This is a genomic window from Bifidobacterium magnum, assembly GCF_000741255.1.
Classification (GTDB): Bacteria; Actinomycetota; Actinomycetes; order Actinomycetales; family Bifidobacteriaceae; genus Bifidobacterium; species Bifidobacterium magnum.
This window is the reverse complement of sequence record NZ_JGZB01000004.1, coordinates 346,028-402,173: the sequence shown is the minus strand read 5'-3', so window position 1 is coordinate 402,173 and position 56,146 is coordinate 346,028. Positions and strand designations below refer to the sequence as shown.

Here is a 56,146-nt window from a genome sequence, read left to right as displayed (position 1 = left end):
TCCACGAGCTGCTTGAACTTCTTGAGGGAGTCGGCGCCGATCTGCTTCTTGGAGATCATGGCCTGGATCTTCGTGCCGTCGCCTGCGGACAGCTGTACGAAGCACAGGCCGCCGGCGTTGCGGATGAACAGCACGCGTCCGGCGATGCCCACTTCGTCTTCGGTTTCTTCGCCGGCTTCGAGCTTGCCGTCATACTTCTTGCGGACGTCTTCAATGGTGTCGGTCACGTCGAGCGTCACCGGGTACGGGTTCATGCCTTCCTTCAGCATGAGCGCGCGCTTGGCCACGCGCATCTGTACCTGTTCTGGATGGCCGAGGGGGCCGAATTCGCTGTTGGACGGGTCCACGGCTTCGTCAAGCGTGGCGTCGTTGTTGATTTTGTTGCGAATCTCTTCGTCTTGCTTGAGCAACATTTCCGCGTGGTCAACGGTGCTCATTGCTGCGTGCGCAGTCTCTTCTGGTGCATCTTCACGAGTCTCAGTCATAGCCCTACAGTGTACAAAGGCGGCAATACAGTGCCCGGCGTCCGTTTCATTCCCCCTACTTCCCCCACCCACCACACCGCGGCAACCCTGCGCGACACGCCCGAACGACACGCCGGATTTGCACATTCGCGACAGACGCGTAATATGTCACTCGTTGCAAAAAACGGGCTGTGGCGCAGCTTGGTAGCGCGCTTCGTTCGGGACGAAGAGGCCGCGAGTTCAAATCTCGCCAGCCCGACCAACAAAAAACCGCTGAGAAATCAGCGGTTTTTTTTATTTTCCGCACTTCTTCGGTTTCCATATACCTATATATATCTTCTGCATTTTGAGACAGACACGCCGTGGTTCACGTCTCAAAATGCAGAAGAAAGTTTTAAAACGGGAAGAATCCGTTCAGGAGCCCTACCCGATCAGCCATTTTGCATTGGCCACGCCGTAAAGCGGGATGAACGGGATAAGAATCGGCGTATGTTTCGCGTAATGCTGGTATGCGGGATCATCCCCGTATTCCTTGTTCTGTCGCAGTTCGAGGCGGCGCGCCCCGCCAAACATGATCCACACGATACACAAGTATCCGCCGATCGCCGCGATCCACTGCCACGCGCCGTCATATATGGTGACGCCGGAGACGAACACGCCCGTCCACGTCAGCACTTCCCCCAAATAATTGGGACACCGCACAAGCTTGAAGGGCCCCACATTGCAGAAGCCATGCGGATGGCGTTGCTTGAACCTGTTCTTCGTGAAATCGGAGAACGACTCGAGCACAATGCCCGCGCCCATAATCGACGCGCCCACAATGCCCACCACATCGTTGGCGGCGTTGTTGTCGAGCCGGAACAGGATCGGCGAGACCTCGCACGCATACAGCAGTGCGCATGCAAGCCACGTGACGATCTTGAGCGGAGCCTTGACGCGGGAACCGTTTTCTATGGCGTCTTGCATCACGTCATGGTATGAGGCGCTGCGATACTCGCGGATCAGCAGGTATCCGCCGAGGCGCAATCCATACACTATGGCGAGCGATGCCATAATAACGGGAATGACATGCAGGCGCCCCTGCACGCCGAACATGACGAGCAATGCCACGCCGATGGCGGCTACGGAGAACCCGTACCCGATGGAAATGAACCAGATATAGCGCTTGAAGCCGACCGAGCATACGGCGAGCGCAACCAAAAATATAATGAAGAATCCCATGACAATAGCGTAACGAAATTCGTCAACGCGCGCTGCGCCGTTGGTTGATCTTGCTGCCGGCGAACCGGATGCTACATCTGTTCAAGCTGGCGCATCGCGTCCACTACGCGCTGGGCCGTAACGTCGGGAACGGCCGCATGGAACGGAGATTGCGGGCCCGCGGCGAAGTCGGCCACGACTTGCAAGTTGTCGGGCGTGAATTCGAGACCCATTTGCTTCCAGCTGTGCGGCAGGCCGATACGGTCGTAGAACGGCAGCAGCGAGGCGACCTCGTCCGCTTTGCCTTCCACAAGCAGCTGTACGAGCACGCCATACGCGACTTTCTCGCCGTGCATGGTTTGCGTGGATCCGGCAATGCGCGTCAGGCCGTCGTGGACGCTGTGTGCTCCCGATTCGCGGGCGCGCACGCCGCCGAAGCCGCCCACGGTGCCCGCCACGCCGATAATCGTGTCGACCAGCGTACGCACATGCGGATCGTTATACGCTTCCTTGCGCACGGCTTCAAGCGCGGGTTCACTCTCTTCGAGCAGCAGGTCGTGACTAAGTTTCGCACCTTGGTAGGCGATGCGGTCGAACACCGTGGTGTCGGTCGCCAGCGCGAACACGGGTTCCGATTCATACCATTTGGCGAGCGTGTCGCCAATGCCGCCCACGAGCTTGTCGGCGCCCGCCCGTGCGATAAGGTCGGCGTCCACCAGCAGCGCCGTGCTATTGCGCGGATGGAGCGGAACGTTCAGGAAACGGTGCTGGTCGTCGTAGTTGACCGAGAATGGCGAGTATGCGGCGCAGGCGCACGCCAGCGTGGGCACAATGATGAGGTCTATATCAAGGAAGTGCGCGGCATTCTTCGCCGTGTCGGCAAGCTTGCCTGCACCGATGGCCACAATCGCGTCGGCTCCCAACGCTTTGGCCTGCTCGGCAAGTTCGCGCGCGTTACGATCCGAGGAGGATCCGTCGTAGCGCAGCACGGGTGCGAAGAAGTCCTGTGCTCCCGTGTAGTCGAGGAACGCTTCGGCGGACTTGACACCCGTGAAAATCACAGGGTGCTCATAGTCCTCCACATAGCATGCCACTTCCTTGGCGACACCCGGTCGTGTCACATAACGGTTGGGTCCCGGACGCACATCCGAATCCTGAACATAAGTTGCCATAAGCGCTTTCCTTAGTGCGTTTTACGGCGGAATAAACATTGCTAGGCACCTTGGCACAAACGAAATGACAACGGTTCGTCAGTTTCATTATTTGAGATTTTAATTTCAAATAATGGACTATTGCGGATTTCCTCTAGATTCCCCGCCCCGGTTTTGCTAATTCACGCAATAGCGACAGAACCGACCGTCATCCGCTACATTGGAAGCATCAACGACGATAAGAAAGTTTGAATTATGGACGTGCACGCATTCCTGCAGGGGCTCGACGACATTATGAACCGCCATGCGGCCGCGACGGAGGCCGACGACTACCTCATGCAGGCCATGGCCGACGCCGAAAACGCGGGAGACCGCGAAGGGCTGCTTACCGTACTCAACGAAACCATGGGATTCTACCGTTCCCAGTCCCGCCATGACGACAACCAGTGGATCGTGCAGCGGGCGCTCGAGCTCGGCTCGCAGCTAGGCATCGAGAACAGCGACGCTTGGACGAGCACGCTGATCAACGCGGCAACGGCCCAACGTGCGGCCCAACACTACGACCAGGCGGAAGACCTCTACGGGCAGGCCATCGCGCAAGCGCAACGCACCTACGGCCCCTACGACCGGCGTTTGGCCGCATTGCACAACAACATGTCGATGCTCTACAGCGAGACGAACCGACTGGAGCAGGCCGAAGAGGAACTTGAACGCGCGTTGGAAATCCTCAAGGCCGACAACGCCTTGCAATCGGCGGATATCGACGCGGCTTCCACCTACACGAATCTTGCGCTTGTAGAGCTGTCCCAAGCCCATGCGGCAACTGAAGCAGGCGACAGTGAAACCGCACAGGCCAAAACCGCACAAGCCCATGCCAACGCCATCGCCTCGCTCGACATTTACCGCGAGGGCCACCATGAGGGCAGCGCCCATTTCGCGGCGGCGCTCGCCGGCTATGCCCAGACATGCTATGCCGTAAAGGATTACGCGGGAGCCACACGCGCATACCGGCGCGCGCTGGAAGTAATCGACGAATGCTACGGGCGCAATACCGACTATTACCGCGTCACCGAAAGCAACCTGCGGCAGACCGAACAGATGCTGGCCCAGTCCGGCCAGGCGCATACCGAGAGCGATCCGGACGCCTCGACGCCCATATCTCACGCGCCCGAGGACATTACGGGAATGGAACTGTCCAAACGGTATTGGAACGACGTGGTCAAGCCCATGGTGCGCGACCGGTTCCCGCAACTTGACGGGCGCGTAGCCGCGGGCCTGGTGGGCCACGGCTCCGAATGCTACGGATTCGACGACGCCATCTCGCGCGACCACGATTTCTATCCGCGCGTATGCCTATGGCTCACGGATGAGGATTACGCGCAGCATGGCGCCACGTTGCAACAGGCGTACGAGGAGCTTCCCAAAGACTTCTTGGGCTTCCATAAAAATGTGGTTACCGCGCGTACGCGGGCGCAGCGCCGCGACGGCGTATTCGCCATTCCCGCATTTTTCGAATCCATCACCGGGTATCCCGCGGCCCCGGACCAGGATGCTCCGCACGCGTGGCTCATGCTTAGTGAAGCCACTCTCGCCGCGGCCACAAACGGACGCGTCTTCGCCGATCCGTTAGGCGCGTTCTCCAAGGCGCGCCAATCCTTCCTGCTCATGCCGCGCGACGTGCAACTGTCGTTGATCTCGCGCCGGTTGGGCATGGCGGCGCAGGCCGGGCAGGCGAATCTGCCCCGCATGCTGGCACGCGAAGACGCTTCGGCCGCGCATCTATGCGTCACGGAATTCGTCAACGCCGTTTCCTCACTCGTGTTCCTGTGCAACAATCCCGTCACGGCGGGATATTTGCCGTATTACAAATGGCAGTTCGCCGCTTTGCGCAAACTTTCGCGGCGCATGGGCATGCGCCTTACGGGCGTGACCGAGCTTCTGGAGCGTACACTGGCGCTCGCTTCCCCGGCATGCGCGCCCCAGACGCAGGGCGACACCGCTCGCCAAGAACTTGCCGCGATCATCGAACGCATTTGCACGATGATCGTCGCGTATCTCAATGAATCGGGACTTTCCACCAGTACCGACGTGTTCCTGGAAAACCAGCGGCCGTACGTGGAAGCCCATATCGAATCAGACGATCCCGTATTGCACAGCCTGTGAACACTTTGCGGACTCGCACGCACACCAATCAACCACCCACCGAACGGAACACCATGACCACACAGTCCCGCGAACAGCAGCCCCGCACCGAATCCGCCCAGCCTGAGCAATCCGCACAGCAGCGGCTCGACCGCATCAACCATATTGTCGATTTGGAATGGGGCCAGTTCCAGCGCACCACGAACGCGGGAGGCCGCGCCGCCTGCCAGAACGACAACGACACATTCCGCATCATGCGCTTGAGCCAGTTCGCCACATGGCCCGACGCGCTGCTGCGCTCCTATGAGCAGGACCTCGAGCAAGCCGACACGCAAGGCCGCAATCTCGTCACGGAAAAGTATGCGCGCATGATGGCGTCCACCGTTCCCGACGAATACGAACGCGCCATCGCCCCGTACTTGCCCGAGCTTTCCGAAGAGCGCACGGAGCTGCAGGAACGCATCATCGCCATCCAAGTACGTTGGGCGCAGGAGTTCCGCAAACGGTACCCGAAACTGGGCTCGGCGATGCGCGTGCTGCGTACCAGCGAAGACACGCCCCAAGCCACGTCATTCGAAACATATTTGCGAGGAGAGCTTTCGACATATTCACCGCGGACGTTGGAGGAATATGCGGCGTTCGTCGAACGCTTATGTGATGAATGTCATAATTTAACTCAGGAAACTGTGCTGAACACCGTACGAATGTCGGGATTTTCTTCTCTTGACGAGGCCGAGAATTGCCAGTAAGCCTTAGTAAAACGTTATACCAGCCGCAACACACCGTGACCCCCTTTACTTTAAGAATATTTTAAGGAAGGGTTTTTAAACTGCGAATGTTTATATATGGCTAACTTGACATCCGTCCTATGACGAGTTTCATATGCGCGCGCGGTTATGGGCATGACTCGTAAGGGAACCTCAATGGAACAGTCGGCCCCCATATTACGAACCAACGGGAAGTACAACTGTGCGTAAGCAAAATGCTTGGAAAAGAGTCGAGCTGACACTCATCATGTCGATTGTGTTGTTCGGACTGCTGAGCATTCTGTCCGTCGCCATGACTCCGAGCTGGAAGGTGCGCCCGTACGCGCAGCACTTGCGTATCAATTCCGCCGACACCTCGTTCTCCGCGCGCGGCGTCTCCCCCACGCCCGAAGGCACTTACAAGGTGAAGACCACCGATATCACGTTCACGATTTCCGATGGCAAAACCACGCATGCCATTGTGCGCGAACCCTTGGGCGCTCCGACCGATCACCCCGCATGCGTGTTCGTACACGGAGCGGGAACGGGCAAAGCCAAGGAAGTATACGCTGATCTGGCCTCGGCGCTGGCATCTTCGGGCATTACCACACTTGTGCAAGACAAGCGTTTGGACAACTATACGGCCCTGTCGCGCGATTACCAGTCCAACGCCGTCGACTATGAGGCGGGTCTCAACACGCTGCGCCGCTGGCCCGGCGTGGACGCGGCCAAAACGGGCTTGTACGCGGAATCCGAGGGCACATGGATCGCCATGATCATGGCCAAGCAGGATCCGCATATCGCTTTCGAAATTCTCACTTCGCCGCCCGTGGTCTCTCCACGTTCGCAAATCGCCATGGCCGCCACGGAATATCTGAACGTGGCAGGTGTGCCCAATTCGCTCTATAGCATCGTGCCAAAAATCACGAGCATGAACTTCGGATGGCTTGGCCTCAACTACGCGAACTTCAGCCCCGAGCCCTATTACAGCTCGCTGACGATGCCGCTGCTCGTCAACTATGGCACGCTTGATCCGTCGATGCCCATCGAGCAGGGCGCACAGATCCTTATCGACGAGGCGGCCGCCGTGGGCAACACCAATGTGGGCGTGCGCTACTACCCCACGAACCACCAGATGCGTACGGGATCGTCGCGCGCATTGCCGAACTTGCCACTGGAGCCGCATTACACGCACAATCTGGAAGACTGGGTGCATATCGTTTCTTCCGGCGCCTCCGCGGACGCATGGACTTCGCCGATGATCGCCGGCGACCAGCCGTTCCAGGAGTACAAGGCGCCCAAGCACATCACGCCGGGATTGATCCGCAACATCAACGTGATCATCATCTTCGTGGCCATCTGCCTGATCGCCTGGGTGGTAGCGGCCCTCGCCAGCCTGGGCCTTGTGGTGGTCAACGGGCTGCGCGCAGCACGCATGCGCCGCGCGCGCAAACTCTACGACGACGCCTGCGCCATCCATGACGAGGCGCTTGAGGCCCAATACGCCCGCGAGTTCACCAGGCTGCCCCATCCCACGCGCTTCTCGGGCATTACGGGCACGCTGATCGTTACCAACGTGCTTATGGCGCTTGTCATGATCATCGGTTGCGCCGGGTACCTCAACCTTATGGCAACTTCGGCATTGCGCCTGAACGACGACAACGCCGGCATGTTGAACCTGGGCTGGTCGCTGCTGCGCCTTGGCGCCATCGCGTCGATTGTGCTGCTGTCGTGGATGTGGGACCGTATTCTGCTCAACAAGACGCGCTTCCATTTCAAGGACGAGCCCGTTCATCAGCCCAAGCGCATGATGCCGGGCCACTGGATCGTCATTGTCGCGGCCACCATCTGCATGCTGGCCATGCTGTTCTTCGCGACTTTCCTCGGCGTGCTCTCGTTCTAATGCCGTTCCCGTCTTCAGGAGCGCAAGCGACTGAAGACTTACCAGTGAAGCCGTCGGCGTTGTTTGCGCCGGTCATGCGCGGCCTCGTGCGCGGCCAACGCAAAGCCAATACCCGCTCCAGCCAACGCGCCCATCCAGTAGGCGACGCGCGGGCGGCGCAAGAAGTTGCCGATTGACTTGGTGCTCGAAAGCATGGTCGACCCGATCAACACGCGCATGGGATGGCGCACACGCCGGTCCAACAGCTCGCCGAATGTCAATACGCGCGTACGGTAACGGCGCGGATCGGACTGCGCAAACTCGAACACGCGCAATCCACGCTCCCGTGCGGGCGGCCCATAGGACGTGAATCCGCACGTCGGCCCGTATCCCAAATCCAATCCTTGCATGCTGCCGATCACCGTATTGGAATGGTCATGGCCGAAGAACAGCGCAAAATAGCCGGGCGTTTGCGCCAATGCGGCGACCTCGCCGCTATTGTGTTCCGAACAGCTGGGCGGCTCCCCCAATCGCGATCCCGGCACGCACAAGCGTTCGTCCACCACATAGCAGCGGTCCGCATGGGAACGGAACCCGCGAATCGCCCCGGCCGTAAAGCGTGACACGGGACGCAACAGATCGTAGATTTCGGGAGGCGCGATGTGCTGGAACGCGATCGTGGGAACGGGAGCGCCCTGCGCAGTGCGCCCGCGGTCCACGGCACGCAACCATGCCACGGCCCGCGCGTCGGCGGCACCATAGCCGCCATCGGGTTCGTAATCCCCGGAATTGACAAGCGTCACGCCCATCGCCGGCGCGGATCCCGCGCGGTCGTACACGGGAATGTAATACGTTCCCGGATCCAGCCAATGGTTCTCGCCCACCTGCGCGCGCCCCACATATCCGGGGAAGCGCGCATATATGCGGTCCTGTTCCTCCAAATCGACGCCGCACTGGAAATCGTGATTGCCGTACGTGACGGCGAACGGAATGCCGCGGCTGACAATCGGCCGCAAAAACGCGGCGATCGTGCGTTCCACCTTCGCAATCGTGCGTTCCATGTCCGAAGCGCGTTCGCCGGGCGTCTCATGGGCGCGGCAGGCGCCGGCAAGACGGCCGAGCGTCTGTTCCAACCGCATGGACGCCTGAATGCCGCGCGCCATGGCGGAACGGTTGTCGGGATCGTCGCGCCGCGCGATGAACGTACGCCGGTAGGCCGGATCATATCCGCGAATCTGGTCTCCCGTAAGCACCACAAGATCGGGATCGGCCTCGCGTACGACGGCCTCGATCAAGTCGACGGCGTCGCGCGCCACATCCGGACCGTCCTGGATGTCCGCAAGCTGCAGAATACGGAAAGTGCCGTCGGCGCGGAATTGCAATGGAACGTTCATGACGCCCAATCTAGCGCGTTGCGGACGCCAAAGGAAGGAATGCGCGACCCCTTTGTGTGTTGCATGTCCATTTAGTCTCGCAAGCCGTGTACTATAGGGCGAGTTGCAATCTTTTAGAAAAGGAACGGAGGCTTAAGATGGGTTCGGTCATCAAGAAGCGCCGCAAGCGGATGAGCAAGAAGAAGCACCGCAAACTGCTGCGTAAGACTCGTCACCAGCGCAAGTAGTCTTACGTATTGCTTGTACTTAGAGCTTGAAAACAAAACCCGTGAAACCGCAAGGTTCCACGGGTTTTTGCTTATCTTATAGCGGCTCAGTGTTGCTTGTTAGGGTTGAACATCTTGCGCGGGCCGTCCGGATCGCCCACAATCACTTCGTCCACCATGTTGAGGAACAGGCCGTGCTCCACCACGCCGACCGTGGTGATCAGGTCGAGGGCGAGCTCCTGCGGGTTGTCGATGCGCTCAAGGTGCAGGTCGACCACGTAGTTGTTCTCGTCGGTGCGCACGGGCTTGCCTTCGGCGTCGAGACGCAGCACGGGCTTGTAGCCGCGCTTTTCGAAGCGCTCGATCACGTGGGCCGCGCCGAACGGGATGACTTCTACAGGCAGCGGGAACTTGCCGATCACGTCCACAACCTTGGACTGGTCCACAATCCACACGATCTTGTCGGAGTTGACGGCCACGATCTTCTCCCACAGCAGTGCGGCGCCGCCGCCCTTGATGCCGTTGAAGTTCGCGTCCACTTCGTCGGCGCCGTCAATGCACACGTCGATGTGGTCCACGTCGTCGATGTCGACGATCTTGATGCCGTAGCCTTCCGCCTGCTCCTGGGTGCGGCGGGAAGTGGTGACGCCCGTGAACTGCAGGCCTTCCTCCTGCACACGGCGGCCCAGTTCATCCACCAAGAAACGCACGGTGGAACCCGTACCGAGGCCGGCGATCATGCCGTTCTCGATGAGCTTGGCCGCTTCAATGCCAGCTGCCTTCTTCAGCGCATCTTGCTGTGCCTTGTCCATAAGCACTCCTTTATATAGATACTTCTGTCGGTCGCCTCTATCCTAGCTATCGCGGCCGATCACACGGGACCATTACGCCAGGAACGGTGCGTTGGAGAGCGTGAGTGTGCCGTCGGGCTCCACATAGCCGTCGACTTCCACAAACCCGTGGATATGGCGTGCGCCGCCCGTAAACGAGGGGCTTGTGCGCGGTTCGGGCGCCATGTGCACGGCGCCGCTCACGGTGATGCCCGTAAATCGCGGGGCCTGGCGTTCCTGCGCACGTTCCGGACGCCGTGACGATACCGAGCGCGGCGCGGCGGCCTCTTGCGTTTGGTCGGCCAGTTCGCCCGTCTCGGCGTTTACCGCGCCTGCTCTGCCGGCTACCGGTTGCGTTTCGTCCTTGTCGACTTCCACGGATTCATGTTCGGTTTCCTCGATTGGCACATCCGGATCGGCCGTATGCGATTTGACATACGCTTCGTCCGTAATGGCGCCGTCGAGCAGCAGTTGCGCGTCAGCCGGAACGTCCGTGGAGTCGTCCGCATACTCGCTTTTGAGCAGCGACTGCCACCCTTCCTTGGGCAAATATCCGTCTTTGGCGCCGCTACGGCAATCCTGCGCGTAGGTACGCGCCAGTTCGTCGACTTTCTCGTTGCCCGCGTTGCCCGCATGCCCCTTGACCCAGCGGAATTTGACAGATCCCTCACGCGACGTGATTTCCTTGTCGATCGCCTTGATCACGTCCGCATTCTTGACGGGCTTTTTCTGCGAATTTTTCCAGCCGTTCTTCTTCCAGCCGTGAACCCACTTTGTGGAACAATTGATGGCGTACTGGGAGTCCGATTCGATCAACAGCGGCTCGCTGCCGCGGTGCGCGCGCAGCGCCTGCAGAACGGCGCATAATTCCCCGATTTGGTTCGTGCCGTTCGTGGCTCCCCCCGCGTCACAATCCCCATAATGGTGGTGGTCCGCGCTCGCCTTCGATTCGGCGTCGCTATGGTCGGCCCACGCCCACCCCATCGGTCCGTTCGGATTGCCGAGGGCGCTGCCGTCAGTGGAAACTGTAATAGTCATGCTCGTAAGTATAGAAAAGGGCGACGCCTCGTGGAGCGTCGCCCTTTGCATTGAGTGCCGATTTATCGATCAGTGCTCAATCTTGATGACCGTGTCGCCGATCTTGGCGTCAAAGTTGACGACCGGCGTGACCGCCTTGAGGGCGGCCGTGTTCAGTACGGTCATGAGCGTGTTGGTGCTGTAGCCAGCATCCTTGACCTTGTTGAAGTCAACCGTGACGAGCTTGTCGCCGGCGTTCACGCGCTGGTTGGCGGAAACGGCCACTTCGAAGCCGTCGCCGTTCATCTTGACCGTGTCGATGCCGACGTGCACGAGCACTTCCACACCGTCGTCGGTCTTGATGCCGAAGGCGTGGCCCGTTTCGGCCACGGTCTGCAGCACGCCGGAAACCGGAGCGTACACGTACTTGTCGGCCGGCTCAATGGCCACACCCTCGCCGAGAGCGCGGGAAGCGAAGACCGGATCACCGCAAGCGTCAAGCGAGATGACCTTGCCCTCGACCGGGGCGAGCACGGCGGTAGTCGGCTGTGCATCGGCGGTGGCGTCCATGACCTCAGGGGTCATTGGCTTGTCGCCGGGCTGCAGGTTGTCGTCAATGTGCTCTTCAGCGTAGAGGACGGCGTTCTGGTTGGCGTCGGTCTCGTGAGCAGCTTCGGCGGCGGCAGCGGCCACACGGGCCTTGACTTCAGCCTTCTGTTCCGGCGTACGGTAATCGAAGATGACCACCATGAACAGGGACACGAAGAACGCGACAGCGATGGAGATGGCGTAAACCCACATCTGGTCGAAGACCGGGATGGTCAGCAAGGAGGTGAAGGCGAAGGCCGTGGTGGTCACGCCGCGCACCGTGGCGCCGGCCACGTGGGACGGGAAGAGGTAGCCCAAGATGGCAATCGTCAAACCGCCGGCGAAGCAGCCGACCAGCATGCGCTTGTAGATGCCCTTGAAGCGAAGGTGGATGCCGTACAGAGACGGTTCGGAAACGCCACCGAGCAGGCCTGCGGCGAGGGCGCCCGTTGCGGTCTGGCGCATTTCCTTGTCCTTGTCACGCAGGGCGAGGATCAGGACACCGGCCGTGGTGCCGAAGCAGGCGAAGTTCCAAGTACCCATCGGGCCCTGGATGAAGTCGTAGCCCATGGTCTGAATGTTCATGAGCATCAGGGCGTTCAGCGGCCAGTGCAGACCCAGCGGCACCAGGAACGGGTACAGCATAGGAATCAGGATGGCGAAGAGGAACGGGACGTGGCTATTGAGCCAGGACAGGATGATGCCGAGCCAGTTGCCGACCCAGATGCCGATCGGGCCGATGAGGAAGGCGCCGAGGATGCCGACGATGATCATGGCGAAGAACGGCACGAACACGAGCTGGATGGAGTCAGGAATGATCTTCTGCAGACCCTTGTAGACGAGTGCGAGCACACCGGCGAGCAGCAGCGGCACGAACACGTTGCCCGAGTAATCGGACAGCTGCATCGGCAGGCCGAGCACGGTGGTGGTGCACTGCGTGTTGCCCATTACCTCGTGGCAGTGGGTCTGGGACCACGTGGTGTTCATGAGGCTCATGAACGACGGGGTCATGAGGGCGGCCATGATGGCGCCGCCCAGCCACGGATCAACGTGCAGCTTCTTGGAAGCGTTGTACGCGATCATGATCGGCAGGAAGTAGAAGACGCCCTTGTACAGAGCCTGGAAGAACACGGTGGTCGGGTTCTGCGTTTCGCTGGAGATCCAGCCGCAGGCGATGCACACGTTCAGGATGGCGATGATCAGGGACGCGCCAAGCAGCACGCCGAGGATCGGGCGGAAGGAGTCGGACAGGAACTCGAAGAAGTTGTCGACCCACTTGTTCTTGCCGCGGATACCCTTTTCACGCTCGGCGGCCTTGAGGTCCGCGTTGCTCATCTCGCCGCTGCCGGAGTCGGCGCTGGCGCTTCCGCTGCCCACCTTGGCCATGGAAGGCAGGCTCATGATCTTGTCGTACATCTGGGCGACGGTGCCACCGATGACGACCTGGTAACGATTGCCAGCCTGCGGAACGGCGCCAAGAACGCCCTTCATGTGATCCAAAGCGTCCTTATTGACCTTCGAATCATCGACTAGCTCAAATCGCAATCGTGTAGCGCAGTGCGTCAAGCTCTTGACGTTGCCCGCGCCACCGATGGCGTCGATAATCTGCTGGGCAGTAGAGTCGGCCATCATTGTCCTTTCTTATTATGCAATGCCGCATACGCGGAAAATGGCGCAACTCGTGAAATCTTCCATCAAACTCAATGTTCACCCGAGTTCCATGAATTCATGTCCCGTAGTGGCGCCGTTGCTCTCTTGGGCGAATGTGCTCAAGACTTTACCGGATTTTCACATTTTCAGAAAATCCAGAAAAAGAGTTTTCCGTGCATTCCACGTTGCAAACGTAGTCATACCCATGGAAAAATATGGAGATTTGCCGAAAATTTGGAAATCGTTTTCTGAAATAATTTGCCGTCAGCATAATTTCACAATGTTCTCTTTAAGTCTCAAAAACGCACAAAATTCGATCAAATTCTTATCGCGCCCCATGCTTCGTGGCACAATGAACACTATGGTTGCAAAGAATGCGGGAATGCCCGCCACCCCAGAAGATCTAATCAATGTGGACGAGGTCATTGGTGCTTACTATGACGTTGTCCCCGACCCCTCCGCTCCGGCCGAGCGCGTGATTTTCGGCACCTCCGGACATCGCGGCTCCTCGCTGAAGCACTCGTTCAACGAAGCCCATATCGTGGCCATTTCGCAGGCTATCGCCGAATACCGCAAGTCGGCCGGCGTCAACGGCCCGCTCTACATCGGCCGCGACACGCACGCGCTGAGCCTTCCGGCATGGAAGACCGCCATCGAGGTCCTCGTGGCCAACGGCGTACGCGTACGTATCGATTCGCGCGACGATTACACCCCTACCCCGGTGATTTCGCAGGCCATCCTGACGCACAACCGCGCCGCCGACGGCACGCAGCGTTTCACGGGCGACGGTCTGGCCGACGGTATCGTGGTCACTCCTTCGCACAACCCGCCCACCGACGGCGGCTTCAAGTACGACCCCGTCACGGGCGGCCCGGCACCGGCCGAAGTGACGAACGCCATCGCCAACCGCGCCAACGAGCTGCTCGGCAACTTCAAGGCGATCAAGCGCATTCCGTTCGATCAGGCGATCAAGTCCGATTTGGTGGAACGTTTCGACTATCGTGAACATTATGTGGACGATTTGAAGAATGTTATCGATTTTGACGTAATCCGTTCCTCCGGTGTGCGTCTCGGCATCGATCCGTTGGGCGGCGCGTCGGTCAACTATTGGCCGCTGATCAACGAAAAGTACGACCTGAACATCGGCGTGGTACGTCCGGACGTGGATCCGACCTGGCGTTTCATGACGCTGGATCACGACGGCAAGATCCGCATGGACCCGTCCTCCACCTACGCGATGAAGGGCCTCGTGGATTCCCTGAACGCCGGCGCGTGGGACAACTACGACCTCGTGGGCGGCACCGATCCGGACGCCGACCGCCATGGCATCGTGTGCCCGAACTGGGGCGTCATGAACCCGAACCACTATCTGGCCGTATGTGTCGCCTACCTGTTCGGCGGCAACCGTCCGGGCTGGCCTGCCGGCGCCGGCGTAGGCAAGACCGTGGTCTCCTCCTCGCTGATCGACCGTGTGGCCGCATCGATCCCGGCCAAGCTCGTGGAAGTGCCCGTGGGCTTCAAGTGGTTCGTGGATCCGCTGTTCACGGGTGAAGTGGCCTTCGGCGGCGAAGAGAGCTCCGGCATGAGCTTCCTGCGCTTCAACGGCCGCGTGTGGACGACCGACAAGGACGGCATCATCCCCGACCTGCTGGCCGCGGAGATCACGGGCAAGACGGGCAAGAACCCGGCCCAGATCCATCAGGAGCAGGTGGCTGAATTCGGCGAAAGCTGGTATGCGCGCGTCGACACGCCGACTACGCTCGAGCAGAAGCAGAAGTTCGCCAACCTCACGGGCGACGATGTGACGGCCACCACGCTGGGCGGCGAAGAGATCATCGCCAAGATGACGAAGGCCCCGGGCAACGATGCGCCGATCGGCGGCCTCAAGGTCGTCACGAAGGACAACTGGTTCGCCGCTCGTCCTTCCGGCACCGAAAACATCTACAAGGTGTACGCGGAATCCTTCGTGTCCCCCGAGACGCTCGCCAGCGTGCTCGACGAGGCGACCGAAGTGGTCGACAAGGCGCTTGCCGACTGATTGACGCGCACCTAAGCCACTAAAAAGGCTCCCGCAATCGCGGGAGCCTTTTTGCATGCCGAACAAATCGAACAGTTAGAGCACGGGCACACGCACCAGCAGCGCGTTATGGTCCACCGTGAACTTCAAATGCTGCGTCGGCGGCAGCAGATCACCGTCCACCTGCGCGGGAACGGGATGCGGCAGACGGATCTCGGCGCTTACGCCCTGCAGCTGGTCGATTGTGGAATTGCGCGACAGCGGACTCTGTTGCGCCTTGCCCGTGATCGTCTGGTGCACCACATCGCCGAACAGGTTCGCCCAACCCAGCAGGCCGCCCGTCGTATCGATAATCTCAAAATCGAGCAGGCCGTCACTCACGGTCGCATCTGGCATCAACGAGAACATCGGAATCTCACCGCAATTGCCGGCCAGGAACGTACGGAACTGCAGATCCGTATTCGTCACCGTATCCCCGTTCGCGCGCGTCAGGGAAACCGTCGCATGGTACTTGGGCGCAAACAGATGTTTCGCACCGGACACGAAATACGCGAGCCAACTGATATTCTTCTTCAATTCCGGATCCGTATCGTCAATCATCATCGCGTCGAATCCGATGCCCGCAATAATCAGGAACGCATGGCCATGGTCGTCATCAGGCTTGTCAAGCAGCGTAAGACGGCCGATATCAACCGTACAGGAACCATGGGAAACGGCAATGCCGAGCGCCGCGTCCAAATCGTCCACAGGAATGCCCATGTTGCGCGCGAACAGATTGCCCGTACCAATGGGAATAATGCCCATCGCATGTCCCGAACCGGCCATCGCGCTGGCCACCGTACGCACCGTGCCGTCGCCGCCCACGGCGATCACCACATTGGCCCCGTTACGCAACGCCTCGAACGCGCATGCACGACCATCCTTGTCGAGCTGCGTGTCGATAAAAGAAAAATTCTCAATGTGATGGGTATGGCAGAACTCCGTGATATGCGCACGGACTTGCTCGGCGGACGGCTTGGAAGGATTGATCACGAACGTATAGCACACTGGATCGCCGTGGCGGTTCCCCAACAGCCGCTTGCGCCGACGACGCAAGTTCAACCGCCACGCGCCAACGATCGCCGCGGCCAACAACACTACACACAATACGGCAACAATAATGGGGGGTAACAAATCAGTCATACGCATACGCTCCTCATATATGTTCCGCAAGTTTACGGTACTCATCATAAAACAGTTCCATAGAAGTTGCGCCTATGGTAATGTCACGTTGCCAAAGAGGTGCGATTCCCGCGCATTTGCCCAGCGCACGGGCCACAAACGCCTGTCTGCGAACCGCATTACTCTTGAGCCTATGCTCGATATTCAATTCATCCGTGAACATCCGGAAATCGTGAAGGATTCCCAGCGCAAGCGCGGCGAATCCGTGGAACTCGTAGACGAAGTGCTGCGTACCGACGAAGTGCGCCGCGCCTCGCTCAAGGAATACGAGGAAGCCCGCGCCAAGCAGAAGGAAATTGGCAAGCAGGTCGCCAAGGCCGCTCCAGAGGAGAAGGCCGCCCTCATTGCCCAGACCAAGGCGCTGTCCGAAGAGGTCTCCCAGCACAAGGCCGATGCCGACGCCGCGGCCGGCGAATACACCACCGCCATGTGGAAGCTGTCCAACATCGTCGAACCGGAAGCTCCGGAAGGCGGCGAGGACGACTACGTGGTCGTCAAGAAGGTCGGCACGATCCGCGACTTCGCCGCGGAAGGCTTCGAACCGAAGGACCACCTGACGCTCGGTGAAGGCGTTGCCGGCATCGACATGAAGCGCGGCGTGAAGGTCTCCGGCTCCCGCTTCTACTTCCTGCGCGGCGCTATCGCGCGTCTGCAGATCGCCATGCTCACCATGGCCGTGGACCAGGCTGAAGAGCACGGATTCACGCTCGCCATCACTCCGACGCTTGTGCGTCCGGAAATCATGCGCGGCACGGGCTTCCTGAACTCCCACGCCGATGAAATCTACCGCCTGCGCGAGCCCGACGAAGACTACCTCGTGGGCACCTCCGAAGTGGCGCTGGCCGGCATGCACGAGAACGAGATCCTCGACTTGAACAACGGCCCGCTGCGCTACTGCGGCTGGAGCTCCTGCTACCGCCGTGAAGCCGGCGCCGCAGGCAAGGACACCTCGGGCATCATCCGCGTCCACCAGTTCGACAAGGTGGAAATGTTTGTGTACGCCAAGCCGGAAGACTCCTACAAGGAGCATGAGCACCTGCTCGCCATGGAAGAGGAAATGCTCGGCAAGGTCGAGGTCCCGTACCGTGTGATCGACACGGCCGCCGGCGATCTGGGCTCCTCCGCCGCCCGCAAGTTCGATTGCGAAGCTTGGGTGCCGACGCAGGGCCGTTACCGCGAGCTCACCTCCACGTCCAACTGCACGCAGTACCAGGCCCGCCGCCTCAACATCCGCGAACGCGTGGATGGCGGCACCGAGGCCGTGGCAACGCTGAACGGCACGCTGGCCACCACGCGTTGGCTTGTGGCCATCATGGAGAACCACCAGCAGAAGGACGGCTCCATCGTGATTCCGAAGGCCATGCGCGCTTACATGGGCGGCAAGGAAGTCATCGAACCTACCGCTTGGGAAGCCTGAGCGTTTTCGTAGCCAATATTCCATGAGAACATTGGCACCGCGAAAAGTTGTGGTATAGTCATTCTTTGTGCGATTCTAGGCTAGAAAAACATAGAGCAATCGCGCTTGGATGAGTGTCCGAGCGGTCGAAGGAGACGGTCTTGAAAACCGTTGACGGGAAACTGTCCGCGAGTTCGAATCTCGCCTCATCCGCCCAATAGATAAGGGCTTCCGGAACATTCCGGAAGCCCTTTTTCGTATGTTCATACGTGCGATTTACAGCGGGAAATGCTCATATAGCGTTTCCACCGAATCGGTAGGCCCGCTTATCTTGAACACAGCCGTATCGTTTTTCCAAATCGCCACGGCTTTGCCGTCGCCGGCCTGTTTGACCACATACGAGCCCGTGGTCTTGCCGTCCACCTTGATGTTGCCCGTGGCCAGCTGATCGCCCGTGGAAGCGCCGTTGAGCGAATCGTACTGCTGCTGCGCCGTGGCCGAGGTGGCCCACTGCCCCACAATCAGCGTGGCGTCCTCCGATTCGGTGCCGTTCGAATACACCACGCTGTATTCCTCGACGGGTTCCGAGGCCTTCCATTCCGTGGTGGCCTTGGCGGAAGTGCGCGCAAAATTCGCCACCGAATCGGGCATGGCGGAAAGCAGCGAGCTTGCGTCCTTGGGCAGCGGGGACGCCTTGATCGTGGGCGTGGCGCTCGTAACCTCGGTGTGGAGCTGGCTTGGCGTCGCGGCCTTGCGTACGGCCCAACCCGGCCAGAAGAATGCGAATACCACCGACAACACCACCACCGCGGCCACCACGATCACGGCGATGCGCAACTTCATGATGGAAGACATTCCGCGTTTTGAAGCGTTGCGTTGCGATTTCTTGCGCTTCACATTCGTTCTATTCGATGCATTCGCTTTTGGCATGCCTCCCATTGTGTCACGGCCGGCCGATGACGGCCACATGTGGCCGCCTCCCCGCCGCTTTTAGGGACCTCTACCCTACTTGCGCTCGCCGCGGTTTGACTCTAGATTCGTCACTATGGCGAAAACTTCTGTGCAATATGTGTGTACCGAATGCGGCTGGACGGGCGCGAAATGGGTGGGACGCTGCCCCACTTGTGGTGAATGGGGTACCGTGGAGGAATTCCATGAAGCGCGCCCCGCCGCTGGTTCCCGTACTGCTGCAGCCGGCCGCACGTCGCGCACGCAGCCCGCTGCCGCGTCCGTCACGAGCGCCGCCGCCCCCCATTTCGCAGATCGGCACTGATTCCGTGCAGCGGTTGCATACGGGATTCGGCGAGTTCGACCGTATTCTTGGCGGCGGCATTGTGCCCGGATCCGTGATTCTTATTGCGGGCGAACCCGGCATTGGCAAGTCGACGCTGCTTCTGGAAACGGCCGGCCATATTGCGCGCGAGCCCGAGCGTAAAGTGCTGTACATTTCGGGCGAAGAGTCCCAGGCGCAAGTACGCATGCGCGCCCAGCGCGTCAATGCTGTCGAGGATCGGCTCATGCTCGCGTCCACTACCGATTTGGCCACCGTACTCGCGTTGATCGAGCAGGAGCGGCCGTCGCTGGCGATTGTGGATTCTGCCCAGACGATCGTTTCGCAGGACGTTGATGGCATTTCCGGCGGTTCCACGCAGGTGCGCGAGGTGGCGAGCGCCCTGATCGACACGGCCAAGTCGATTAATGTGCCTGTGCTGCTGGTGGGACACGTGACAAAAGACGGTTCGATTGCGGGTCCGCGCACGTTGGAGCATTTGGTGGATGTGGTCTGCCAGTTCGAGGGCGAGCCGCAGACGGCGTTGCGTTTGTTGCGCGCCGTGAAGAACCGTTTCGGCCCTACCGACGAGGTCGGCTGTTTCGACATGAGTGGTGAGGGCATTGAAGAGGTTACGGATCCGGCGGGCCTGTTTTTGTCGGCTGGCGAGACCGATGTGGATGGCACTTGTGTGACGTTCACGCTGGACGGCCATCGTTCGCTGGCTGTGGAGATTCAGGCGCTCGTCACCAATTCGGTGCTTCCCACTCCGCGCCGCGCCGTCAATGGTGTGGATTCGAACCGGTTGGCCATGCTTGTGGCCGTGTTGTACCGGCATGGCGGCATTGCGCTGCTCAATAATGATTTGTATGTGTCCACAATTGCGGGCGGCAAGGCGCGTGAGCCTTCGTGCGATCTGGCGATTGTGGCGGCGTTGGCGAGCGCTTCGCTGTCTCGTGCGGTTCCTCGCACGACGTGTGCGATTGGTGAGATTTCGTTGACGGGACAGGTGCGTCCCGTGCCGCGTCTGGAATACCGTTTGCGTGAGGCGGCGCGGCTTGGCTTTACCGTGGCCGTAGTGCCGCCTATGAAAAAAGCCCCTGATATTCAGGGGCTTACGGTCGTACAGACGGCGTCGTTGTCGGAAGCGTTACGCGCGCTGGGACTGTCGCCGCGTTCGTAACGTACGCCACGGAATATGGTGCCGTATTCCGTGGCGTACGTTACGCGCCGACCATAATCTCAATTATTTGAGCAGTTCGTCGACAGTTTTCTTGTCGCGTTCCAGTTGTGCGACGAGTTCGTCTTTCGAGTCGAATTTGATTTGCGGACGCAGGAACGACTCGAATTCCACGCGCACGCGGTGTCCGTACAGATCGATCCAGTCGTCCGTGAGCGCGTACGCTTCGAGCGTGCGGTCGTTGCGGCCCGTCTGATCACTGAACGTCGGCTTGGCACCAATGGAAATGGCCGCCTTCCAGCGGAACGGCGATTCGGGAGCGAGCCTGCTTTTCACGGAGCCGCCGTGGTACTGCTGGGAGATGGCGGCGTTATGGGCACCATCGTCGGTATGCGCGGCGTGCTCTTCATCCGTGATCATTACGGAACCCGTTTTCGGATCATACGATTCCGCCGGTCCCAGATCGACGAGCCATCCCGCGTAGACGCCGTCCACAGGAAGATAGCCGTCGAAAGGCGTGTCGACATTGGCCGTGGGGAATCCCAGCGTGCTGCCGCGTTCTTCGCCATGCGTCACCACGCCTTCCACGCCGTGCGCGGCGCCGAGAATTTCGTTGGCTTCGCGGATGGCGGCCTGGCTGAGCAGGAATCGCACGTTGGACGAGCTCCAGTTGCGCACTTCACGCGACTGGATTTTCTTGCTCCAGGAACGGAATTCCGCCTTGTTCATGCTTTGGCGCATGTCGGTCGCGTCGTCGGCGTTCTTGGGCATACGCGGTTCAATCGTGCGCGGCACACGCGTGGCGCCGTTGCCCTTGTCGTCCACGAGTACGAGTTCGAACATGCCCGTGGCTTGCGCCAGAAGGTCGATGGCTTCCACCGTGCCCGCACGGCCCGCGCCCATTGCGGCGTCGGCGCCGAGCACCAGCGTACGCATGCCCAGCTTGCCCACAAGCTGTCCAATGAAGAAACGGAACGACTTGTCGGCGAACTCGAGCGTGTAGTGCACGAGCAGCACATAGTCCACACCAATCTCGTTCATCACGCGCAGACGCTGGCTAAGGCCCGAAATACGGTCCTCGTCCACCATATCTTCGGGAACTTGCGCTCCCCCATGTTCGGCGGCGTACTGGTGCACGAAAGCGGGGCGTTCGTCGAACATGATGACCACGGAGAACGCGTGCTGCTGTTTGGCCAGCTGCGCGACCGTGGACACTACCGCGCGGTGTCCGCGGTGCATGCCGTCGAAGGATCCGACCGTCACCACGGACTTCTTGTCGGTGCTCAACAGCGGCCAGTCGATATTGCCGCTTTCGTCAGGCGTGATCTCAATGAGATTCATGGGTTTCGTTCCTTTCTCCGGGCTCGGCGGGAAATACGGTGACGGGCTTCATATGGCGTGCGTCGGCCGGTTCCACAATCGCGACCACGTCAGCGCCCTCACGTTCCACGGCGGCGGCAATCGTGTCGGTGCGGCGCGCAATCCAGCGCCCATACCGCAAATCCTGCGCCTCCCGAGCCGTAACGTCCACTACGGGCATCGTGCGTTCCACTGATTCGAGCATACTCAATTCATGCTGCGCCAGCGTCTGCGGGGTGCAATCAAGCACTGCGCGTAACCGGCTGACGGTTTCGCCCTCACGGTTCGTAAACGTCTTGGTTTCCGTATGGGCGTGCAGCACATGCGCATCATCCGCATGGAATCGGCCCACAGCAAGCCTGCGCAAGCGCGTCAGATGGGCGCCGCAACCGAACAGCTCACCCAAGTCGCGGCCCAATGCGCGAATATAGGTGCCCGCCGAGCATTGCACGCGCACATCGGCGTCCACCACACTGGTGCCGTCCTGCGCCTGGGCGCTGCGCACATCCAAAACCTCGAAGTTGTCCACGGTGATTTCGCGGGCTTCCAATTGCACGTCTTTGCCCGCGCGCATGAGGTCGTAGGCGCGCTGGCCGTGCACTTTGATGGCCGAGTATGCGTTGGGCACCTGCTGAATCGTGCCCGTGAAATGCTGCGCGACGGCTTCTTTGAGCTCGTCCGGCGTAGGAAGGTGTCCCGCGCCGTCGGAAGCGAGGATCTCGCCGTCAGCGTCGTCCGTGGTAGTGCGCTGGCCGAAGCGGACCGTCGCTTCGTAGGTTTTGTGGTGGTCCACAATATAGTTGAGCAACCGCGTGGCGTGGCCGAATCCAATGATGAGCACGCCCGTCGCCATGGGGTCGAGCGTGCCGGCATGGCCCACTTTTTTCATGTGCAGCGCGGCCCTGGCCGCGGCTACCACATCGTGGCTCGTCACGCCTTGCGGTTTGTCAACAATGAGAATGCCGCTCGATTCGCTCATCAGTCCGTATCTTCGTCCTCGAGTTCCTCGACTTCCACCACGTCGCCCTCATACTCGCCGTATTCGTCGCGGTCGGCCGTGACATTTTCCATGAGGTCCGGAGTCTGGTCGTCTTCGAATTCGAGGTATGGCGTTGCGGATTCGTCTTCGGCGTCGTCTTCCGACTCGTCGGCGCGCTTGTCTTCCTTGTACGGATTGGCTTCGCCCGCGTACTGCGCGGTTTCGCGCAGCCTCTTGAGTTCCTCGTCGCGCTTGCGTGCGGCGACGAGAATGTCTTCAATTTCGTGGGCTTCGCCCGGAACCTCGTCGAATACGAACACGAGGTCCGGCGTCAGGCGCAGGCCGGCTTTGCGGCCCACGAGCGAACGCAGGCGTCCCTTGGCCTGGTTGAGCGCCTGCTGGGCGCGGGCGCGCGTGCCTTCTTCATGGCCTTCGTGGCCCAGCACGGTCCAGTAGATCTTGGCGAGCTGCAGGTCGTTGGTCACTTTCACGTCGGTGATCGTCACGTTGGCCAGTCGCTTGTCGTGAAGCGCGGCTTCCATGTTCGTGGCGATAACACGCTGAATCAATGCCGCGATGCGCGCGGCGCGAGGATTGGTCCTTTGCATAATGGTTCCTTACCCGTCATATACGTATGGGCTCAGTATAAGCGAAAGCGCCCACAGGGTGAAGAACCCCGCGGGCGCTCTTACGCAAGGCGGCGCGCGATGCGCACCTTTACCTTACTTGCGTTCGACTTCGCGCATTTCGAAGGTCTCGATGATGTCGCCAATCTCGATGTCGTTGAACGAACCGAGGTTGATGCCGGCCTCGTAGCCTTCGTGCACGGACTGCACGTCGTCCTTGAAGCGGCGCAGCGAGGAAATCTCGAGGTCGTTGACCGTGGCCACGCCATCGCGCAGGATGCGGGCCTTCGTGCCACGCTTCACGTCGCCGTCGAGCACCATCACACCTGCGATGTTGCCGAACTTGGACGAGCGGAAGATCTCGCGGATCTCCGAGTGCGAGGTGGTGACCTCCTCGAATTCCGGCTTGAGCATGCCCTTGAGCGACGCCTCGATGTCCTCGATCGCCTTGTAGATGACCGAGTAGTACTTGATCTCCACGCCTTCGCGTTCGGCCAGATCCGCCACCTGGCGGTTCGGACGCACGTTGAAGCCGATGATGACGGCCTTGTCCACGGTGGCGAGGTTCACGTCGTTCTGCGTGATGGCGCCCACACCGCGGTGGATGACCTGGATGCCGACTTCGTCGGAGACCTCGATCTTCATAAGCGAATCCTCGAGAGCTTCCACAGAACCCGAAGAATCGCCCTTGATGACGATGTTGAGCATGTCGACTTCGGACTTCGCGAACTGCTCCTTGAGGCTTTCGAGCGAAACGACCTTGCGGCGCTTGGCCAGCTGGGCCGCGCGCTCGGTGGCCTGGCGCTTCTCGGCGATCTGACGGGCCGTACGGTCGTCAGGAGCCACGAGGAACAGGTCGCCTGCGGTCGGCACGGACGTGAGACCGAGCACCTGCACTGGCGTGGAAGGCGTCGCGGCCTTCATGTTGGCGCCGTTCTCGTCGAGCATGGCGCGCACACGGCCATAGGACGTGCCGGCCACAATCGAGTCGCCCACGTGCAGCGTACCCTGCTGCACGAGCACGGTAGCGACAGCGCCGCGGCCCTTGTCCAAACGGGCTTCGACGGTGGCGCCACGGGCGTCCATATCCGGGTTGGCGCGCAGGTCAAGCTCGGCGTCGGCCGTCAGCAGCACGGCTTCGAGCAGCTTGTCCACGTTGGTGCCCTGCTTTGCGGAGATGTCCACAAACATGGTGTTGCCGCCATACTCTTCCGGAACCAGACCGAACTCGGTGAGCTGGCCACGCACCTTGTCTGGGTTGGCGCCAGCCACATCGATCTTGTTCACGGCCACCACGATCGGCACGTGGGCCGACTGGGCGTGGTTGATGGCTTCCACGGTCTGCGGCATCACACCGTCATCGGCGGCGACCACGAGGATCGCAACGTCGGTGAGCTCGGCGCCACGGGCACGCATTGCGGTGAACGCTTCGTGGCCCGGGGTATCGAGGAACGTGATCTTGCGCTGTTCGCCGTCGAGATCCACCGTCACCTGGTAGGCGCCGATGCGCTGCGTAATGCCACCGGCCTCACGTGCGATGACGTTCGTCTGGCGGATCGTGTCAAGCAGGCGCGTCTTACCGTGGTCGACGTGACCCATCACGGTCACGACCGGAGGACGCGGCTTCAAGTCTTCGTCTTCCTGCAGCTCTTCGGATTCCAGATCGATGTCGAACTGCTGGAGCAGTTCCTTGTCCTCTTCTTCAGCGGACACGATCTTGATGTTCCAGCCGATTTCCTCGCCGAGGATCTGGAACGTGGCCTCGTCCAGCGACTGCGTGGCCGTGGCCATTTCACCGAGGTGGAACAGCACGGTAACGAGCGCGGCCGGATTCACATTGATCTTCTCGGCCAAGTCGGCGAGCGAAGCACCCTGACGCAGGCGCACAGTCTGGCCGTGGCCAGCCGGAATGCGCACGCCGCCAATGGTTGGCGCTTTCAGCTCTTCATACTCATGACGCTTCGCGAGCCTGTTCTTGCGGGCCTTCGAAGACTTGCCGCCCTGACGGCCGAATGCACCTGCGGCGCCGCCGCGACCGCGACCGCCGCCACGGGACGGACCGTTGCTCGGGCCGTTGTTGTGCTGGAAGTTGTTGCCGGAACCGGAACCGAAACGGTTGCCGCCGGAATGGTTGGCGCCGGAGTTGCCCTGGCCTTGGCCCGGACGGTTGTGACCCCACTGTCCCGGACGGGCGTTCTGGCCCGGACGCGGACGGAAGTTGTTGCGAGAGCCCGGACGGCCATTGCCACGACGCTCGTTGTTGTTCACGGACGGACGAGCCATCGGGTGAGGACGCGGGATGTCGTTCGGCGTAGGCGTATGCATGCCCTGCTTGCTGCTGAACGGGTTGTTGCCCGGACGCGGGGCCTTGCCCTGCTGCTGGCGCGAACCGTTGGCGGGACGCGGCGTACGCGGTCCCGGAGTCGGAGCGCCCGGCTTGGCGCCGCGGGCGCCACCCTTGCCGTGAGGACGCGGCGTGTTCGCGCGGTTGCCCGTATGGGCACCGCGATCGTTGCGTTCACCACGCGTGGCGTGATCTTCATTGGTGTTGCGATGGGCCATGTGCATGCCCGGCTTCGCCGCAATATGGGCACCCGGCTTGGCCGCCGTGTGGTGCTCGTTGGACGCAGCCTTGTGCTCGGCCGGAGCGGCCGGCTCGGGAGCTGCGGGCTTCGGTGCGGCCGGCTTCGCTGCCGTAGGCTTGGCCGCGGTCTTCTTTGCCGCAGGCTTTGCAGAAGTGTGGGAAGCGGAAGAGCCTTCCTGAGCGAAGGCTTCCTTGAGACGGCGCACTACCGGCGCTTCCACGGTAGAAGAGGACGACTTAACAAATTCGCCCATCTGGGAAAGTTTTTCACGAACAGTCTTGCTGTCCACGCCAAGTTCCTTGGCGAGTTCATATACGCGTGCTTTCGGCACTCAATATCTCCTATTCTTCAGCTACGCGTATACTGCGCAGCTGCTTATTGTCTCATGGCGAGCATGTGCTGTCTCATCGTGTAACCATGATTGTGATACCTCGTCCTATGTGTTGCTGAATGCCGTTTTAAGACACTCAGATCCGTGACAAGCATACTCGAGGCCGTGGATTGACCACGGCCTCGAAATACGGCATGTCTCACTGTCGCGCAGGCGACGCGACAATGCCGGACGAATCAGTTTTCTTCGGTGCCGTTGTCGGCGTCCGAAAGCGCTTCGGCTTCGCGTGCCGCGTTCATCTCAGCTTCCTTGCGAGCGTGAGCTTCCGCGGATTCGATGCCGATCTTCCAGCCCGTCAGCTTGGCGGCCAGACGAGCGTTCTGACCTTCCTTGCCGATGGCGAGAGACAGCTGGTCGTCGTGAATGTAGGCGATCGCGGTCTTCGTCTTGTCGCTAATGACCTGGACGCCGGACGCGATGGCCGGGGACAGCGCGGCGGCCACGAATTCCGCCGGATCCGCGGACCAGTCCACAATGTCGATCTTCTCGTTGCCGAGGTTCTCCATCACGGCGCGCACGCGGGAACCGCCAGGTCCGATCAGGGCGCCCTTCGGGTTGACACCTTCCGTGTTGGCGCGCACGGCGATCTTCGTGCGAGCACCGGCTTCGCGGGCGATCGCCATAATCGATACGGCGCCGGACACGAGTTCCGGCACTTCGCGTTCAAACAGGCGACGCACGAGTTCCGGGTGGGAACGGGACACGACGATTTCCGGTCCCTTCAGTCCGCGGGCGACGTTCACCACGTACACGCGGATGCGCTCACCGTGGTGGTAGCGCTCTCCCGGCACCTGCTCGCGGCGCGGCAACAGCGCTTCCACATCGCCGACGGCGACGTGGACATTTGAAGAATCCTTCGCGTCCTGCTGCACGATACCGGTAATCAAATTGCCCTTCTGGCCGGAGAATGCGCCAAAAATCCTGTCGTCTTCTGCCTTGCGGAACATTTGCGAGATGACCTGGCGAGCCGTGGCGGCGGCCATGCGGCCGAAATCGCGCGGCGTATCGTCATATTCGTCACCAAGTACCGGTGCGGGGTATGGGTTATCTTTGGTCGGCTCCTGTGCGATCTCGTCGCGAGCCCAAATCGTTACCGTTCCAGCGCGCGGATCCAGATCCACGCGAGCGTGCTTCGCAGCATGAGGAGTTTTTAAATACGCGAGGCGCAAAGCCTCGGCGAGCGCATCGTCCAGCGTCTCGGTATCAATGCCTTGCTCTAACGCGAGCTGATGAATTCCTGCCAGGTCCAATTCCATAACAGACCTCCTATATGAAGTTATAATTTTCCGAGCGCTTGGCCCAATGGTCACAGTCGCCTATTAGTCTAATAATTCATGCAGACACACGCCGGTCTTACCCAACTTCTTCACAATATTGCAAAACATTGGAAAGTCGCCCTTTGCATGGTACTGTGCGTCGGCACGCTTGGCGGCTGTTCCGTGCGTGTGGAGGGCCGTGCGGAGCAAGAAGCGACGGGTCTGTGTGAACGCGCGTATTACGCGGCGGAAGACGCGTCGTCGTATACGCAATCCAATAATCCGTCACTTGTCCGCTATATTGAGGCGCGCCAGTCGCAGCACGCATGGCTGGATGTGGCGATCCAATGTCCCGACCGATTTGGTGAGGGCACCATGCGTAGTGCGCAGGCGCAATTTATGGCGCACTCCCTCGCCGATCGACTGAGCCTCGCCTACCAGCCGCTTACTGTGCAAAGTCTGGAAGCCGTGCATAGTGACGCGCTCAATATCATTCCTTCCTCGCTCGCACAGATGGCGTTGGCCGAAGACCGTGCCGGATTCGCCGCGCAAGTGCTGGCCGGACGGTGGGCGGCGAACGTTCCGCAATCATTGAATATGTATGGACGCGAACTTGCGGCCGACAATGCCGCCGTGCTGCTCAATTGGAGCGACGACCATAAGGAGACTGCGTCCCAGCTCATGTATTTCGCGGGTACCGGTACGCAAGACCTGCGTCAGAAAGTCTATGCGACGCAAGATCTGACGCAGCACGACGCGACGATTGTGGATCCTGCCACGGGAATCGAGTCGAACACGTTGAGCGTGGTGGAAATGAACGCCGCGCGCGCCGAGCTTGAGGCGATGAACAGCAACACTTACCCGACCGCGGCGCATGCGGACAGTACGCAGGTGCAGACCAATTTGGTCCAGATTTCCATGTTGATTGCCACGCATATGTACCGCGCGTTCGAATTGGGCTACCCGAATGTGGACGGGCTGCTCTACGCACCCGAGACACGCCGATCTTGACAACTAAATTTTGCGCACACATAATAATCAAGTTGCTTTGCAACTGTGGATGAATGTCCGAGCGGTCGAAGGAGCACGACTCGAAATCGTGTGAGGCTAATTACCTCCCAGAGTTCGAATCTCTGTTCATCCGCCATTAGGGTTTCTGGAGAATTCCGGAAACCCTTTTTTCATATTGGTTTGCTTAGCATTGCAATGACCCGAGTTAATTTGGTCTTCCGCGGTTCCATGGATGGCATGAACGCCCCATATTTCCCCTAACTTCTGCATTTTGAGACAGACACGCCGAGGTTTGCGTCTCAAAATGCAGAGGGAGAAGCCAAAAGTGAGCACCTGGGCCTCAAAATCCTTATCCTCTTCTGCAAAATGAGACAGACACGCCGGTGTTCATGTCTCAAAATGCAGAAGAAATGCGCAAACAGGGAGAAGAGAGCGAAAGAAAAAAAACTACTCTCCATCCAACGTTCGTACGGCACGGATGCGTTCGGCACGCGCTCCGAGCTCCTCGTCGGCAGGATAGGCCACATGTTCGAGCGTGAGGCCTTCGGGCGCGATCGGACCCGTGGAACCTTCACGAAGCGGCGTGGCCATTTTCTCGGCGAACCAGTCCACCGAACGTTTGCCCATGCCGACCTGCACGCAACCGTTGACGAGTGAACGCACCATATTGCGCGCGAATGCGTCGGCCACAATCGTAAAGCACAGCAGACCGGACTCCACCGCGGGAGTGCGGTACGCCTCCCCTTGCGGCTCGGCAATCAACGGGCGGACGGGAACGCGGCTCCAATACGCGGTTTTGACCTCGCGAATCGTGGTGCCTCCAGGATTCGGCGTGGCGAACGAGCCGAAATCATGCAAACCGATTGTGCATGCGGCGGCCTCGTTCATGGCGTCCATATCCAGATCGGCGTCCACATGCCACACGAATCCGGCAATGCGCGGATCGCGCTCACAAGCGCGGTCGGCCACACGGTACACGTATGTGCGTTCCAACGCGGAGAATCGCGCGTCGAAGCCTTCGGGAGCGACGCTGACGCGATAAATGCTAATGTCGTCGGGCATCATGCGGGCCAGTCGCAGCTCCAACGCTTTGACGGGATCCACCTGCATATGTCCCACGCAAGAAGCGAGCAACGCTTCGGGCACATCGAGATGGCACACTTGGTGCGAAGCGTGCACGCCCGCGTCCGTACGGCCCGCCACGGTAAGACGCGGTTCGTACGCGGCCAATACGTCCACAGAATCACCCGCGTCATCCACTGTCACGCGCCGCGGATGGTAGTGCAGCAGTTTGCGCAGCGCCGACTCGATCTCCCCTTGTACCGTGCGCAGACGCGGCTGGACAGCCCATCCCTTGAACGCGGTGCCGTTATATCCCAAATCAATGCGTAGACGTATCACAGCTAAACCTTACCGTAAGGGCTCGCGAATTCTAAAGCGGCCTAAAATCCCTACCGAAATACAAAAAGGCCGGAAACCTCTCGGTTCCCGGCCCAACGTGGTTCAACTCAGACTAAATTGTCTGAATGACTCACTCAGCCTTTGCTTCTTCAGCGGCTTCAGCGGCAGGAGCTTCGTCGGCAACCTTGGTTGCGGCTTCGGCTTCCTTCACCACGGCCTGCTTGGCGCTCACCGGCTCGGTAACGAGCGAGATCACGGCCTGAGCGGCGGAATCGCCCTTACGCGGAGCGATCTTGATGATGCGGGTGTAGCCACCTTCACGCTGGTTCATCTGCTCGGCGATCTCGGTGAACAGCTTGTGCACGACGGACTTGTCGCGGATCACGCGCATCACGCGACGGCGAGCGGACAGATCGCCACGCTTTGCGAAGGTGATCAGGCGCTCAGCCAGCGGACGAAGGCGCTTTGCCTTCGGCAGCGTGGTGACGATGGTGCCGTTCTGGAACAGGCTCGTAGCCATGTTTGCGAGCATCAGGCGCTCATGAGCAGGGCTAGACGCCAGGCGTGCGCCCTTCTTTGGTGTAGGCATGTGTATGTCTCCTTGGGAGTGCCAAGCCGGCGAGTAGGTGGGCATTCGCCCGAACATCCACAAGCCGGCCTAGCTAACTGATCTTAGGTGTCCTCACTCGTCTTCAGGCGAGAAGAAGGTGCCACCTTCCAGATTGGTGGTATCGAAGCCCAGCGGAGAAGACTTCAGCGACAGACCTAGGTTCTGCAGCTTTTCCTTCACCTCGTCGATGGACTTCATACCGAAATTGCGGATGTCGAGCAGATCCTGCTCGGTGTGAGAAACCAGCTCACCGACCGTGTGGATGCCCTCACGCTTCAGGCAGTTGTAGCTGCGCTGGGTAAGGTTCAGATCCTCGATCGGAACTGCCATTTCCGGGTTGGCTTCCTCGACGACCGGGGCCGGACCGACCTCGACGCCTTCAGCCTGCGTGTTGAGCTCGCGGCACAGGCCGAACAGCTCAACGAGCGTGGAGCCTGCGGACGCGACAGCATCGCGCGGGGAAATAGCCGGCTTCGTCTCAACATCCAAGATGAGTCGATCAAAATCGGTGCGCTGCTCAACACGAGTAGCTTCGACCTTGTAGCTCACCTTAAGCACTGGCGAGTAAATGGAATCGACTGGAATACGGCCGATTTCATCACCATCCTGCTTATTCATCTGCGCCGAAACATAGCCACGGCCACGCTCAACCGTGAACTCGATCTCGAGTTCGCCGTCTTCAGCGAGCGTAGCAATGTGCATGTCCGGGTTGGCAACGGTGACGCCGGCCGGAGGAGTAATGTCCCCGGCGGTGACTTCGCCCTTGCCGCTCTTACGCAGATACATCACAACCGGCTCATCGTATTCACTAGTGAGCACGATTCCCTTGATGTTGAGCAGAATCTCGGTAACGTCTTCTTCTACGCCCGGAAGAGTCGTGAACTCGTGCAGAGCGCCGGAAATACGCACGGACGTAACTGCCGCTCCAGGAATGGAGCTGAGCAGCGTACGGCGGAGCGAATTGCCGAGCGTGTAGCCGAAGCCAGGCTCAAGGGGCTCGATGACGAAACGCGAGCGCTGAGTAGTGATAGATTCCTCGGTAAGTGTCGGACGCTGTGCGATAAGCACTGTGGTTATCCTTTCAGCTTCGGTCCGGTGGTGCACTCACCGGACGCAAGCGGCTTTGGATGGATGGTTTCTTCAAGTAGTGCTCAGACGCGGCGACGCTTTGGAGGACGAACGCCGTTGAATGCGACCGGCGTCACGTCGGTGATGGAACCGACTTCGAGACCGGCGGACTGCAGGGAACGGATAGCGGTTTCACGACCGGAACCCGGGCCCTTCACAAAGACATCAACCTTCTTGACGCCGTGTTCCATGGCCTTGCGGGCCGCGGACTCGGCTGCCATACCAGCAGCGTACGGCGTGGACTTGCGGGAGCCCTTGAAACCGACGTCGCCACCGGACGCCCAGGACACAACTGCGCCGGACGGATCGGTGATGGAGATGATGGTGTTGTTGAACGTAGACTTGATGTGCGCCTGCCCAACCGGGACCGACTTGCGGTCGCGGCGACGCGGCTTGCGCGCAGCTTGCTTCTGAGCTGCCATTGACCCTCGTTTCCTAGTAACGAACTTGTTTGTTATGCCGTGGCGACGAGTTGTCTACTCTCGTGGCCTCGGCCGCTCACCTGATTACTTGGTGGCCTTCTTCTTTCCTGCGACCGTGCGCTTCGGGCCCTTGCGGGTACGAGCGTTGGTCTTGGTGCGCTGGCCACGCACAGGCAGTCCCTTACGGTGACGCTGGCCCTGGTAGCAGTTGATCTGAATCTTACGACGAATATCGGCGTCGATTTCACGGCGCAGATCGCCCTCGATCTTGTAGTTAGATTCGAGGTAATCACGCAGCGTGATCAGCTGTGCATCGGTAAGATCCTTGACGCGGGTATCTGGATCGATACCGGTCGCGGCAAGAGTTTCCTTAGCGCGAGTACGTCCCACACCGAAAATGTAGGTGAGGGCGATCTCGATGCGCTTGTCATTGGGGATGTCGACTCCGGCAAGACGTGCCATTGCGATTTCCTTCTATGCCTACGCAGGTCTTACACCGAGCCTTCCGGTTTGCACCGGCCCGGGCCTGCGTTCCCGGGGTTCAGCACCGCGTATACGCGCGATACTGTGGCTTAGTGCCTGTTTAATATGCCGCAGTTAATCTGCCTCAGCCCTGACGCTGCTTATGACGCGGGTTGGAGCAAATCACCATGACGCGGCCGTGACGACGGATCACGCGGCAAGATTCGCAGATCCTCTTCACACTTGGGCTGACCTTCATGGTTTTCCTTTGCTGTTGTACCTTACTTGTAACGGTACGTAATACGACCACGGTTCAGATCGTACGGGCTCATTTCAAGCACCACACGATCCTGCGGCAGAATGCGGATGTAATTCTTGCGCATCTTGCCGGAGATTGTGGCGAGCACGATATGCTTGTTCTCAAGTTCAACGCGGAACATCGCGTTTGGCAGTGCTTCCACTACCCGACCTTCGACTTCAATCACGCCGTCTTTTGCCATAGTCTCGAATCCGTTTCATTGATCGATTACTGTCGTTGTGCCTTAAGACACACCAACCTGTAATAATACACGAAGCGCGGATTAATCTACACGTTGGCGTGTCGATTATCCGCGCTTTTTAGAATTTGTCAAGTTTGCGCACGGGGGTGTGTGTCACTCAGCGTGTCACTTCCACCCTATTCATGCGCCACTTGAGACAAGCTCACTCGGCCGCGTCGAAATCGCCGGCGTCGAGCTTGGCGATGATGTTGCCCTGGATCTCGTCGATCTCGCCAACACCGTTGACGGTAACGAGCAGGCCGCGCTTGCGGTAGATGTCGAGCAGCGGAGCGGTTTCCGCATAGTACGTTTCGAGACGCTTGGCGATCGCTTCCGGAGTATCGTCGGAGCGGCCCTGTTCTTCGGCGCGCTTGGCGATGCGCTTGAGCAGCACGTCACGATCGGCTTCCAGCGCCACCACGGCGTCGAGCGGAGTGCCGAGATCGGCCAGCATGGCGTCGAGCGCTTCAACCTGGGAAGCGTTGCGCGGGTAGCCGTCGAGGATCCAGCCGTTTTCGGTGTCGTCCATGGCGAGACGGTCCTTGACGATCGTGTTCGTCAGTTCGTCCGGCACGAGTTCGCCCTTGTCCGTGTAAGAGAGCGCCTTGAGGCCAAGTTCCGTCTTGTTCTTGATGTTGTAACGGAAGATGTCGCCCGTGGAGATGGCCGGGATGAAGTAATGCTCGCTCAGCAGAGCGGCCTGCGTGCCCTTGCCTACACCTTGCGGTCCCATAATCAGCAGTCGCATATTCATGCTCCTTCAATCAATCGCTGTCGACTATTCGTCCCAGCGTTTGCGTGTTATGTCACTCAATCTATCGGTACCTACCAACAGAAGTCCGCGAATATGTACGCTGTGATACCTATTCGCGGACACTCTGCCAGGATTTGTCGGGAGCCGTTTACTGTCCGTGATGATTCACGGCCGTACGTTCCGTCATTATGGCCCGTTTGCCGGCCCATAATCCGAACCCGACGATCAGGACGCCCAATTCCAGCGTAAAGAACATTCCCGTATTGCCGGCCGAGGGAAGCACGATTCCTTCGGGTTCGTCGGATTTGATATTGCTCACCGTATAGGAGTACACGTCGAGTTCTCCGGTTCCATGCGGATGATGGGCCATCCATATTCATGTGCACCAGTTCCCCCTTCATACTGGAACGCACGCAAATGTTTTCCTTGAACCAGTCCCTTGCGCATTGATTCCATCAGGGACGATATGCGATTGTGATGTTTTGACATGCTTCGACATTGCTTCACGTCGCCTTCCGCACATGTCTCAGCGTTGAGCCTATGGCGCGGCGATACCCCTCTCAGCAGCAAATCAGTTACTTTATAAACGTCATGCTACGCCGCAATAATTAGACAATAAATCAATGTCTCATATAGTAAGTTTGGCGGAAAATAGCCATTATCTGACTTTCATCACACGAAATTTACCGTTCACAACCGCACAAAAATATTAATTTACTTGATTATTTACATATATTTTATCTATAAAAAAATCGCCCACCGAAGTGGACGATTATGAGATTTCAGCGACTATCAGACGGTCCGTTAGTCGGCGGCGACAGCCTTCTTGTCATGGCTCGCGTCGAACAGGAAGCCGGCGTACTGGAACTGTTCCGTCTGCGCCTTCGCCTGACGCAAGGTGTCGAGACCGACGCCCGCGATAATCAGGATCGTCGTACCGCCGAACGGAAGCTGAGTGTTGAGCTCAAGCGCCATGATCAGCACGGTCGGCAGCAGCGCGACGAACAGCAAGTACACGGCGCCAACCGTATTGAGACGGTTGATGATGTACTTGAGGTAGCGCGACGTGGAGCGGCCCGCACGAATACCCGGAATGAAGCCGCCATACTGCTTCATATTGTCCGCGGTCTCGTCCGGATTGAACGTGATCTCCGTGTAGAAGAAGCAGAAGAACACGATCATCAACGCGTACAGCACGATGTACCACACGCTGGTGGTGTTCGCGAGGTTGGCGTTGATCCACTGCACCCACGACTGATCCGTGTTGCCGAACTGTGCGATCAGCGTCGGGATGGCCAGAATCGAGGAAGCGAAGATCGGCGGGATCACGCCCGACATGTTGACCTTCAGTGGCAGGTACGTGGAGGAACCGCCATACATCTTGCGGCCGATCATGCGGCGCGTGTACTGGACGGGGATACGGCGCTGGGAAAGTTCCACATACACCACGAAGATCATGATGACCACGAGCACGCCCGTGACAATACCGAACTTGAGCCAGTTGCCGTCGGTGCCGTTGGTGCCCCAACCAATTTCCCACAGCTGCGGCAGGAAGCCCGAGCAGATGGACAGGAAGATAAGGATGGACATGCCCTGGCCGATGCCCTTTTCGGTAATCAATTCGGCCATCCACATGATCAGGCCAGTACCGCCCGTCATGACGAGCACCATGACGATCATGTTCCAGACCGAGCTGTCCGGAATGACCTGCGAGCACTGGTAGTTGAACAGCGCACCCGAGCGCGCCGTCACGATGATGGTCGTGGACTGCAGCAACGCCAAGCCAATGGTGAGGTAACGCGTGTACTGCGTCAGCTTCGCCTCGCCCGACTGGCCTTCCTTGTGCAGGGCCTCGAATCGAGGAATCACCACGCGCAGCAGCTGCACCACAATCGAAGCCGTGATGTACGGCATCACACCCAGTGCGAAGATCGACAGCTGGAGCATGGCGCCGCCCGAGAACAGATTCACCAAGCCAATGAAGTTCTCGGCGTTGTTGGTGGTTTTGGCCACGCAGTCGTGAACTACGGTTTCGTCCACGCCCGGAGTCGGAATGAACGAACCGATTCTATAAATCACAATCATGCCCAAGACGAAGAGAATTTTATTTCTCAACTCCTTGGTCCGAAAGGCCTGGATTAATGTCCTCACCTTAAGTTCCCTCCAAAAACATAGTGGCGCATCCATGCGCACGGATAACACACTCTAGGCGCTGAGTCTAGCCCATTGTCCCTACGTTCGCGACATTGCGTACGTATTCTTCATAAAAAAATTGCAGACCTGCGCTAATTTTTTTCACGAAAAATTGAACAGATCCGATTCATTTATACAGCGCTATACCTCTATATATACCGTGCGTATAGGAAATGCATGGCGATGCGTATGGCGATACGGATAACCATGTGCATGACAACTGCACAACGAACGCATAACAAAAAGGCCCCCGCACGCAATGTGCGGGAGCCTTCTTACATGTTGGCAGATGTGCCTTATTTCCGTGGATTACTTACGGGTCGTAGGTAATCAGTCTTCGGAAATAGAGCCACCGGCAGCATCGATCTTAGCAACAGCGGACTTGGAAGCCTTCACGCCCTTGAGCGTGAACGCCACGGTCGTCTCGCCTTCGCCCAGGACCTTGACCGGCTGGTTAGCGCGGACGGCACCCTTGGCGACCAGATCGGCAACGGTGATCTCGCCACCCTGCGGGAAGAGTTCCGCGAGGGTTGCAATGTTGACGACCTGGTAGGTGACCTTGAACGGGCTCTTGAAGCCACGGAGCTTCGGCAGGCGCATGTACAGAGGCAGCTGGCCACCTTCGAAGCCAGGACGAACCTGGTAGCGCTTCTTGGTGCCCTTGTCGCCACGGCCCGAGGTCTTACCCTTGGAGCCTTCACCACGGCCTACGCGAATGCGATCCTTCTTCTCGCCCGGAGCCGGCTTGAGGTCGTGCATCTGCAGGATGGTTTCTTCGTTAGCCATAATCAGTCTGCCTCCTCAACGGTGACCAGGTGACGCACGACGTTAATCATGCCACGGGTCGATGCGTTGTCTTCGAGAATCGTGCTCTGGCCGATCTTGCGAAGGGCGAGCGTCTGCACGGTTGCACGCTGCTTCGGGTTTGCACCGCAAACACCGTGAACGAGCGTAATCTTCAACTTTGCCATCTATCACTCACCATCCTTAGCGGCAGCCTTGGCAGCGGCGGCTTCTTCACGAGCCTTGGCAGCCTCGGCCATACCTTCGGCACGAGCGCGCAGCATAGCGTCCGGGGTGACCTCAGCCAGCGTCATATCACGACGGGAAGCGATCTCTTCCGGAGATTCCAGCTGCTTGAGTGCGTCTACGGTAGCGCGCACAACGTTGACGGCCGTGGTGGAGCCCATGGACTTCGTCAGAACGTCGGTGATGCCAGCGCATTCCATGACGGCGCGCACTGCAGAACCGGCGATTACACCGGTACCCGGAGCGGCCGGACGCAGCATGACGGTACCAGCGTGATCGTGGCCGACCACCGGGTGGGTCACGGTGCCGCGGATACGCGGAATAGTGAACATGTGCTTCTTGGCATCCAGCTGGCCCTTGGCAATAGCTGCCGGGACTTCGCGAGACTTGCCGTAGCCGACACCAACGGTGCCGTTGCCGTCGCCCACCACTACGAGAGCAGCGAAGCTGAACGTACGACCACCCTTGTGGGTCTTGGACACACGGTTGATGGTTACGACGCGATCGAGCATTTCGTCGCCGCGATTTTCTTCGCGACGGTTGCGACGCTCACCACGACGGCCTTCGCCGCGCTGGCCACGACGGGACTTGCGCTCGTCGTTGTTGGACTCAGCGGTTGCCTGAGTGTTCTGAGTTTCTTCAGCCACTTGGGTTTCCTTTTCGTTGTCGCTCACAGTGCCAGACCTCCCTCACGGGCGCCATCAGCAACAGCTGCGACGCGGCCATGGTACTTGTAACCGCCACGATCGAACACGACCGCGGTGATGCCTGCATCCAGGGCCTTCTTGGCGATCATTTCGCCGACCTTGTGTGCAGCTTCAGTCTTGGTGCCTTCGAAGTTTCCGAAATCGTTCATCAGAGTGGATTCGGAAACCAGCGTTACGCCCTTGGTGTCATCGATGATCTGAGCGACCATGTGACGGTTGGAGCGGCTCACCACGAGACGCGGCATTTCCGGCGTGCCGGAGATGCGCTTGCGGATACGAGCGTGGCGACGCAGCTGCGCAACCTTCTTGCCTTTACCGAGAATCTTAACGCTCATATCACTTACCAGCCTTTCCAGCCTTGCGGCGGATCGTCTCGTCCGAGTACTTGATGCCCTTGCCCTTGTACGGTTCCGGAGCACGAAGCTTACGGATGTTGGCAGCAGCCTGACCAACAGCCTGCTTGTCGATGCCCTTGACGATTACCTGGTTGGCGTTCGGGAGTTCGAACGTGATGCCCTCCGGCGGATCCACCGTGATGGTGTGCGAGTAGCCGAGCGAGAACTCAATGCTCTTGCCCTTGAGCTGAGCGCGGTAACCCGTGCCCACGATGTCGAGGCTCTTCGCGTAACCCTCGGAGACGCCCTTCACGATCGAGGCCACGATGGAGCGAGCCAGGCCATGCTTGGCGCGCACCGGGCGGGAATCGTCGACTGGGGTCAACACAATTTCGTTGCCTTCAACGGTGGCGGTGATGCCCTCAGGAATCTCGAAGGAGTCAGTGCCCTTCGGTCCCTTGGCGGTGAATTCCTGACCGTTGATGGTGATTTCTACGCCTGCCGGGATGACGACAGGGAGCTTACCAATATGCGATGCCATCTTCAGCTCTCCTTTCTCACCACACGAAGGCGACGATTTCGCCACCAATGCCTCGGTCGAGGCATTCCTTCTGAGTCATCAGGCCCGCAGAGGTCGAGATGATTGCGATACCAAGACCACCGAGCGGCATTGGCAGAGCATCAGACTTTGCGTAGCGACGCAGGCCTGGCTTGGAAATGCGCTTGATGCCCTGAATGGCGCGCTCGCCGTGGTCGCCGTACTTGAGCGTGATCTCAAGCGTCTGGCCGACCTTAGCTTCCTTGGCGCCGAAGTCAGCAATGTACCTTCGCGCTTCAGAATCTCGCAATATTCGCTTGAACTTGGAGTACGGCATATCCACGGTCTCGTGTTTTGCCGCGCTCGCGTTACGCAGACGCGTAAGCATGTCTGCGATCGGATCTGTCATTGTCATTATGGGCTAATGCCCTTTCTCGCCGTGGTTTCCGCCGTCTGCTGTATTCACAGCATTATTGACAGCGGACCTTCAGCGTCGATATTTACCAACTGGACTTAGTAACGCCTGGCAGTTCGCCTGCATGTGCCTTGTTACGCAGGCAGATACGGCACAGACCGAACTTGCGGTAGACGGAATGAGGGCGGCCGCACACCTGGCAACGCGTGTAAGCGCGCACCTTGAACTTAGGCTTGCGGTTTGCCTTGACCTTAAGACAAGTTTTTGCCATTTCAGTTCTCCTTGAACGGGAAGCCGAGGTGCTTGAGAAGCGCGTATGCTTCCTTGTCGTCCTTGGTGCTGGTCACTACGGTGATGTCCATACCACGCTGGTGATCGATCGAATCCGGATCGATCTCGTGGAACATGGACTGCTCGGTCAGACCGAAGTTGTAGTTGCCCTGACCGTCGAACTGGTGGCCGTTGATACCGCGGAAATCGCGGATACGCGGCAGAGCCAGCGTCAGAAGACGATCGAGGAACTCCCACATGCGGTCGCCACGAAGCGTCACGTAAGCGCCAATGGCCTGGCCTTCGCGCAGGTGGAACTGTGCGACGGACTTCTTGGCCTTGGTGATCTTCGGCTTCTGGCCCGTGATAGCGGTCAGATCCTTGACAGCACCTTCGATGAGCTTGGAGTCGCGAGCAGCGGCACCGACGCCCATGGAGACGACGACCTTCTGCACACGAGCAACCTGCATCGGGTTCTCATGCTTGAATTCTTTTTCCAGTTCCGGAACGATGACATCGTTGTACTGAACCTTCAGGCGCGGAGTCTGCGGCGCTTCAACGGTAGTGTCGCTCATGCCAGCTCCTTTCCGGACTTCTTAGCCACGCGAACGCGCACGGTCTTCACCTTGCCGTCACGAGCTTCTTCCTTGACGATCACGCCAACGCGCGTCGGCTTCTTGGTCTCCGGGTCGATGAGCATCACGTTGGAGCGATGGATCGGAGCCTCTGCGGAGACGATGCCAGACTGCTGGCCCTGCTGGGTGGCGCGAACGTGCTTCTTGACCATCTGCACGCCCTCGACGATCAGACGATCGTCCTTGAGCACGCGGAGGACCTTGCCCTCCTTACCGCGATCCTTGCCGCGGATGACCACAACCTGGTCGCCGCTCTTAATCTTGGCTACCATCTCAGATCACCTCCGGGGCGAGGGACACGATACGCATGAAGCGCTTGTCGCGCAGTTCACGAGCAACTGGTCCGAAGATACGAGTGCCCTTGGGTTCACGGCCGGAGCCGAGAATTACAGCGGCGTTCTCGTCGAACTTGATGTAGGAACCGTCAGCGCGACGGTGTTCCTTTACGGTGCGGACGACTACAGCCTTGACGACGTCGCCCTTCTTGACCGAACCGCCAGGAATAGCATCCTTGACGGAGGCGACGATGACGTCGCCCAGATCGGCATAGCGTCGCTTCGATCCGCCGAGCACTCGGATGGCGAGGAGTTCCTTCGCACCCGTGTTGTCGGCGACATGAAGCCGCGTTTCCTGCTGAATCATTGATTCTCCTTAGCCGAGCTGGTTCTCCACAAGCACCCCGCCCGCCCGGAAAAAGCGGGCGGGGTGGCAGGCGGAGCCTTGCCGAACTTGTTACTTAGCGCGCTCGATAATGCTCTCGAGACGCCAACGCTTGGTCTTGCTCAGTGGACGAGTCTCCATGATACTCACGAGGTCGCCAACGTGAGCCTCGTTGTTTTCGTCATGAGCCTTGACCGTGCGAGTGGTGCGCACGACCTTGCCGTACAGCGGGTGGGTAGAACGCTGTTCGAGTTCGACGGAAATGGTCTTGTCCATCTTGTCGGACACGACATAACCGCGACGAACCTTACGGGAATTACGCTCTTCAGCCATTACTTCTCCTCAGCTTTCGTTTCGGTGGCCTCGGGTTCCTGGCTGATGCCCAGCTGACGTTCACGCAGAATAGTGTACATCCTGGCGATGTCACGCTTGACGGCCTTGAGGCGAGCCGTGTTGTCGAGCTGACCGGTCGCGTGCTGGAAGCGCAAGTTGAACAGCTCTTCCTTAGACTTCTTCAAGAAATCTTCGATCTGCGCGTTGGTCTTCTCGTTGAGATTCTTAATCGTGTATTCTTCAGAGCCGACTGCCATCAGATGTCACCGCCTTCACGAGCAATAACACGGCACTTCATCGGGAGCTTGTCGATTGCGCGGCGCAGAGCCTCGCGAGCGACGTCCTCAGAAACGCCACCGATCTCGAACATCACGCGACCGGGGTGAACGTTGGCGATCCAGAATTCCGGAGCGCCCTTACCGGAACCCATTCGAGCACCGAGCGGGTGCTTGGTGAGAGGACGATCCGGGAAGATCGTGATCCACACGCGGCCACCACGCTTGATGTAACGGGTCATTGCAATACGAGCAGCCTCGATCTGGCGGTTCGTGACGTAGGCCGGAGCCATCGCCTGAATGCCGAAATCGCCGAACGAAACGCTGTTGCCGCCCTTGGACATGCCATGACGGTCAGGACGATGCTGCTTACGATATTTGGTCCTCTTTGGGATAAGCATCTTTCAGCTCACTCCTTCGTTTCCGTTGCGGCAGGAGCTTCAGAAGCTGCCTCGGCCGAAGCCTGGGCGTTCTGACGCTGACGCGGAGCACGGTTGCTGCGACGCGTGCGACGATCGCCGCGGCGTCCCTGACGGTTGTTGCTCTGCTGAGCCTGCTGCTCTTCGAACTCACGCTCAGTCATGTCGCCCTTGTAGATCCAGACCTTGACGCCGATGCGGCCGTACGTGGTCTTGGCCTCGAAGAAGCCGTAATCAATCAGAGCGCGGAGGGTCTGCAGCGGAACGCGGCCCTCACGGTAGAACTCGGAACGGCTCATTTCGGCGCCACCAAGGCGACCGGAGAGCTTGATGCGGATACCCTTGGCGCCAGCGCGCATGGCATCCTGCTGAGCCTTACGCATTGCGCGGCGGAACGTCACGCGGTTCGTAAGCTGCTCTGCAATGCCCTGAGCAACGAGCTGTGCGTCGAGAGCCGGGTTCTTCACTTCGAAGATGTTGAGCTGAACCTGCTTGCCCGTGAGCTTTTCCAGCTTTGCGCGAACGCGCTCAGCCTCAGCGCCACGGCGGCCGATCACGATGCCCGGACGAGCGGTGTGGATATCCACACGCACGCGGTCGCGGGTACGCTCGATGACGATGCGGGACACGCCTGCACGCTCGAGATCCTTGCTCATGACCTTACGAATGGCATCGTCTTCGAGGACGAAGTCACGGTAGCGTTCGCCGACCTTGTTGGAGTCGGAGAACCACTTGGAACGGTGATCTTCGGTGACGCCCAGGCGGTAGCCCAAAGGATTAATCTTCTGACCCATCTTTAGCGGGCTCCTTCCTTGCTAGCGACGACGACCGTGATGTGAGCAGTGCGCTTGTTGATACGAGCAGCACGGCCCTGTGCACGAGCGCGGAAACGCTTGAGCGTTACGCCTTCGTCCACATAGGTCTCCTTGACGATCAGGTCGTTCTCGCGGAACGCTTCGCCGGCCTGTTCGGCCTTAACGCGGGCGTTGGCGATGGCGCTCTCCAGGACCTTGAGCACTGGCTCAGAGGCGGCCTGCGGAGCGAACTTGAGAATGGTGATAGCTTCGGTCGCCTTCTTGCCTCGGATGAGGTCGACCATGCGGCGAGCCTTGCGCGGCGTCACGCGGACGTGACGAGCGATTGCTTTAGCTTCCATGTGTCTTTACTCCCTATCCTTTAACGGCGCGACTTCTTGTCGTCCTTCACGTGACCCTTGAAGGTCTTCGTGGGGGCGAACTCACCAAGCTTGTGGCCGACCATGGATTCGGTGACAAACACCGGCACGTGCTTGCGGCCATCGTGAACTGCGAAGGTGTGTCCAATGAAATCAGGAGTGATCATCGAACGGCGCGACCACGTCTTGATGACGTTGTGCGTACCCTTCTCATTCTGCTCGTCGACTTTCTTCTGCAGGTGGGCGTCGACGAAGGGGCCCTTCTTGATGCTACGAGTCATCTGTTCGACACTCCCTTACTTGCGGTTCTTACCATTCGGACGACGACGAACAATCATCTTGTTCGAAGCCTTCTTCGGACGACGAGTACGCACCTCGCCCTTGCCCCATGGGGAGACTGGCGGCTTGCCGCCGCGAGTACGACCACCATGCGGATGGTCAACCGGGTTCATGGATTCACCACGCGTGATCGGGCGCTTGCCCATCCAACGTGCACGACCTGCCTTGCCGAGCTCAATGTTGGCGTGATCGGAGTTGCCGACCTCACCCACGGTTGCGCGGCAGCGAGCGTCCACGTTGCGGATTTCGCCGGACGGCATACGCAGCTGGGCGTACATGCCATCCTTGGCGACGAGCTGCACAGCGGCGCCAGCGGAGCGGGCGATCTTCGCGCCACCCAGCGGACGCAGCTCAATGGCGTGCACCACGGTACCGGTCGGGATGTTGCGCAGCGGAAGGTTGTTGCCTGGCTTGATATCAGCCTGAGCGCCCGTCTCAATGCGGTCGCCCTGCTTGATGCCTTCCGGAGCGATGATGTAGCGCTTCTCGCCATCTGCATAGTGCAGCAGGGCGATACGCGCGGAACGGTTCGGATCGTATTCGATCTCAGCAACTACTGCTGGCACGCCGTCCTTGTCCCAACGACGGAAATCGATGAGACGGTACTGACGCTTGTGGCCGCCGCCGCGATGGCGGGAGGTCATACGGCCGTAAGAGTTGCGGCCGCCAGTCTTGCTGAGCTTGCGTACCAGCGACTTTTCAGGAGTCGAGCGCGTAAGATCGGAGAAATCCGACACGGACGCGTTGCGACGGCCCGGAGTCGTCGGCTTATAAACGCGGATAGCCATAATCTAGTTCTTCCTTTAACTTTTCTCGGCTAACCTTCAGTTACCGAAGATGTCGATCGTCTGGCCCTCGGCCACCGTTACGATAGCGCGCTTCTCGTTCACGCGACGGCCGTAGCCGGTACGCGTGCGGGTGCGCTTGCCCTGGCGGTTGAGAGTGTTGACGTTCGTCACCTTCACCTTGAAGATCTTCTCAATTGCCTGCTTGATCTGTACCTTGTTCGCGGACGGAGCCACCACGAAGGTGTACTGACCACGATCGGACAGGGCGTAGCTCTTCTCGGAGACTACCGGCTTGAGAATGACGTCGTGAGCTGGCTTGTGAATTGCGACCATGGAAATCAGGCCTCCTTAACTGCCTGCTTGGCCTTGGCTTCGAGGAAGGCTTCATAGCCCGCCTTGGAGAAGACCACGTACTGGGCGGTAACCACGTCGTACGTATTGAGCTGGTCAGCGAAAATCGGGTGAACGGTCGGAATGTTGCGCACAGACAGCCACTCGTTCACTTCGTCGCGGGAAAGCACGACGGTGGTGAACTTGTCAGAAGTGATCGGGCTCAGAGCGGCGATGGCAGCCTTGGTGGACGGCTCGGTGATACCGAAGTCCACAATGGCGACGCGGCCGTTGTTCACGCGGTCGGAAAGCACGTAACGCAGAGCGGCGGCCTTCATCTTCTTAGGAGTACGCTGGCTGTAGTCGCGCGGCTGAGGTCCGAAGACCACGCCACCGTGGTACCACTGAGGAGCGCGGATCGAGCCCTGACGAGCGCGACCGGTGCCCTTCTGCTTCCACGGCTTCTTGCCGCCGCCGGAAACCATGCCGCGAGTCTTCGTGGCGTGGGTGCCCTGGCGAGCAGCAGCGAGCTGGGCCACCACTACCTGGTGGATCAGCGGGACGTGAGCCTGCACTTCTTCAGCGGAGAAGCCGAAGACTTCTGCAGGAGCTTCCACGGAGCCAGCAGCCTGACCCTTGTTATCAGTAACGTTCAGAGTAACGTTTGCCATATTAATCAGGCTCCCTTCACTGCCGAACGGACGAGAACGATGCCGCCCTTAGGTCCTGGAATAGCACCCTTGACAGCGAGAATACCGTTCTCCACATCCGAGGAAACGATGGTGAGGTTCAGCACAGTGTTCGTGACGTGACCCATGCGGCCGGCCATACGCTTACCCTTGAGAATGCGGCTCGGCGTGGCGCATGCGCCAACAGAACCGGGGCGACGCTCGTTCTTGTGAGAGCCGTGCGTACGACGGTAAGACTTGAAGCCCCAGCGCTTGATGGTGCCGGCGAAGCCCTTACCACGGGTGGTGCCGGTCACGTCGACCTGTGCGCCTTCCGGGAAGAGTTCAGCGGTCAGTTCCTGGCCCGGCTCGTACTCGGCGGCGTTCTCGGTGCGCACCTCAGCGAGGTGGCGGCGAGGGGTGACGCCGGCCTTGGCGAAGTGGCCAGCCATCGGCTTGGAAACCTTCGTCGGGTCGATCTGGCCGTAGCCGAGCTGGACAGCCTTGTAGCCGTCGGACTCTTCGGACTTGACAGCCGTGACCACGTTCGTGGAAACGTCAATCAGCGTAACTGGAACGAAGAAACCGTTCTCGTCCCAAACCTGCGACATACCGAGCTTCTTACCCAGCAGTGCGGTGCGGTTCATCTGTTCTACCATTGCGGTTCCCTCCTCCCTTACAGCTTGATCTCGATGTTGACATCTGCGGGCAGATCAATATGCATGAGGGAATCCACAGCCTTAGGGGTTGGGTCCACGATATCGATGAGACGCTTGTGAGTACGCATCTCGAAATGCTCGCGAGAATCCTTGTACTTATGAGGAGAGCGGATTACAACATACACGTTCTTCTCGGTCGGGAGCGGAACCGGGCCAACCACAGTTGCACCCGCGTTCGTCACCGTTTCGACGATCTTCTTCGCCGATTGGTCGATGACCTCATGGTCATAGGACTTAAGCCTGATGCGGATTTTCTGTCCCGCCATTGCCTTCCGCCCTTTCTAGCGATTCGTTTACTATTAACTAACCTGATTCAGGGCACCGGCAGACTACTCCAAGGCATAACTACCCCGAGTTGTTCCACATCAGTGCGTAACCATGCAAAACCCGCTTATGCGGGTTTTCGTGTTACGCTCGCTTTTTTGATTCCAATTTGCGAGCCTTAAAACAGGCAACTGTTTTATTAAACCATCAAGGGTCGCCTTGCAATAGGTTCGGGCGTGTCGCACCTATATATATAAGAAACCCCTTGATTTTACTTGAAAATCAAGGGGTTTCCATTTGAGGCAGGAGCCGCAGCGGCATGCTCACGAATTACAACCACGCCGCCGAATGCGGACTGCCCTTCGAAGGAAGTCCTCAGGCCCTTGCATGGCTATAAACGCCGCAACAAATCCATACCGATGTATGACGTGCGAACGATCGCCATGGGATCAGATGCGCTGGGAGGCTTCCTCGACCGCGTCGATGCCTTCACGCTCGACGCGAAGCTTGTGGCCTTCCTCCTGAGAGACACCATAGTACGCCGCGATTGCAATGTCCTTCATGTCCTCAATCTGCGGAATTCGCGGGTTTGCTGGTGCGCACTGGTCCTCGTAGGCACGCATGCCGATCTGGTCGAGGATGCTCCAGAAGTAATCCTCATCCACGCCGCAGTCCTTGAAGCTCTTGTTCATGCCGAGCTTGTTGTCGCGGTAGTCCTCGACTGCGGACGCCAAGTTCTCCACGGCTTCTTCCGGAGTCTTGCCCTCAGGGACGCCCAGCTCGTGGGCGATCTGCTGGTAGCGTTCCGGCGCGATGTACTTGTTGTACTTCGGCCAGCTCGTGGGCTCCTGCGGAATCTGTCCGTTGTAGCGGATCACGTACGGCAGCAGGATCGAGTTCGTGCGGCCGTGGGCGATGTGGCACAGGGCGCCGATGGTGTGGGCCATGGCGTGGCACATGCCCAGGAAGGCGGAGCCGAAGGCCATGCCGGCCATGGTCGCCGCGTTGTGCATGCGCTCCTGGGCGAACTTCTTGGCCACGCCCGGTTCCGCGTTCACGGACTCGGCGAGGTTGTCCCAGATGAGCTTGGCCGCGTGCAGGGCCATGCCGTCGGTGAAGTCGTTCGCGTACACGGACACGTACGCCTCGAAGGCGTGCGTCAGCGCGTCGAAGCCGGCGTCGGAAGCGAGGCGGCGCGGCTGCGTGCGGGCGAGCACCGGATCCACAATGGCCACGGACGGCGTGAGCGCGTAATCCGTGATCGGGTACTTGTAGCCCGTCTTGTGGTCGGTGATCACGGCGTACGGCGTCACTTCGGAGCCCGTGCCCGAGGAGGTCGGGATGCACACGAGCTTGGCCTTCTGGCCCAGCGGCGGGATCTTGAACGCGCGCTTGCGGATGTCGAAGAACTTCTCACGCACGTCGGAGAAGGAAATTTCCGGGTGTTCGTACAGCAGCCACATGACCTTGGAGGCGTCCATCGGGGAACCGCCGCCCACGGCGATGATGGTGTCCGGCTGGAACTCTTCGCGCATCATGGCGGCGCCGCGTTCCACGGTCTCCACGCTCGGCTCCGGCTCGACATAGTCGACGATACGGAACGTGACGCGGTTGGAGCGTGCGCGCAGCTGGTCGATGATCTTGTCCACAATGCCGAGCTGCTCCATGACCTTGTCGCACACGATCACGGCGCGTTCAATGCCGTACATGTCGCGCAGGTACTTGATGGCGTTCGGCTCGAAGTAGGTCTTGGACGGGATCTTGAACCACTGCATGTTGTTGTTCCTTCGAGCAATGCGCTTGATGTTCAGCAGGTTCACAGCCTGCACGTTGCCGGAGACGGAGTTGCCGCCGTAGGAGCCGCAGCCCAGCGTCAGCGACGGGGCGATGGCGTTGTAGATATCGCCAATGCCGCCCAGGGAGCTCGGCTGGTTCCAGATGATACGGCAGGCGTGCATGCGCAGGCCGTACTCGCGCACGAGGTTGTCATTGTTCGTGTGGATGGCCGCAGTGTGGCCCTCGCCGTACTTGAGCATGGCTTCGCACATCTCAAAGCCCTGCTCCTTGTCCGAAGACTTGAGCATGGCGTGCACGGGAGCGAGCTTTTCGTGCGTCAACGGTTCCATGTCGCCGACTTCCTTGCATTCGGCGATCAGGATGGTGGCGTCTTCCGGAATGTCGAAGCCGGACTGGTGCGCGATCCACTGCGGGGACTTGCCCGGAACCGTGGAGTTGAGCTTCGGCGTGCCGCCCGAGTACGAGGTGCAGCCGAACATGAACTGCTCGAGCTTGGCCTTCTCGTCGTCGTTCACGAAGTAGGCCTTGCGGCGCTTGAGTTCCTTCTTCAGCGGCTCATACACATTCTTGTCGGCGATAATGGCCTGCTCCGTGGCGCAGATCATGCCGTAATCGAAGTGCTTGGAAAGAATAAGGTCATTGGCCACGCGGCGGATGTCCACGTTGGCGTCAATGTAGGCCGGGGCGTTGCCTGCGCCCACGCCGAGGGCCGGCTTGCCGGAGGAGTATGCGGACTTGACCATGCCCGGACCGCCCGTGGCGAGGATGGTGGCCACGTCGGGGTGCTGCATCAAAGCCGTGGTGGCTTCGATGGACGGGTGCTCGATCCACTGGATGCAGTTTTCGGGAGCGCCTGCGGCGATTGCGGCGTCACGAACGATGCGGGCCGCTTCCACGGAGCTCTTCTGGGCGCCAGGATGGAAGCCGAACACGATCGGGCAGCGCGTCTTGAGCGCCAGCAGGGACTTGAAGATGGCGGTGGAAGTCGGGTTCGTCACCGGGGTGACACCGGCGACCACGCCCACAGGCTCGGCCACCTGGTCGATGCCCATGACGTCGTCTTCGCTAATGATGCCGACCGTGCGCTGGTTGGCCATGTAATTGGTAACGTGCTCGCAAGCGAAGATGTTCTTCGTGGCCTTGTCTTCCACGAGACCACGGCCGGTTTCTTCCACGGCCATCTTGGCCAGCACGAGATGCTTGTTGAGGGCTGCGATCGAAGCCTTCGCCACAATGCGATCTACCTTGGCTTGATCATATGCTTCGGAATCGAATTCCTTAAGGGCCTGTACTGCCTTCTTGACGAGAGCGTCGACTTCGGCCTGAGCGGCGGCCTGCTTCTCCTCAGCGGTAGGCTTGACGACTTTCTCAGCCTCGGACTGAGCAGCAACGCCACCCTTCTTTGCTTCTGCCATGAATCCTCCTCGACTTGCCTGAAGCAAGATGTTTTCGCTCTGTAGCGACTCTTCAATGCCGCGCCACCATTGGGTGCAACATCGCTATCCAATGTAGCCAATTTGCAACACGATTTCAGAGATTGGTCGTGTCGCCGGCGAGTGTTTACTTTTGTTTATTTGACGTGTGTTTTTGTCTTAAATGAGACCTTCATCACGTTCATTTTGATCAATTTGAGAACTTTTGTGCTCTTTCTGACCTCAATGCACATCAAATATATGACAGATACAATGATACTTCCATAAAGATACCTATAAAAAGCACAATTTCTTTGCAAACTTTTATAAAATAGTTTTTATAAAGATTGTGACCGCCTGTATATAAGGATTCATCATGGACCTGTTCCGTATCGCGACGCCGGCCGCGGCCTCACTCAAACACCACCACCGTACGGCCATCGCTAGCCTGCTCTACCGCAACGGGCCAGCCACCAAACAGCAGATCGCCGAGCAATTGCACCTGAGCTTGCCTACGGTAATCGACAATCTCGGCGCGCTTGAAGAACGCGGCATAGTCGTACCGGGTGAAACCCAGCCGTCCACCGGAGGACGCAAGCCGCGCACCTACGCGTACAACGCGGACTCGCACATTGCTGTGGGAGTCGAGCTGGCGGAAACGGAAGTCGTATGCAGCGCCGTCAATTTGTATGGCACAGTGGTCGCTCAGCACCGCCATAGCGTCACGCAACGCAACGATGCATCCTATGTGACGCGCGTCGGCCATGTCATCAACGATTTCGTACGATCCCAAGTGTCACGACAGCAAACGATTCTCGGCATCTCACTATGCGGTCCTGAAGACATGGTCGAGATGTTCCGGGCCCACGCCGGACTCAAAAAATTGCTCGAGCCCCATACGCTGGAAATCACGAATCCCTGCGAGGCGACGGCCATGACGGAACTATGGAGCAATCCGGACATGCCCGACACGCTGATCCTCCATATCGCCGATACCATCACGAGCACGTTGATTGTGGGCGGCGCACCGCTCCCCTCCTCCCCCGATTATCCGCAAATCGGCCACATGACACTGGTTTCCGACCATGGCAAAGCGTGCGAATGCGGACGGACGGGCTGCTTCAACACCTACTGTTCCATTCAAGGCCTGCCTGAAGAGGGCGAAAGCCTCCCGGGATTTTTCAGCGTGCTTGAGCAGGGCGAAATCCACCATCGCGACCGCATGATGGCATGGCTCGGCCATGTGGCGCAAGCCGTTGCGAATGTGCAAAGCGTACTGTTCGTGAACGTGGTCATTAGCGGACCCGTGGCGCAATATTTGGACGAGCATGACATGCAAGTGCTGCAGCGCGCCATCCTTGCGCACCATCCGCAGACGAGCGACATGCTGGCAAGCCGGCAAGTGCGTACGGCCCATCATATGGAGCACGCCCAGGCGTTGGGGGCAGCGCTGGGGCTCGTCGCCCGCTATTTGCAAGATCCGTATAAGGTTTGTGAGTAAGTGTCCAAAACCCTTGGTGCGCACGTGAATGCTCCGTACAATGGGGGGGCATGAAATCGCCAAATTTATATCGATACGCCACCCGACCCGGGGTGTACTTTACCGATGACGGCGGTGCAGACATAGTTGTACGTTCTGAGACCGCCGACCGGATGTGGTTGAGCGTGCTGGAACCTATCGACCGGCCCAGCCGTTTCTATAACGAAACGGTACGCTATGTGCTCGGTAACGACACGGATTTTTTCGCAGACTCGCACCAGCACCAGATCTATACGCGCAAGCTGCCTTCCTCGCCGCTGCGCGAGACGCTGTTCCTTATGGAGGGGCCGCGCTATGGGCTCTGGTATGTGCATATTTCCCATGCCTGGGACGGCATGCGTTACGGATTCCGCGCCGAAGGCAAGTGGGATCCCGAGCATAGCCTGAGGTTCAATCCCAACAAACTGTTGCTCGATCCGTTCGCAAAAGGTATTGACGGCGCCATGACGCTGCATCCGGCAGCGTTCTCCTACGAATGCGAGCTTGTGGACGGCAAGATTGTGGGCGACCCCAATGGTGCGCCCAGCAAACTCGATTCGCTCGGATATGTGCCGTTGTCCGTGGCCATAGACGACCGGGACATAACCAAGCACGACAACGAGCCGAACCATCCGCATATTCCGTGGAGCAAAACGGTTATTTACGAGTTGCATGTGAAGGGCTTCACGGCGAACGCGCCATGGCTTCCCGAGGAGTTGCGCGGCACCTATGCGGGGCTTGCGCACCCCAATACGCTCAGTTACCTGCAACATTTGGGCGTCACGTCCATCGAGCTGCTGCCGATTATGGCCAAGCAGCCCGAACTGTTTTTGCAGGAGCGCGGTTCCACGAACTACTGGGGCTATTCCACGCTCAACTTCTTCTCCCCCGAGCCTTCCTATGCCACACGCAGGGCGCAGGAGGAGGGGCCCACGGCAGTGCGGCAAGAAGTGATCGACATGGTGCGCGCATTGCACGAAGCCGGCTTCGAAGTGATTATGGACGTGGTCTTCAACCATACGTGCGAAGGCGGCAACAACGGACCGACCGTATGCTGGCGCGGGCTCGACAACGTGTCATATTACCGCCAGCAGCAACACAATGTGGGCGAGTTGGAAGACACCACGGGTTGCGGCAATACGCTGGACTTCACGAACACCCATAATGTGACGTTCGCCGTGGACGCGCTGCGATACTGGTCCAAACGCATCGGCATCGACGGGTTCCGCTTCGACCTCGCCGTCTCCCTGGCGCGCCTAAACGGCCAGTTCACGCCCTACCATCCGTTCCTGTACGCGCTGCGGTCCGATTTGCTGCTCGGCAACTTGAAACTCATTATGGAACCGTGGGATGTGGGCGCCCAGGGCTGGCGCACGGGACAGTTCCAGTCGCCATTTGGCGAATGGAACGACCGGTTCCGCGATACGAGCCGCATGTTCTGGATTACTGACAACAGCCATGTGGTCAATTCGCCGTACGCCAACGTGGGCATGCAGGAGTTGGCGACGCGTATGTGCGGTTCCGCGGACCTGTTCGCCACCGATCCGGGCCGAGGCGCCATGTCGTCGATCAATTTCATTACGGCGCATGACGGCTTCACGCTGGCCGATCTGACGATGTATGCGCACAAGCACAACGAAGCCAACGGTGAGCACAACAACGATGGCGCCAATGTGAACCATAGCGCCAATTTTGGCGTGGAAGGGCCTACCGAGGACCGTGAGGTGAACCGCAGGCGCGAACGCGCCGCACAGAACATGATGGGCATGCTGCTGCTTTCGTTGGGCACGCCCATGATTCTGGCGGGAGACGAGTTCGGCAATTCCCAAGGCGGCAACAACAACGCCTATTGCCAAGACAATGACATTACGTGGCTTGACTGGGACTGGATCAATTCCGGGGACAACAGCCCCCAGCAGCAGCGCATTGAATCCGTATACCGTCTTATCGCGATCCGCAAGGCGCTCAATATTTTCGACCACGAGGACTTCTTTACGAAGCTCACACAGCTGGGCGTGCTCAAGCCGTCCAACCGCGTCCAGTGGGCGCTTCCCGACGGCAGCGCGCCCAAGGACCAGGACTGGTTCAATTCGTCGATCCGCAGTTTCTCCATGATCCTGCGCTCCCAGCACGCGTCGACCGCCGCGATTGTGGTCAACGGCAGCGATGAAATGCAACAGTTCCGTCTGCCTAGCGAGCGCCCGTGGCACCTGTTATGGTCATCGGCCTGCAGTACTGGGGAAGAGCCCGCCAAAGGTACCGATATTCGGTACATGACGCCGATCAGCAACCCCATCTTCTGGTCGGAAATGTTCAGTACGAGTGAGGGCGACGGCACAAATGCGCCCGCTCCCACCCCGGCGGAACATTGGGAACCGTCGGAAGCGCTGGAACGCGTGTTTGAGGACGCCCACCCCCATTTGATCAAGCACAATGTGGCACGAAGCGCCACAGCTTCCGTCCCCATCTCCATCCGCGACACCATTGATCAGCAGACGTTGGCCATTCTCCCCTCTTCCAACAGCAGTATTCAAAAAACCGCGGAAGAGACATCGGCCAGAAACATATGGACGGTTCCCGCGCAGTCCATCAGCATTCTGATCGAAGAATAGGCCGTGCACAAGAGCCAGGCAAAGAAAGTATAGAAAAAGCCCCTCCGGACGAATCCGAAGGGGGCTTTCGCAAAACCGAATATCAACGCTTCGAGAACTGCGGTGCACGGCGAGCCTTGTGCAGACCGGCCTTCTTGCGCTCCACGACGCGAGCGTCGCGGGGTCAGGAAGCCAGCCTTCTTCAGGGCTGCGCGGTTGGCGTCGCGGTCGACAGCGTTCAGAGCGCGGGCCACGCCCAGGCGGATTGCGCCAGCCTGGCCGGTGGTGCCGCCACCGTCAACGAGGACGATTGCGTCGAACTTGCCTTCGAGCTTCAGGAGCACGATCGGCGAGTTCACTTCACGCTGCAGCAGCTTCGCCGGGAAGTACTCTTCCAGCGTGCGGCCGTTGATCGTCCACTTGCCGGTACCCGGGACCAGACGCACACGGGCCACAGCTTCCTTACGACGGCCGGTGCCGTAGCAAGGAGCGATGGTGGAGGTGCCAGCGCCAGCATTGGTTTCAGAAGTGTATGCTGCGGTCTCTTCAGTTGCGAGAACCTGGGACTCGTTGGTGTTTTCAGCCATGATGTCTAACTCTCCTTCGGTTCTCACTTAGCCTGCTGCGAGATCTGCTTGATCTCGAAGACCTGCGGGTTCTGGCTAACATGCGGATGCTCTTCGCCGGCGTATACGCGCAGACGGCCCATCTGAACCTTGGACAGCTTGTTCTTCGGCAGCATGCCCTTGATAGCAGAGATCACGATGCGCTCAGGCTTGTTGGCCAGCAGCTCAGCGTAGGAGTCGCGACGCAGACCGCCCGGACGGCCGGAGTGCGAGTAGAGTTCCTTGCCCATCTTGTTGCCGGACAGAGCGATCTTATCGGCGTTGATGATGATGACATGGTTGCCGGAGTCAGCGTGAGGAGCGAAAGACGGCTTGTTCTTGCCGCGCAGCAGGATTGCAGCCTGAGCAGCAAGACGACCGAGCACTACGTCCTTGGCATCGATGATGTACCAGTCGTGAGTCAAATCAGCTGGTTTCGGTGTGAAAGTTTTCACGATCTACCTTTTCTATATATTGTGTTCCGGACCGCTACAGTGCGCACTCCTTTGAACCTACGCAATGTAAACGCATGCTCAAATTTGAGGTACCACAACGATCTCATTACCGTGGGCTCCCTGAAAGTCCTATTGGCGAGTGGGAAAGCGCTTTGAAGGACCCCGTAGGGAAACACAACAATCTCTTAGTGTATCGCGAGCCTTGACATTCGAGAAGCGCGACACACGCGAAATTTGAGGGACGTTTAGAAGGTGCTGAGGGGGCTCAGGACTCCCCCTCACTCATAACTACTTGCAGCTCCCCTTTTCGTAGGTCACGTTGCTGCCCGGTTCATTGAGCGGCGTTTGGTCCACACCCAGTTCCGCGGTGGCGTCTGGCGCTACGGTAACGGTGTAGGAGAACGTGAGCGTTTGCCCTGGCAACAGTTTGGCCAGCGCACCGTACGGTTTCTCACCATTCATTGGTACCTGAGCAATGTTCTCTGCACTGCCACTGCCGGACGCATTGAAGTCCGAAATACTGCCGCCCTTTGGCGCAAAGAACAGCATTTTTTCGTACATCCAGCCCGGCTGAGTCTTAATGGAGCCCGTAATGCACCACGGCAGTTGAGCAATCTCTGCATCTGTTGCCGTATTAGTCATGTGGTACTGCACTCGGTACTTCCGTGAGCCGTTTCCGTTGCAGGTCTCCGGAGTAATGGTCACGTTACGCTTCAAATACCAGCCCATTTTAGATGGGCTCTGCTCATTCATATACACACCGATTTCCGGTTGCGTACTGCTGTCTGGAGTGGTGGCCGTGAATCCGGCGTTCTGAATATCTTTCTCAACATTCTCATTAAATGAGTACATGGTGAAGTGACGTTCCTGAGCCATCTGTCCCAGCGATTTGCCCACTTTCATGAGCTTATTCACATTCATATCTGAGAACATATGACTAATGGCCTGCGTTGCGGCCTTCTCAAAGACCATGTCCGTCATGGAGCCATCATTGGGGTACTCAATATAGACCGTATTTAATAAATATTCTGCTGTATTTTTTCCGGTCAGTACCGCGCCGTTGGAGAGATGAACGTCTCCCGTGAGACCAATAAGATTTTGAACAAACGCAGGGTCGGCCATAATCACACCACTAAGCGGAGTGTTCGCGCCCCATGGAGTCTTTTGCCACACAGCTTGCATGGCCTTGGCTGTGTCCGCAGTATTCGGGAACACGGCAATGTCTCGAATATCAAAAGACATATTGAGAGGGCCCTTGTCACGGAAATAATGCTGCTCATCTTGTGTGTGAGGAGCGGCGTCATGCGTGATTCGCAGATAGTCACCATTGGAATGGAAGTTGCCCACGTCAATCTTGCCGTTGTTTATGGTGAGTTCGCCCACGGAGCCAATGAGGCCGCCCGAGGAACGCAGTTCAGATGGAGTCTGCGCAATAATAGCGTAGGTTTGGTTGCCATTAAGCATCTGCGGAAGCATATTGAACGTGGCAGCGAGCTGATTAATGGTGGTGCCTAAGGTATCAAGTTGCTTTTTGCCTGAATCATAGGCCTGAGAAATCATGGAGATATGTGCGCCAGGCAGGTTGTTATATGTAGTGACTTGCTGTTGCAAGCTCGTGTTAGCAGCGGTCATGGCCTGCTGTGTATCCAAGATTGGCTGCAAGTTCAGCGCGCCATCTGCGCCTTGGAGGTTCGCGGAGCTGAGCGAGTCCACTACGTTCACGAACTGCGGGACTGAGGTGTTAGCAAGGCCGTTGACCACGCTCGTCATGCCCTGCACGGTGGTAATGTCTTTGCCAA

56 protein-coding genes, 3 tRNA genes and 4 pseudogenes (1 of these 63 only partly in view) are annotated in these 56,146 nt (G+C 59.0%); 13 read left to right on the top strand and 50 right to left on the bottom strand.

What is annotated here, in order from left to right; genetic code table 11:
- Window positions 1–485, bottom strand: the 5' portion of a protein-coding gene (gene lysS, locus BMAGN_RS05305; protein WP_022860129.1) for a lysine--tRNA ligase. Its footprint begins 1,165 nt before the window's first position; 485 of the gene's 1,650 nt are visible here — the first part of the coding sequence; its start codon is at window positions 483–485; its stop codon lies beyond the left edge, outside the window.
- A gap of 164 nt (window positions 486–649) precedes the next feature.
- Here lysS and BMAGN_RS05300 point away from each other — a divergent pair.
- Window positions 650–726, top strand: a tRNA-Pro gene (locus tag BMAGN_RS05300).
- Window positions 727–887: 161 nt separating this feature from the next.
- Here the strand turns inward: BMAGN_RS05300 and BMAGN_RS05295 are convergent.
- Together BMAGN_RS05295 and BMAGN_RS05290 are read right to left on the bottom strand one after the other, a co-directional pair.
- Complete coding sequence (locus tag BMAGN_RS05295) at window positions 888–1,685, bottom strand: DUF1295 domain-containing protein (protein WP_022860128.1); 798 nt, start codon at window positions 1,683–1,685, stop codon at window positions 888–890.
- 71 nt (window positions 1,686–1,756) lie between these two features.
- Entirely contained in the window at window positions 1,757–2,836 is a 1,080-nt protein-coding gene (locus tag BMAGN_RS05290; RefSeq protein WP_022860127.1) for an iron-containing alcohol dehydrogenase family protein, read from the bottom strand.
- A 234-nt stretch (window positions 2,837–3,070) separates the two neighbouring features.
- Between BMAGN_RS05290 and BMAGN_RS05285 the strand changes: the two genes are divergently transcribed.
- The 3 genes from BMAGN_RS05285 to BMAGN_RS05275 all read left to right on the top strand — a co-directional run bounded on the left by BMAGN_RS05285 (window position 3,071) and on the right by BMAGN_RS05275 (window position 7,606).
- On the top strand, window positions 3,071–4,978 hold the full coding sequence (locus tag BMAGN_RS05285) for a DUF4037 domain-containing protein (RefSeq protein ID WP_022860126.1): 1,908 nt from the start codon (window positions 3,071–3,073) through the stop codon (window positions 4,976–4,978).
- A 53-nt stretch (window positions 4,979–5,031) separates the two neighbouring features.
- Window positions 5,032–5,706: a DUF4125 family protein gene (locus BMAGN_RS05280; RefSeq protein ID WP_022860125.1), complete on the top strand. Its 675-nt coding sequence runs from the start codon at window positions 5,032–5,034 to the stop codon at window positions 5,704–5,706.
- Window positions 5,707–5,926: 220 nt separating this feature from the next.
- The gene (locus BMAGN_RS05275; protein WP_155802537.1) at window positions 5,927–7,606 is read left to right on the top strand and encodes an alpha/beta hydrolase family protein; all 1,680 of its coding nucleotides are present in this window, start codon (window positions 5,927–5,929) and stop codon (window positions 7,604–7,606) included.
- Window positions 7,607–7,644: 38 nt separating this feature from the next.
- Here BMAGN_RS05275 and BMAGN_RS05270 read toward each other — a convergent pair whose 3' ends face one another.
- The gene (locus tag BMAGN_RS05270; RefSeq protein WP_033510593.1) at window positions 7,645–8,979 is read right to left on the bottom strand and encodes a metallophosphoesterase family protein; all 1,335 of its coding nucleotides are present in this window, start codon (window positions 8,977–8,979) and stop codon (window positions 7,645–7,647) included.
- A gap of 137 nt (window positions 8,980–9,116) precedes the next feature.
- Here BMAGN_RS05270 and BMAGN_RS08140 point away from each other — a divergent pair, with 137 nt between their 5' ends.
- Window positions 9,117–9,206: a 30S ribosomal protein bS22 gene (locus tag BMAGN_RS08140; protein ID WP_004268639.1), complete on the top strand. Its 90-nt coding sequence runs from the start codon at window positions 9,117–9,119 to the stop codon at window positions 9,204–9,206.
- A gap of 86 nt (window positions 9,207–9,292) precedes the next feature.
- Here BMAGN_RS08140 and rpiA read toward each other — a convergent pair whose 3' ends face one another.
- The 3 genes from rpiA to BMAGN_RS05255 form a co-directional block, all read right to left on the bottom strand.
- Window positions 9,293–9,997 carry a ribose-5-phosphate isomerase RpiA gene (gene rpiA / locus BMAGN_RS05265; RefSeq protein ID WP_022860122.1) on the bottom strand — a complete coding sequence of 235 codons (705 nt, stop codon included), beginning with the start codon at window positions 9,995–9,997 and terminating at the stop codon, window positions 9,293–9,295.
- Window positions 9,998–10,069: 72 nt separating this feature from the next.
- On the bottom strand, window positions 10,070–11,053 hold the full coding sequence (locus BMAGN_RS05260) for a ribonuclease H family protein (RefSeq protein WP_026502086.1): 984 nt from the start codon (window positions 11,051–11,053) through the stop codon (window positions 10,070–10,072).
- Between the two features lie 69 nt (window positions 11,054–11,122).
- On the bottom strand, window positions 11,123–13,249 hold the full coding sequence (locus BMAGN_RS05255; RefSeq protein ID WP_026502085.1) for a glucose PTS transporter subunit IIA: 2,127 nt from the start codon (window positions 13,247–13,249) through the stop codon (window positions 11,123–11,125).
- Between the two features lie 382 nt (window positions 13,250–13,631).
- Between BMAGN_RS05255 and pgm the strand changes: the two genes are divergently transcribed.
- Window positions 13,632–15,308, top strand: a complete 1,677-nt coding sequence (gene pgm, locus BMAGN_RS05250; protein WP_022860119.1) for a phosphoglucomutase (alpha-D-glucose-1,6-bisphosphate-dependent) — start codon at window positions 13,632–13,634, stop codon at window positions 15,306–15,308.
- A 75-nt stretch (window positions 15,309–15,383) separates the two neighbouring features.
- Here pgm and BMAGN_RS05245 read toward each other — a convergent pair whose 3' ends face one another.
- Window positions 15,384–16,469 (bottom strand): diacylglycerol/lipid kinase family protein, encoded by a 1,086-nt coding sequence (locus tag BMAGN_RS05245; protein WP_022860118.1) that lies wholly within the window; start codon window positions 16,467–16,469, stop codon window positions 15,384–15,386.
- A gap of 172 nt (window positions 16,470–16,641) precedes the next feature.
- On the opposite strand from BMAGN_RS05245, the gene serS reads away from it, so the two are divergent.
- A complete protein-coding gene (gene serS, locus BMAGN_RS05240; RefSeq protein ID WP_022860117.1) occupies window positions 16,642–17,925 on the top strand; it encodes a serine--tRNA ligase in 1,284 nt (427 codons plus the stop codon).
- Window positions 17,926–18,032: 107 nt separating this feature from the next.
- Window positions 18,033–18,117 (top strand) — tRNA-Ser (locus tag BMAGN_RS05235).
- A 63-nt stretch (window positions 18,118–18,180) separates the two neighbouring features.
- Here BMAGN_RS05235 and BMAGN_RS05230 read toward each other — a convergent pair.
- Complete coding sequence (locus BMAGN_RS05230) at window positions 18,181–18,759, bottom strand: hypothetical protein (protein WP_026502084.1); 579 nt, start codon at window positions 18,757–18,759, stop codon at window positions 18,181–18,183.
- A gap of 190 nt (window positions 18,760–18,949) precedes the next feature.
- On the opposite strand from BMAGN_RS05230, the pseudogene radA reads away from it, so the two are divergent.
- Window positions 18,950–20,357 (top strand): annotated as a pseudogene (gene radA / locus BMAGN_RS05225) (DNA repair protein RadA).
- A gap of 63 nt (window positions 20,358–20,420) precedes the next feature.
- Here radA and BMAGN_RS05220 read toward each other — a convergent pair.
- From BMAGN_RS05220 to nusA, 6 genes and pseudogenes are all read right to left on the bottom strand, one after another.
- The gene (locus tag BMAGN_RS05220; protein WP_022860114.1) at window positions 20,421–21,695 is read right to left on the bottom strand and encodes a riboflavin kinase; all 1,275 of its coding nucleotides are present in this window, start codon (window positions 21,693–21,695) and stop codon (window positions 20,421–20,423) included.
- On the bottom strand, window positions 21,682–22,692 hold the full coding sequence (gene truB / locus BMAGN_RS05215) for a tRNA pseudouridine(55) synthase TruB (protein WP_022860113.1): 1,011 nt from the start codon (window positions 22,690–22,692) through the stop codon (window positions 21,682–21,684). The genes BMAGN_RS05220 and truB overlap by 14 nt, the downstream gene beginning before the upstream one ends.
- The gene (gene rbfA / locus BMAGN_RS05210; RefSeq protein WP_022860112.1) at window positions 22,692–23,300 is read right to left on the bottom strand and encodes a 30S ribosome-binding factor RbfA; all 609 of its coding nucleotides are present in this window, start codon (window positions 23,298–23,300) and stop codon (window positions 22,692–22,694) included. The genes truB and rbfA overlap by 1 nt, the downstream gene beginning before the upstream one ends.
- Window positions 23,301–23,414: 114 nt before the next feature.
- A pseudogene (gene infB / locus BMAGN_RS05205) lies at window positions 23,415–25,685 on the bottom strand (translation initiation factor IF-2); the annotation flags it as partial.
- Between the two features lie 456 nt (window positions 25,686–26,141).
- Window positions 26,142–26,192: pseudogene (locus BMAGN_RS08755) on the bottom strand (hypothetical protein); the annotation flags it as partial.
- A 278-nt stretch (window positions 26,193–26,470) separates the two neighbouring features.
- Entirely contained in the window at window positions 26,471–27,550 is a 1,080-nt protein-coding gene (gene nusA, locus BMAGN_RS05200) for a transcription termination factor NusA (protein ID WP_022860110.1), read from the bottom strand.
- A gap of 147 nt (window positions 27,551–27,697) precedes the next feature.
- On the opposite strand from nusA, the gene BMAGN_RS05195 reads away from it, so the two are divergent.
- Together BMAGN_RS05195 and BMAGN_RS05190 are read left to right on the top strand one after the other, a co-directional pair.
- Window positions 27,698–28,561 (top strand): hypothetical protein, encoded by an 864-nt coding sequence (locus tag BMAGN_RS05195; protein ID WP_051126651.1) that lies wholly within the window; start codon window positions 27,698–27,700, stop codon window positions 28,559–28,561.
- 47 nt (window positions 28,562–28,608) lie between these two features.
- Window positions 28,609–28,697: transfer RNA gene (locus tag BMAGN_RS05190), tRNA-Ser, on the top strand.
- 311 nt (window positions 28,698–29,008) lie between these two features.
- Here the strand turns inward: BMAGN_RS05190 and truA are convergent.
- From truA to adhE, 32 genes are all read right to left on the bottom strand, one after another.
- A complete protein-coding gene (gene truA, locus BMAGN_RS05185; RefSeq protein ID WP_026502082.1) occupies window positions 29,009–29,962 on the bottom strand; it encodes a tRNA pseudouridine(38-40) synthase TruA in 954 nt (317 codons plus the stop codon).
- Window positions 29,963–30,092: 130 nt separating this feature from the next.
- A complete protein-coding gene (gene rplQ, locus BMAGN_RS05180; RefSeq protein WP_026502081.1) occupies window positions 30,093–30,551 on the bottom strand; it encodes a 50S ribosomal protein L17 in 459 nt (152 codons plus the stop codon).
- A 93-nt stretch (window positions 30,552–30,644) separates the two neighbouring features.
- Window positions 30,645–31,640, bottom strand: coding sequence for a DNA-directed RNA polymerase subunit alpha (locus BMAGN_RS05175; protein WP_022860106.1), 996 nt, complete (start codon window positions 31,638–31,640; stop codon window positions 30,645–30,647).
- Window positions 31,641–31,723: 83 nt separating this feature from the next.
- Complete coding sequence (gene rpsK, locus BMAGN_RS05170) at window positions 31,724–32,122, bottom strand: 30S ribosomal protein S11 (RefSeq protein WP_006295251.1); 399 nt, start codon at window positions 32,120–32,122, stop codon at window positions 31,724–31,726.
- Window positions 32,123–32,206: 84 nt separating this feature from the next.
- Window positions 32,207–32,584 carry a 30S ribosomal protein S13 gene (gene rpsM, locus BMAGN_RS05165; protein ID WP_022860105.1) on the bottom strand — a complete coding sequence of 126 codons (378 nt, stop codon included), beginning with the start codon at window positions 32,582–32,584 and terminating at the stop codon, window positions 32,207–32,209.
- Window positions 32,585–32,729: 145 nt separating this feature from the next.
- Window positions 32,730–32,843, bottom strand: coding sequence for a 50S ribosomal protein L36 (rpmJ, locus tag BMAGN_RS08135; protein ID WP_081640914.1), 114 nt, complete (start codon window positions 32,841–32,843; stop codon window positions 32,730–32,732).
- 22 nt (window positions 32,844–32,865) lie between these two features.
- Window positions 32,866–33,084, bottom strand: coding sequence for a translation initiation factor IF-1 (gene infA / locus BMAGN_RS05160; RefSeq protein WP_004268611.1), 219 nt, complete (start codon window positions 33,082–33,084; stop codon window positions 32,866–32,868).
- Between the two features lie 202 nt (window positions 33,085–33,286).
- Window positions 33,287–33,871 (bottom strand): adenylate kinase, encoded by a 585-nt coding sequence (locus BMAGN_RS05155; protein ID WP_022860104.1) that lies wholly within the window; start codon window positions 33,869–33,871, stop codon window positions 33,287–33,289.
- A 154-nt stretch (window positions 33,872–34,025) separates the two neighbouring features.
- Window positions 34,026–34,247 (bottom strand): hypothetical protein, encoded by a 222-nt coding sequence (locus tag BMAGN_RS05150; RefSeq protein WP_022860103.1) that lies wholly within the window; start codon window positions 34,245–34,247, stop codon window positions 34,026–34,028.
- Between the two features lie 434 nt (window positions 34,248–34,681).
- Entirely contained in the window at window positions 34,682–36,028 is a 1,347-nt protein-coding gene (gene secY / locus BMAGN_RS05145) for a preprotein translocase subunit SecY (protein ID WP_022860102.1), read from the bottom strand.
- Window positions 36,029–36,400: 372 nt separating this feature from the next.
- Window positions 36,401–36,856 (bottom strand): 50S ribosomal protein L15, encoded by a 456-nt coding sequence (gene rplO, locus BMAGN_RS05140; protein ID WP_022860101.1) that lies wholly within the window; start codon window positions 36,854–36,856, stop codon window positions 36,401–36,403.
- A 2-nt stretch (window positions 36,857–36,858) separates the two neighbouring features.
- Window positions 36,859–37,041 carry a 50S ribosomal protein L30 gene (gene rpmD / locus BMAGN_RS05135; RefSeq protein ID WP_022860100.1) on the bottom strand — a complete coding sequence of 61 codons (183 nt, stop codon included), beginning with the start codon at window positions 37,039–37,041 and terminating at the stop codon, window positions 36,859–36,861.
- Window positions 37,042–37,044: 3 nt separating this feature from the next.
- A complete protein-coding gene (gene rpsE / locus BMAGN_RS05130; protein WP_022860099.1) occupies window positions 37,045–37,773 on the bottom strand; it encodes a 30S ribosomal protein S5 in 729 nt (242 codons plus the stop codon).
- On the bottom strand, window positions 37,770–38,141 hold the full coding sequence (gene rplR / locus BMAGN_RS05125) for a 50S ribosomal protein L18 (RefSeq protein ID WP_022860098.1): 372 nt from the start codon (window positions 38,139–38,141) through the stop codon (window positions 37,770–37,772). Before rplR ends, rpsE begins: the two co-directional genes overlap by 4 nt.
- A 1-nt stretch (window position 38,142) precedes the next feature.
- The gene (gene rplF, locus BMAGN_RS05120; RefSeq protein ID WP_022860097.1) at window positions 38,143–38,682 is read right to left on the bottom strand and encodes a 50S ribosomal protein L6; all 540 of its coding nucleotides are present in this window, start codon (window positions 38,680–38,682) and stop codon (window positions 38,143–38,145) included.
- A gap of 16 nt (window positions 38,683–38,698) precedes the next feature.
- Complete coding sequence (rpsH, locus tag BMAGN_RS05115) at window positions 38,699–39,094, bottom strand: 30S ribosomal protein S8 (protein ID WP_034250367.1); 396 nt, start codon at window positions 39,092–39,094, stop codon at window positions 38,699–38,701.
- Between the two features lie 85 nt (window positions 39,095–39,179).
- The gene (locus BMAGN_RS08130) at window positions 39,180–39,365 is read right to left on the bottom strand and encodes a type Z 30S ribosomal protein S14 (protein ID WP_081640913.1); all 186 of its coding nucleotides are present in this window, start codon (window positions 39,363–39,365) and stop codon (window positions 39,180–39,182) included.
- Window position 39,366: 1 nt separating this feature from the next.
- Complete coding sequence (gene rplE, locus BMAGN_RS05110; protein WP_022860095.1) at window positions 39,367–39,939, bottom strand: 50S ribosomal protein L5; 573 nt, start codon at window positions 39,937–39,939, stop codon at window positions 39,367–39,369.
- Window positions 39,936–40,271 (bottom strand): 50S ribosomal protein L24, encoded by a 336-nt coding sequence (gene rplX / locus BMAGN_RS05105; RefSeq protein WP_022860094.1) that lies wholly within the window; start codon window positions 40,269–40,271, stop codon window positions 39,936–39,938. The genes rplE and rplX overlap by 4 nt, the downstream gene beginning before the upstream one ends.
- Before the next feature lies 1 nt (window position 40,272).
- Entirely contained in the window at window positions 40,273–40,641 is a 369-nt protein-coding gene (rplN, locus tag BMAGN_RS05100) for a 50S ribosomal protein L14 (protein ID WP_022860093.1), read from the bottom strand.
- A 90-nt stretch (window positions 40,642–40,731) separates the two neighbouring features.
- Window positions 40,732–40,992: a 30S ribosomal protein S17 gene (gene rpsQ / locus BMAGN_RS05095; RefSeq protein WP_022860092.1), complete on the bottom strand. Its 261-nt coding sequence runs from the start codon at window positions 40,990–40,992 to the stop codon at window positions 40,732–40,734.
- Window positions 40,992–41,249 carry a 50S ribosomal protein L29 gene (rpmC, locus tag BMAGN_RS05090; RefSeq protein WP_022860091.1) on the bottom strand — a complete coding sequence of 86 codons (258 nt, stop codon included), beginning with the start codon at window positions 41,247–41,249 and terminating at the stop codon, window positions 40,992–40,994. Before rpmC ends, rpsQ begins: the two co-directional genes overlap by 1 nt.
- Window positions 41,249–41,668: a 50S ribosomal protein L16 gene (gene rplP, locus BMAGN_RS05085; RefSeq protein WP_022860090.1), complete on the bottom strand. Its 420-nt coding sequence runs from the start codon at window positions 41,666–41,668 to the stop codon at window positions 41,249–41,251. Before rplP ends, rpmC begins: the two co-directional genes overlap by 1 nt.
- Before the next feature lie 8 nt (window positions 41,669–41,676).
- On the bottom strand, window positions 41,677–42,480 hold the full coding sequence (gene rpsC / locus BMAGN_RS05080; RefSeq protein ID WP_022860089.1) for a 30S ribosomal protein S3: 804 nt from the start codon (window positions 42,478–42,480) through the stop codon (window positions 41,677–41,679).
- A 2-nt stretch (window positions 42,481–42,482) separates the two neighbouring features.
- A complete protein-coding gene (gene rplV / locus BMAGN_RS05075; RefSeq protein ID WP_022860088.1) occupies window positions 42,483–42,842 on the bottom strand; it encodes a 50S ribosomal protein L22 in 360 nt (119 codons plus the stop codon).
- A gap of 20 nt (window positions 42,843–42,862) precedes the next feature.
- Window positions 42,863–43,141, bottom strand: coding sequence for a 30S ribosomal protein S19 (gene rpsS / locus BMAGN_RS05070; RefSeq protein ID WP_022860087.1), 279 nt, complete (start codon window positions 43,139–43,141; stop codon window positions 42,863–42,865).
- Window positions 43,142–43,156: 15 nt separating this feature from the next.
- A complete protein-coding gene (gene rplB, locus BMAGN_RS05065; RefSeq protein WP_022860086.1) occupies window positions 43,157–43,987 on the bottom strand; it encodes a 50S ribosomal protein L2 in 831 nt (276 codons plus the stop codon).
- Window positions 43,988–44,023: 36 nt separating this feature from the next.
- Window positions 44,024–44,320 carry a 50S ribosomal protein L23 gene (gene rplW / locus BMAGN_RS05060; RefSeq protein ID WP_022860085.1) on the bottom strand — a complete coding sequence of 99 codons (297 nt, stop codon included), beginning with the start codon at window positions 44,318–44,320 and terminating at the stop codon, window positions 44,024–44,026.
- Between the two features lie 5 nt (window positions 44,321–44,325).
- Entirely contained in the window at window positions 44,326–44,988 is a 663-nt protein-coding gene (gene rplD, locus BMAGN_RS05055; RefSeq protein ID WP_022860084.1) for a 50S ribosomal protein L4, read from the bottom strand.
- 5 nt (window positions 44,989–44,993) lie between these two features.
- On the bottom strand, window positions 44,994–45,644 hold the full coding sequence (gene rplC, locus BMAGN_RS05050) for a 50S ribosomal protein L3 (protein ID WP_022860083.1): 651 nt from the start codon (window positions 45,642–45,644) through the stop codon (window positions 44,994–44,996).
- Window positions 45,645–45,661: 17 nt separating this feature from the next.
- Window positions 45,662–45,970: a 30S ribosomal protein S10 gene (gene rpsJ, locus BMAGN_RS05045; protein WP_006295278.1), complete on the bottom strand. Its 309-nt coding sequence runs from the start codon at window positions 45,968–45,970 to the stop codon at window positions 45,662–45,664.
- A 447-nt stretch (window positions 45,971–46,417) separates the two neighbouring features.
- Window positions 46,418–49,180, bottom strand: a complete 2,763-nt coding sequence (adhE, locus tag BMAGN_RS05040; RefSeq protein WP_022860082.1) for a bifunctional acetaldehyde-CoA/alcohol dehydrogenase — start codon at window positions 49,178–49,180, stop codon at window positions 46,418–46,420.
- Between the two features lie 373 nt (window positions 49,181–49,553).
- Here adhE and BMAGN_RS05035 point away from each other — a divergent pair, with 373 nt between their 5' ends.
- Together BMAGN_RS05035 and glgX are read left to right on the top strand one after the other, a co-directional pair.
- A complete protein-coding gene (locus BMAGN_RS05035) occupies window positions 49,554–50,678 on the top strand; it encodes an ROK family transcriptional regulator (RefSeq protein ID WP_022860080.1) in 1,125 nt (374 codons plus the stop codon).
- A 50-nt stretch (window positions 50,679–50,728) separates the two neighbouring features.
- Entirely contained in the window at window positions 50,729–53,308 is a 2,580-nt protein-coding gene (glgX, locus tag BMAGN_RS05030; protein ID WP_026502080.1) for a glycogen debranching protein GlgX, read from the top strand.
- An 82-nt stretch (window positions 53,309–53,390) separates the two neighbouring features.
- On the opposite strand, the pseudogene rpsI reads toward glgX, so the two are convergent.
- The 3 genes and pseudogenes from rpsI to BMAGN_RS05015 all read right to left on the bottom strand — a co-directional run bounded on the left by rpsI (window position 53,391) and on the right by BMAGN_RS05015 (window position 56,117).
- Window positions 53,391–53,874, bottom strand: a pseudogene (gene rpsI, locus BMAGN_RS05025) (30S ribosomal protein S9).
- Between the two features lie 23 nt (window positions 53,875–53,897).
- Window positions 53,898–54,347, bottom strand: a complete 450-nt coding sequence (gene rplM, locus BMAGN_RS05020) for a 50S ribosomal protein L13 (RefSeq protein ID WP_022860078.1) — start codon at window positions 54,345–54,347, stop codon at window positions 53,898–53,900.
- Between the two features lie 288 nt (window positions 54,348–54,635).
- Entirely contained in the window at window positions 54,636–56,117 is a 1,482-nt protein-coding gene (locus tag BMAGN_RS05015) for a DUF4012 domain-containing protein (RefSeq protein ID WP_051126650.1), read from the bottom strand.
- Between the last annotated feature and the right edge of the window lie 29 nt (window positions 56,118–56,146).

Excerpts from the sequence above, each read along its gene's own strand:
- BMAGN_RS05195 (WP_051126651.1), top strand. The coding sequence starts at position 27,698 with ATGGTACTGTGCGTCGGCACGCTTGGCGGCTGTTCCGTGCGTGTGGAG.
- infA (WP_004268611.1), bottom strand. The coding sequence starts at position 33,084 with ATGGCAAAAGACGGCGTGATTGAAGTCGAAGGTCGGGTAGTGGAAGCA.
- rpsH (WP_034250367.1), bottom strand. The coding sequence starts at position 39,094 with ATGACAATGACAGATCCGATCGCAGACATGCTTACGCGTCTGCGTAAC.
- pgm (WP_022860119.1), top strand. The coding sequence starts at position 13,632 with ATGGTTGCAAAGAATGCGGGAATGCCCGCCACCCCAGAAGATCTAATC.
- rplO (WP_022860101.1), bottom strand. The coding sequence starts at position 36,856 with ATGGCTAACGAAGAAACCATCCTGCAGATGCACGACCTCAAGCCGGCT.
- rplB (WP_022860086.1), bottom strand. The coding sequence starts at position 43,987 with ATGGCTATCCGCGTTTATAAGCCGACGACTCCGGGCCGTCGCAACGCG.
- rplC (WP_022860083.1), bottom strand. The coding sequence starts at position 45,644 with ATGGTAGAACAGATGAACCGCACCGCACTGCTGGGTAAGAAGCTCGGT.
- BMAGN_RS05255 (WP_026502085.1), bottom strand. The coding sequence starts at position 13,249 with ATGGCCGACTCTACTGCCCAGCAGATTATCGACGCCATCGGTGGCGCG.
- rplR (WP_022860098.1), bottom strand. The coding sequence starts at position 38,141 with ATGAGCGTTAAGATTCTCGGTAAAGGCAAGAAGGTTGCGCAGCTGCGT.
- adhE (WP_022860082.1), bottom strand. The coding sequence starts at position 49,180 with ATGGCAGAAGCAAAGAAGGGTGGCGTTGCTGCTCAGTCCGAGGCTGAG.
- BMAGN_RS05290 (WP_022860127.1), bottom strand. The coding sequence starts at position 2,836 with ATGGCAACTTATGTTCAGGATTCGGATGTGCGTCCGGGACCCAACCGT.
- rpmJ (WP_081640914.1), bottom strand. The coding sequence starts at position 32,843 with ATGAAGGTCAGCCCAAGTGTGAAGAGGATCTGCGAATCTTGCCGCGTG.
- rpsS (WP_022860087.1), bottom strand. The coding sequence starts at position 43,141 with ATGACTCGTAGCATCAAGAAGGGCCCCTTCGTCGACGCCCACCTGCAG.
- rplN (WP_022860093.1), bottom strand. The coding sequence starts at position 40,641 with ATGATTCAGCAGGAAACGCGGCTTCATGTCGCCGACAACACGGGTGCG.
- rplQ (WP_026502081.1), bottom strand. The coding sequence starts at position 30,551 with ATGCCTACACCAAAGAAGGGCGCACGCCTGGCGTCTAGCCCTGCTCAT.
- glgX (WP_026502080.1), top strand. The coding sequence starts at position 50,729 with ATGAAATCGCCAAATTTATATCGATACGCCACCCGACCCGGGGTGTAC.
- BMAGN_RS05230 (WP_026502084.1), bottom strand. The coding sequence starts at position 18,759 with ATGTCTTCCATCATGAAGTTGCGCATCGCCGTGATCGTGGTGGCCGCG.
- rpsQ (WP_022860092.1), bottom strand. The coding sequence starts at position 40,992 with ATGGCTGAAGAGCGTAATTCCCGTAAGGTTCGTCGCGGTTATGTCGTG.
- BMAGN_RS05295 (WP_022860128.1), bottom strand. The coding sequence starts at position 1,685 with ATGGGATTCTTCATTATATTTTTGGTTGCGCTCGCCGTATGCTCGGTC.
- rpmC (WP_022860091.1), bottom strand. The coding sequence starts at position 41,249 with ATGGCAGTCGGCTCTGAAGAATACACGATTAAGAATCTCAACGAGAAG.
- rplV (WP_022860088.1), bottom strand. The coding sequence starts at position 42,842 with ATGGAAGCTAAAGCAATCGCTCGTCACGTCCGCGTGACGCCGCGCAAG.
- BMAGN_RS05280 (WP_022860125.1), top strand. The coding sequence starts at position 5,032 with ATGACCACACAGTCCCGCGAACAGCAGCCCCGCACCGAATCCGCCCAG.
- rpsK (WP_006295251.1), bottom strand. The coding sequence starts at position 32,122 with ATGGCAGCTCAGAAGCAAGCTGCGCGCAAGCCGCGTCGCCGCGACCGC.
- BMAGN_RS05155 (WP_022860104.1), bottom strand. The coding sequence starts at position 33,871 with ATGCGACTGCTGATTATGGGACCGCAAGGTGTAGGCAAGGGCACGCAG.
- BMAGN_RS05220 (WP_022860114.1), bottom strand. The coding sequence starts at position 21,695 with ATGAATCTCATTGAGATCACGCCTGACGAAAGCGGCAATATCGACTGG.
- rplP (WP_022860090.1), bottom strand. The coding sequence starts at position 41,668 with ATGCTTATCCCAAAGAGGACCAAATATCGTAAGCAGCATCGTCCTGAC.
- BMAGN_RS05035 (WP_022860080.1), top strand. The coding sequence starts at position 49,554 with ATGGACCTGTTCCGTATCGCGACGCCGGCCGCGGCCTCACTCAAACAC.
- rplW (WP_022860085.1), bottom strand. The coding sequence starts at position 44,320 with ATGGTCGCAATTCACAAGCCAGCTCACGACGTCATTCTCAAGCCGGTA.
- rpsC (WP_022860089.1), bottom strand. The coding sequence starts at position 42,480 with ATGGGTCAGAAGATTAATCCTTTGGGCTACCGCCTGGGCGTCACCGAA.
- BMAGN_RS05015 (WP_051126650.1), bottom strand. The coding sequence starts at position 56,117 with ATGACGAGCGTGGTCAACGGCCTTGCTAACACCTCAGTCCCGCAGTTC.
- nusA (WP_022860110.1), bottom strand. The coding sequence starts at position 27,550 with ATGGAATTGGACCTGGCAGGAATTCATCAGCTCGCGTTAGAGCAAGGC.
- rplX (WP_022860094.1), bottom strand. The coding sequence starts at position 40,271 with ATGGTAGCCAAGATTAAGAGCGGCGACCAGGTTGTGGTCATCCGCGGC.
- BMAGN_RS05270 (WP_033510593.1), bottom strand. The coding sequence starts at position 8,979 with ATGAACGTTCCATTGCAATTCCGCGCCGACGGCACTTTCCGTATTCTG.
- rpiA (WP_022860122.1), bottom strand. The coding sequence starts at position 9,997 with ATGGACAAGGCACAGCAAGATGCGCTGAAGAAGGCAGCTGGCATTGAA.
- rpsJ (WP_006295278.1), bottom strand. The coding sequence starts at position 45,970 with ATGGCGGGACAGAAAATCCGCATCAGGCTTAAGTCCTATGACCATGAG.
- rbfA (WP_022860112.1), bottom strand. The coding sequence starts at position 23,300 with ATGCAAAGGACCAATCCTCGCGCCGCGCGCATCGCGGCATTGATTCAG.
- rplE (WP_022860095.1), bottom strand. The coding sequence starts at position 39,939 with ATGAGCGACACTACCGTTGAAGCGCCGCAGACTCCGCGCCTGAAGGTT.
- truB (WP_022860113.1), bottom strand. The coding sequence starts at position 22,692 with ATGAGCGAATCGAGCGGCATTCTCATTGTTGACAAACCGCAAGGCGTG.
- rplF (WP_022860097.1), bottom strand. The coding sequence starts at position 38,682 with ATGGCATCGCATATTGGTAAGCTCCCTGTCGTCATCCCGGCAGGCGTA.
- serS (WP_022860117.1), top strand. The coding sequence starts at position 16,642 with ATGCTCGATATTCAATTCATCCGTGAACATCCGGAAATCGTGAAGGAT.
- rpsM (WP_022860105.1), bottom strand. The coding sequence starts at position 32,584 with ATGGCACGTCTTGCCGGAGTCGACATCCCCAATGACAAGCGCATCGAG.
- BMAGN_RS05150 (WP_022860103.1), bottom strand. The coding sequence starts at position 34,247 with ATGGCCCATCATCCGCATGGAACCGGAGAACTCGACGTGTACTCCTAT.
- BMAGN_RS05285 (WP_022860126.1), top strand. The coding sequence starts at position 3,071 with ATGGACGTGCACGCATTCCTGCAGGGGCTCGACGACATTATGAACCGC.
- BMAGN_RS05245 (WP_022860118.1), bottom strand. The coding sequence starts at position 16,469 with ATGACTGATTTGTTACCCCCCATTATTGTTGCCGTATTGTGTGTAGTG.
- BMAGN_RS08140 (WP_004268639.1), top strand. The coding sequence starts at position 9,117 with ATGGGTTCGGTCATCAAGAAGCGCCGCAAGCGGATGAGCAAGAAGAAG.
- rplD (WP_022860084.1), bottom strand. The coding sequence starts at position 44,988 with ATGGCAAACGTTACTCTGAACGTTACTGATAACAAGGGTCAGGCTGCT.
- rpmD (WP_022860100.1), bottom strand. The coding sequence starts at position 37,041 with ATGGCAAAGTTGAAGATTACGCTCGTTCACGGTGTTTGCGGTGCAAAC.
- BMAGN_RS08130 (WP_081640913.1), bottom strand. The coding sequence starts at position 39,365 with ATGGCAAAAACTTGTCTTAAGGTCAAGGCAAACCGCAAGCCTAAGTTC.
- BMAGN_RS05260 (WP_026502086.1), bottom strand. The coding sequence starts at position 11,053 with ATGACTATTACAGTTTCCACTGACGGCAGCGCCCTCGGCAATCCGAAC.